The sequence below is a fragment of the Myxococcales bacterium genome, from assembly GCA_016716835.1.
Classification (GTDB): Bacteria; Myxococcota_A; Polyangia; order Haliangiales; family Haliangiaceae; genus JADJUW01.
This window is the reverse complement of record JADJUW010000003.1, coordinates 1-57671: the sequence shown is the minus strand read 5'-3', so window position 1 is coordinate 57671 and position 57671 is coordinate 1. Positions and strand designations below refer to the sequence as shown.

Genomic DNA, 57671 nt, shown 5'->3' with positions numbered 1-57671 from the left:
CGTGGAGGCGTTTTCGCCGGCGACCGTCGCTAACGTTGCCTGCGGCTTTGATATCTTGGGATTTGCCATTGATGCGCCAGGCGACATCGTGATCGCCGAGCGCGGTAGCCGGCCAGGCCTGCGCTTTGCCGACGATGAGCCCAACGACGGCTTTCCACGCGAACTCAAGGCGAACACCGCGGGCTTTGCCGCGTGGTCGCTACTGCAGCATCTCGGTGAGGGCAAAACCTCGATCACGTTGCGGCTGCAAAAAGGAATGGCGCGCGGCACGGGCCTTGGCTCCAGCGCCGCCAGCGCGGCCGCCGCCGTTGTCGCGGTCAATACCCTGCTCGGCATGCCGCTACCCAAGCAAGCGCTGCTTCGCTTTGCGGTCGCCGGTGAGCAAAAAGCCGACGGCGCGTGGCACGCCGACAATGTCGCGCCCAGCCTGCTCGGAGGCATGATCTTGATTCGCGACAATGCGGCGCTCGATGTGATTTCGCTGCCGTACCCCAAGGCGTTGCACGCGGTGGTGGTGCATCCGGCGGTGCAAATTCTTACTGCCGATGCGCGCCGCGTGCTGGCGCCAAAGGTCCCAAGGGCGCAATGGATCGCGCAGTCTGGCGATCTAGCCGCCCTCATCGCCGCGCTGTGCCTTGGCGATCTAGCCTTGCTTGGCCGTTGTCTTAACGATCACATCATCGAGCCGCAGCGCAAGCATCTCATTCCAAAGTACGACGCGGTCAAGGCCGCCGCGCTTGCCGCCGGCGCGCTTGGTGCGGGCATCTCCGGCTCGGGACCTTCGATGTTCGCGCTGGCCGCCAGTCGCGTCGTCGCGAAACGCGTCGCCACCGCGATGCAGGCCGTGTTTCGCAAGGCGCGGCTGCCGTGCAACGCATGGGTGTCGCCGATCAACGCCACGGGCGCCTACGTCAAGTCAGCCTCTTAGCTCGCTCCTACAATAACCAACGCCATGAACTGGATCAGCACGCGCCACCAGGCACCGCCCACAACCTTTCGCGACGCCGTCTTGCAATCGCTCGCGCCCGACGGCGGCCTTTACATGCCAGCGCACATCGCCCCGTTGTCCGCCGCCGCGCTCGCCTCGCTGCGCACCGCGACAATCCCCGAAATTGCCACCACCGTCATGGCGCATATCATCGGCGATGAAATCCCGCGCGCCGAAATTGCCGCCATGGCCGCACGTGCGTTTACGTTTGCCGCGCCACTGGTGCCGCTTGACGCCTCCACGTCGGTGCTCGAGCTCTTCCACGGCCCCTCGCTCGCGTTCAAAGATTTCGCGGCGCAGTGGATGGGCCAGCTCCTCGCCTACTTCCATCAGGGTGGCACCGCAGGCCAGCCACCATTGACCGTCCTCGTCGCCACCAGCGGCGATACTGGCGGCGCCGTGGCCGCGGCATTTCACAATCTGCCAGGCTTTCGCGTCGTGATCCTTTACCCCAATGGCGGCGTCAGCGAGTTGCAGGAAAAGCAACTCACGTCGTGGGGCGACAACGTAGCAGCATTTGCCGTCGACGGCGCCTTCGACGACTGCCAACGCCTGGTCAAGCAAGCCTTCGCCGACGCCGCGCTGCGCGCTCACGTGCCGTTGGTGTCATGCAACTCGATCAACGTCGCGCGCTGGCTGCCGCAAGCCGTTTACTATTTCGCCGCCGCGGCGCAGCGGCCCGCCGGTGAGCCGCTGGTGTTTTGCGTGCCGAGTGGCAACCTTGGCAATCTCGCTGCCGGCGTGTTTGCGAAGCGCCTCGGCTTGCCGGTGCATCGTTTTATTGCCGCTACCAATGCCAATGATGCGCTGCCGCGCTATCTGCAAACTGGCGGCTATGAGCCGCATCCCACCATCGCGACCATCTCCAACGCCATGGACGTCGGCGCCCCGAGCAATAGCGAGCGCTTGTTTGCGCTCTACCAAAACGATGTCGAAGCGATGCGCGCCGATATCCTCGGCCACATCAGCACCGACGACGAAACGCGCGCAACCATGCGTGCCGCCCACGCCGATCACGGCATGATCCTCGACCCCCACGGCGCGGTGGCCTTGCACGCGTGGCAGCAACTGCGCGATTGTGCCGATCTTGCCGACGCCCACGGAATCATTTTAGAGACCGCGCATCCGGCAAAGTTTCAAACCGACGTCCAAGCGATCCTTGGCACCAACCTAGCTCTACCCCCAGCACTCGCGACGCTAAGCGGGCATCCAAGCCGCACCGTTATTGCCACGGATTATGCTGACTTGGTGCGTCAATTGAAGCACGCATAGCCACCGCAGATGCCACCTGCGTCGCGGCTTAAGGGGTTGTACGTCCCCTTACAACCTGGCGAACCTGCCTAGACTCCGGCGTTCCAGCGCGCCAAAACGCCGTGCCGGGCGTGGCACACCGATTGCTTATGTCCTCACCATGATGAAACCGATAGCCACTATCGTGGTTGCCCTTGCCTTGGCCACGTTGGCGTCAGCGGCCCACGCCTCTCGATCCAAAACGCCGCTGCTGGCCGAATTTAAGGCCGCCCAAAAACGCGCAGCCAAAATCGTTCGCTCGCCAAAATCCTCGCGCGACAACTTCAGGAGCTTCGGGGCCCGGTCAACCAAGCGCGGCTTCACCGAGACCCTGACCAACAACAAAGTCGACCATTTTCGAACCTCGTTTCTCAAGCCTTCCAAGGAGCTTATCCGCACGATTGAGTTTACGAAACACGCCGATGGCACGCTCATGCGCACCGAGAATCCAGGCATCCAAGAGGTCGCCGGATTTGTGGTCTCAGGGTCGACCTCCGTCATCGAGTCGCCAAATGGCACGCGGCAACCGATGGTCTATGTATTTGTTCATCCGTCAGACTACAGCACGGCTCCGCTTTCTTTTCTGCTCACGCCCACAAGTGAACTCCAGGTATCTGGTCCCATTACTCCAGGCATGAAGCAAAACCGCAAGGCCCTGCTTAAGGCGGTCGAGCCCTACGGCTCGGTCATGTTGACCGCCGCCCGCCGCGCGCTGGCAGACTAGTCGAGCCTTCTACGTCATCAACTACGAGTCGAGAAATCCTATGAATAAAATACCAACTCTCATACTTATCGTTTTCGTCTCCACCTTGGGTTCGGCCGCCCACGCCTCAAGATCCAAAACCCCACTGCAGGCCGAATTTAAGGCCGCCCAAAAGCGCGCTGCCAAAGTCGCGCGCTCGCCAAGATCCCGGCCCTTCCCTGACCTCAACATGAGCATGGGCACCAAGACGCACCGCAACGGATCCACCAAGCTCATGACCAATCCGAGCGCGACCTCATTTACAGTTGCTTCTTACAAGAGCAATGGTGAAATCATCGGCTCAACCACGTTTGAGCAAACGCCGTATGAAATAAAACGAACCAAAATAAGTGGCGAGAAAAGATCAGGCGAGCACGCCTTGAAGTTCGCTGAGTTTGCCGAAGAGGATGCGCAATCTGGCAAGGTAACAATTCGTTCGCACGTAACGATCTCCCACAACGGCCGTGAGCGAGCTACACTTGTGCTTTTTATTCGGTCGCTAAAAGTCCGTGGAACAATTACCCCGGCGATGAAGCAAGATAAAATCGCCTTGATAAAGGCGGCCGCAGACTTTGGCTCAAAAGCGCAACTGATGCTACGTCGCGCCCTCGCCAAGTAACGTAAATTCCGCGGTCAAACACCACCATTTGTGCCCCGGATGGCACGACAAGCGTTTCATCTAACGAGAACCCAAATTCAAACCTTTTAAAACCAAGGTTTTCCATGGTACCCTTGAAACCATGTCTAAGCTGGCAACCCTCTCAACGAGCATCGACCATGATTTGAAAGTCGCGCTAACGCTTTTTTGCAAGCAACGCGGCCTGAAAATCCAAAGTGTCGTCGAGCAGGCGATTCGCGAACAGCTCGAAGATGAAATCGACCTTGCGGCGTATAGAGCCCGGCGCGATGAGGAAGAACTCTCGCTGGCGAGCGTAATCAAGAAACTGAAATGATGCAGCCGGCGTTCGCAGTCGTTTTTAAGCAGAGCGCAGTCAAGGAACTTCACGCCCTGCCCAAAAAGGCGCAAGCGAGAATCTTGGAGGCCGTCCACCTATTGTCGTTCAACCCGCACACCGAGTTGCTGCAGATTAAGAAGCTAAAAGGTGCTAGCTCTCTCTTTCGCGTTCGACTTCAAGACTACCGCGTCATCTATACGATCGAACGTAGCGTAGTAACGATCGCGATAATCAAAATTGGCCACCGCCGCGAGGTCTATCGATAGGTTCACCGCCAGGGCGGCCGAGCGGTAGTACCGCTTACGCCAACCCGATTTTGCCGGTGCGCCGTAGCATCTTGAGGTGCTTGATGAGCGCCTGCCGTTCAATCTTTTCATGCACCTCGGGATGCGTCTCAAGGTAGGCCGACCACGCGGCCTTCATGAACACATCGAGCCCGACACCGGTGTGTGAAGCCAGCTGCGCGGCGTCATAAAGCGCCTGCTCGACGGCCGACTTCGCAATGGGTTCGTCGTCGGCTTCGGCGTCGTCGCCGTCGTCAGATATCTCTAAGGTAAGCTCAACATCGGCAACCTCCTCGCGATCGATATCGCTTAGATCGCGGGCCAAGAGGTTTGCGAGGGGGCTGTTCATAGCCCTAAGAAAAGCACGATCCGCTGACAGCGCAAGGGGCGGCGAGCGATCGGCCCCGCCATCCTGGCATTTAGGGTGGGTCGTCGCCTTGCTTTTGCCGCCCTGGCCCGTACCCTCTGGCCCTATGTCCGACCACCGCTTGGATGCGGATGTCCGCGCTAAGGGCTTTGCCATCCGCCTCGAAGAGGGCGCGAGGCGGCTCGATTTCCGTCACCTTGAGGCTGATAAGATCGACGGCCGCGCCGGCACGCTTCACTATGGCGGCGCCGACGTCCAAATTGAAGGGCTAACCACCAGCTTGGACCACACGCACTGGGCCACGGAAAGCACCGCGTGCAGCCGCGCCTGGATGCGCAGCGAACACGGCTCATTCACGATGAGCGCCGAGCGGTTCGAGATGCCGCGCGGCATGCAGCTCACCAAGTCGGCCGGCGGCGGCATGGAGCTCATTTCGCCCCACGTCTCGCTGTCGGACGTCGGCTTTGAAATCAGCCATGTCGAGCCGACGCAGCTCGCACACCAACTCGAATCGCCTGCGGTCAAGCAGTTTACCAGCGGCCGCATGCAAGACCGCCTGCGCTTTCTCGACGCCCTGCACGGCACGCTCAAGATGACCCTGCAAGTGGAGCTTGAGCTGCCCGTGCTAGGCATGCGCACGCTCGACCAAAAGCTCGACGTGCCTATCCGTGACGGCAGCCTCGATTTCCGCGCGCTCGAGGCCAGCCTGCGCTGGCTGGAAGGCGCCTTCTTAGATTTAAGCCTCGACAACGACGCGCTCGCGCTGCGCTTTGGCGTGCCCATGTTGGCGCGCACCTCACGCGAAATCATCGCTTGGCACCTCGATCCCGACGCGCAATCGCTCGCCGCCTTTGGCCGCATCCCGTTGCGCTGCCTCGGCGATTTTCGACGCGCGCCCGAGCAAGACGACGATGCCAAGAAAAAGCGCTCGACGCTGAGGTCGCTTAAAATGAGCGACATCAAGGTCGACCTCTCGCTCACCGCGCCCCGCGCGCTCGAACTCGGCGACGGCGCGCTGCTCTTTGGCGGCGACAACGAGCCGGGACTGGTCGACGTGCACCTTGACGGCTTCTTGGCCTACCCGCCTGCACCCGGCCTCATCCGCGGCGACATTGGGCTCTTTGATGTCACGGCCAAAGATGTGCCGCTCGGCTCGGCGCGCGTCTCGGTCGATCGATTTCACATCGGGCGCATCGACACCCTCGAATGCAAATTTGATGGCTTTGCCCCCAAGTCGATCATCGCCACCATGGCGCGCGCCACCGCGACCAACCTCTGCCTAGTCATTTAGCGCCGGGCCACGCGCGGCACATTGCAACACGTTTGGATCTGCCGGCGTACCGGCAAAACTTGCGTGGTCAAAGCATTCGACGGTGCCATCGGCGCGCAACCCGCACGTCCCGTTCGCACCCGCATCGATATCCAAAAAACGTCCCGTCAGCGGCGTTTGTGCTTGGCCACCCCAGCATATCGCCTCGCCCTCGGCCGTGAGCGCACACGTGCTCCCACCTCCCGCCGTCAGCTTCACTACATGTTGCGGCAGTTTTGGCGGAAACAAGTGCGTCGACCAAATGGTATTGCCGTCGCCGTAACCCCACGCGCCCCAGCAAACGACGGCGCCCTGCGTGGTGCGCGCGCAGGCGTGATCGTCTCCAACCGCAAAGGTGGTTGCAACCAGGCCTTTTGGCGGATGGCTCCAACTTCGTGGCACGAGGCGACCTGGCTCGCAGGCGTCGTCGGGCACCGGCGCCCACGCAACGTGCTCCAGATCGTCACATAGGATCGGGTCTGGCTGCTCGGCAAAGCCGGCACAGCGGACCTCGCCATTTGCGCGCATGGCGCACGCCGACGAGTAGCCCGCGTCGATGCGCTCAAACGGGCCGCTCGGAATCGCCGTAAAGGCCTCGCTCGACCAACACACCATGTTTTTTTCCAATGTAAGCGCGCAGGCGAAATCACGCCCGACCGCGACGCTTCGAAACCGTAAGGCATCGTCCCAGGTCGGATCGGAGGCCGGGCTCCACTGGCCCCAGCACCGCAAGCGCTGGCTCGCGTCGATCCCGCACGTTGTATACAGCCCCGCGCTGATCGCCGTCATCGCCTCCGCCGGCGGTTTCGACTCACCATGCTCACTGCCTCCCGCACAGTCAACGCGCCCGGCGTCGGTCAAACAGCACCGCTGCATGTAGCCGACGGCAAGCACCGATGGCGGCGGACCCGCAGGATCGTGTGGGCCAGACGGCTCAGCGTGGTCGCTCGCGGAAGCGGCCTCCCCACCAAGCCTGGTCCGATGACCGCAGCCCACCACGAGCAATGAAATCGCCAACCAAGCCTGGCAGTGCTGCCAACCCAATTTTTTCATAACCGTCCCTGGCCGCGACTATTCACCATGGGCTGCGTCGCCGCAAGCGCAGGCGGCTACCTCAGTTACAACGACCACATTCGCTGTGTTACCCTGGCGGCCGATGATTGGTCCGCGTCTTGTCCTCACTGGCGGCTGGGACACCGACAGCCTCGCCGACGGCATCGCGCACTTGCTGGCGGTCACTGCCACCGCGGCGGATCGCCCCATGTTGCTCTTGCCACACGCGTGGCCCGCGGCCAAGCATGAGGCCTATCACGACCGCTTCTGTGAATGGCTCGCACCGCATGGCGTCGCGCCTTCAGCGGTCACCACGTGGACAGACCTGCATGACCGCACTGCGTCCGACCTAGCGCAATTCCGCGCGGTTTTTATCGGTGGCGGCAACACCTTTGCGCTGTGGCACGAGTTTGCCTGCAGCGGCTTCGTGCCGACGCTGCGGGCGCACCTTGCCAGTGGCGCGTGGCTTGGCAGCAACAGCGCCGGCTCGCTGATCCTTGGCCAGGATTTCCGCTACGCGCACGATCCGAATGACGTCGGCCTGGCGACCTTTACCGGCATGCAACAGGTCGGCCGTTACGCCGCGTGGGCACACTATACGCCCGACCCACATGACGCCGAGATTGCCGACTTTTTCGCCACCAGCGGCATCCCGGTCCTCGCCATGGCCAATCACGGTGCGGTCGAGGTCATCGGCAACGTCGCCACGGTGGTGAGCGCGCAGCCAGTCTATGTAGTTACCGATTCGGTCATCGCCCAACTCCATCGTGGCGACATCCTCGACCTCGTCGCAGATCCGCGATTACATTCGCAATGAGCGACGTGCACCCAGCGGTCACGCGCCGCGGGCGGCGGCAAACGCGATTTCGAGGTCGGCTTGTAAATCTGCGACGTCTTCGATGCCGACGCTGAGGCGAATGAAGCCATCGGCGATGCCGAGCGCGGCGCGGCGCTCGGGCGGAATGCTGGCGTGGGTCATGATCGCTGGGTGCTCAATCAGCGACTCAACGCCGCCGAGTGACTCGGCCAGCGTGAACAGCTTGCACGCCGATAAAAAGGCGCGCGCCTCTTTGAGGCCGCCGCTGAGCACAAAGCTGATCATGCCGCCAAAGCCTTTTTGTTGCCGCATCGCCAGCGCGTGCTGTGGATGGCTCTCAAGCCCAGGGTAGATGACCTTTTGCACCTGTGGGTGCGCCTCAAGCCACGGCGCCAGGTAGCGCGCATTTTCTTCGTGGCGCGCCATGCGCACGTGCAGCGTCTTGGTGCCGCGCAGCACCAGCCACGCGTCCATGGGCCCGGCGACGCCGCCGCAGGCATTCTGCAAAAACTTCAGCCGGTCGTTAAGCTCGCTATTGGCCGTGACCACCGCGCCGCCGACCACATCTGAGTGACCGTTGAGATACTTGGTCGTGGAGTGACAAACGATGTCAGCGCCAAGCGCCAGCGGCAGCTGATTGTATGGCGTCATGAACGTGTTATCGACCACCAGCAAGAGCTTGTGCTTGCGACACACCTCGGCCACTGCCGCGATGTCGATCAGCTTGAGCATCGGGTTAGTCGGCGTTTCCAGCCACACCATCTTGGTGTTTGGCCTCACCGCGGCCTCGACCGCTGCGGCGCCAATGACCGGATCGACATAGCTGAACTCAAAGCCGTGGCGGCGAAACACCTTGTCAAAGACGCGAAACGTGCCGCCGTAGAGGTCGTCGGTGGCAATCACATGCGCGCCGGTGTCGAGCAATTGCACGATCGCCGTGGTGGCCGCGAGACCGGAGGCAAACGCCAACCCATGTTTGCCGCCTTCGAGCGCCGCAATATTGTCTTCGAGCGCATAGCGCGTTGGATTGTGCGAACGCGAGTATTCAAAGCCCTTGTGCTCGCCGGGCGCAGTTTGCGCATACGTCGAGGTGAGATAGATGGGCGTCATCACGGCGCCCGTGGTCGGATCGGGTGACTGGCCGGCGTGAATTGCCTTGGTGCCAAACCCTTGCTGATTGTTGTTGGCCATCGACGTGTCCTTTGCCTGCTTAGTACGCTTCGCTGTTGGTGTGCGCGCGCTTCATCTTGCCGACGGCGGCTTCTTTGATTAGATCGCGCATGCGTTGGCCGCCGAACTTGGCGACGATCTTGTCGTCGTACTCATCCGCCATCAGCGCGACGTCGCGCAGCGTCGCCAAAACTTCTTCCTTGTCGAGCGTCTTGCCGCCAAGCAGCGTGTGCGAGAAGACAACGCTTTCGATAGAGGGGTCCCAGCCGAAGGCGCCGAAGCGCAAATGCGAGTTGAGTTCGAGGAGTTGCAGCGCAAGTTCGCCCGGCACCTGGATGCCGGTGACCAGTTGCGAGGCGCAGCGCACCATTGCCTTGTCGTGACCCCACGCCACCACCGACACCATCACATAGGCCGAGCCCTGCTTAATGATGTAGAGATTTTCGTCGACCTGCTCGAAGGCAGGGTTTCCTTGGAGGGCACTTTCGATAGTGCGACATGTAGTTGTGACGGCCGCATTCATGATTTGGGTCATACCACGGGTCGGCATCCCTTGTATGCGCCGGCAAGCCACCAGATACTAAGTTTATGCCGCGTAAACTGGCCAGCTTTTGCATGCTTATCGCGCTCGCCCTCGCGCTTGGGATCGGCGCCGGGCGCGCCCATGCCGACGGTGAGGTCATCAAGCAAATCGTCGTTGAGGACAACAGCAAGACCACCGACGAAACGGTGCTGCTTATCGCCAACGTCGAGGTGGGCGATACCTGGACGCCGGCGCTCGGTGAGCGCATCAAGCAAGATCTTATCTCCAGCGGGCTGTTTAAGAAGGTAAGCTTTTTTTGGGACCCGCTGCCAACCGGCGGCATCAAGCTCTACATCTCCGCCAAAGACAAATTTTCATGGGTCGCGGCGCCGACGTTCTATTGGCAACCGACCAACAAAGGTGGCGGCGTCGGCTTTGGCGAAAACAACCTGTTTGGCGAAAACAAGAAGCTGCTGATGTATGGCCAGATCGCAACCGGCGATACGTTTTTCATCGGCGCCTACGTCGACCCGTCCATCGCCGGCAGCGCGTTTCGCTGGCAAACCGATGTCTATCTGCGCTCGGGGCGAATTTTTGAGTATGCCTCGCCTAAAAAGTTTCTCGACGATCCCAAGGCGGTGCGCGAGTCGCGGCTGCAGTATCTAAACGCTGGCGTTAAGGTCGGCGTCGAGCTGTGGCGTGCGCTCGGCATGGACGTCCGCCTGCGCGGCGCGCGCGTCTCGTACAAAAATGTCGGCCTAGCTGACGGCGCGACCATCGAAGATGTCACCGGCGACGCCACCGACACCGAGGTGCCCGCGCCTGGCCGCGAAGGCTACGATGTCTCGACCGAATTTTCGCTGACGCTCGACAAGCGCGCCGACTACTTCGGCATTGCCTCCGGGTACCGCGTCGGCTTTAACTACGAGCAATCGGTAGACCAGCTCGGCTCAGATTTCAAATACTGGTACGGCACGTTCACCGCCGAGCGCTATCTACGCTTTGGCAAGCAGCAAAAGCAAAACCTCGTCATCAAGACCAAGGGCATGTACGGCCACGACATTCCGTTTCAGCAAGAGTTTCAGTCGGGCGGCACCACCATGCGCGGCTACAAGAACAGCCAGTTTCGCGGCGATTTCCGCGTCGCCTCTAATCTCGAGTACTCAGTGCCCATGTTCACCGTCGCCGGCGTGTCCTTTCGCGGCCTGGGCTTTTGGGATTCAGCGTACACGGCGTTTCTTAACGACGAGCACAACACCGACACGCGCCACTACCTGCCAGGCGCCGGCATCACCGGCCTGGCGCCGTGGAAAAACTCGGTCGGCGCTGGCATCCGCCTCTACATGAAGCAAATCGTCATCCCCTTGCTTGGCGTCGACGTCGGGTGGGGCCTTGAGCGCGGCGGCTACGAAATCTACATGGCCATCGGCCTCACCGACTAGGCGTCGCCACTACGCTCGACGCACTTGTTAGCGGCGCGCGCACTTGCCGCAAAACCACATGTATGACAAGCGGATGCGGCGTAGGTGCATCGGGATGTCGGCACTTATATGTCTTCCATTTCTTGCGCAAAGATCCGGTATTTGCTTAGAAAACGCGATTCAGTCGCAGTATCCTAGGTGATGTCACATTTTGCGTTGGTGACTGCGTTAGCCAATTCAACAACGTGACGGGGGAAAACATATGAAGCGTATCAAGACGTCCGCGACCCATCTGCAACAAACGACGAATCGCAAGCCCGCGCCACTCGGTTGGTTGTTGGCGGTGGTTTGCGTCGTCGCGTTTGCGATCTCGCTACCACCGGAGCTCGCGTACTCAGAGCAGTGCGTCGACAACGAGGCGTTTGATTACGGGCAAGGCGGCTCAGGCAACACGCTCGACCTGTTGACGCAAAAGAGTAATGCGATGACGTTCGACGCCGGCGCCTCCGCGCTGCGTCTCAATTACGTTGGCGGTCAGTTCTCGTTGGCAAATTTTTCGTATCTCAGCGCGATGTCATTCGGTGCCGCGGCCGACTTCAACAGAGACGGCTTCGACGACTACGTCGGCGCGCCGCTTAAGAAACGGTGTCAAACCTCAGCCTCCACCGACTGCACCACGCCGGCGCCGTCTAGCTTCAAGAACCATTCGGCGTCGTCGGTGTATCTGTTCATGAACACCACCAAGAAGACCACCAAGCGCAACAAGCTCACGGGCGGCACGTGCGGCCAACCCGGTGCCACGTATGCCATCGTCACCGAGGCGGTGGGAACGCCGTGGAACGAGTTCACGACGCAAAATGTAGACTGCAATTTTGAGGGCGATTGGCAGACCGTCAAGAATTCCGAGGATCCCAAGCAATATCTCGTACCCGACTTCAACCACGGCAGCGCCAACAGCGACAGCCAAGCCACGGGGTTTGCCCTGCCGTACCCTGGCAGCACGGTTGAACCCGACAGCGGCGGCGATCTGGTGCGCAGCCTTTTTACAGGCGACTTTAACGGCGACACGTGGCCCGACGTTGCCGTGATCGGCTCGCGCGACTACAAATACCCCACGGGCGGCCAAGCCGGTACGTTCGTCTACGCCAAGATTTGGCTTAATCGCGGCGCCGCATGCGGCCACAGCGAGGCCGACACCAACTGGCGACTTTGCCCCGCGGGTAGCGCCTACGCCGGGCAATCGCGCTTTGAACCCGCCTACGACGCCTTGGCGTCGGGCTTTGATACGACCAAGCTAAATCATATTGGCTGGGGCACCAAGACCACCGCAACGGGTAACTTTAACAACGAAGACACCTTTGCCGACGTGCTCGTCGGCGTCAACCCACTCGGCAACGCGTCCGGCGCCACCGGCAAGATTGCCAAGCTGCTCAACAATGTGCAGCTGCCTCAGCCGCAGTTCGTGTTTAACTCGTATCTTTCCTTTGTCGTTGGCGGCGTCACCTCCGAGAATGTGTTCGCCACCTCGGACGTATTTTCCCAGGGCCCGACCGGCGACAACCTGCGTGCACGCGTGCCGGTGTTTGCCATTGGCGACATCAACAACGACAACAAGCAAGATCTGGTCGTCGGCTCGCCTGCCACCAAGGGGCTTAAATCGTTTTCCGGCCAGGATGCCTACCCTAATGTATTTGTCTATGACTCAGTCCAACCCGCAGACGTCGCGGTCGAGACCAACTACGCCGCCGCGCCTACAACCTGTACACTCAACTCGTCATACACAAGTAGCGCCTGCACCAACTTTGGCGATACCAACACCTCGCCTCCGCGGCAAGGCTACTCCCTCTTCAAGGGCGCCGTCACGGGCGCCGCGATGGCTGACACGGACCTCGACGGCGATCTGGACATCATTATTGCAACCGACGGCGCGGTTGGCGTCCCGCGGGCCTATGGTCTAGGCACTCCCGTGGCTGCCCAGCGCGCCGACGGCGGCCATGTCTTCATGTTCGCGAACACCAATTCCTCACCCGGGACGACGAGCTTGGCGAGCGCGCTGTCGTTGTCGGCGGTGGGCCGCTCGACCGGCACAAATAAGGACTTCGACGTCATGCTCGTTCTTGACTACGATAGCGTTAACCATACGCCGGACATTCTCTCGTATGACGGTAACAACAGCGGTTCGACGTCGCTCATTCCCAATCGCGTCCGTGGCACCACGTATCCCGAATGCGGCTGGACCGTGTCAGAAATCGTCGACCTATCTGGCCTTGGCAATGGCGAGTATGCCGCCCGGCGCGTCGAGCTCGACGCTGACTCTGCCTCGGTAGGGATCGACACCGACGCGAAATTTCAGCTGTGGGTGACAAATACCCCCGTCGATCCAGTCAATCCGCAAAACCCAATTGGCGCTGGCACCTGGGTGCAAACCATCCGCGGCACGGGTCCCTTCCCCGCCGGCAACGGCTGTGCGGTCGGATCGTTTTGTGCCGACTTTGACGACCTCTCGGGCCACGACTTGCGGTGGGCGGCGCGTTTTTGCTCGTACGACAACTACACCAAAACGCCCAAGCTCACCGGCCTAACCATGGACTTCACGTTCGAGGCTGCACAAGAAATCGCCAAGGGCGGCACCATCGAATCCAATGGCGTGATCTTTCAAGGTTCGTATACCAACCCCGGCTTGCGCGGCAAGCTCTACGCCGTCAATGCCGGCTTTAGCACCAACGATCCCGATGCCGAATTATTTGAGGCTTCTGCAAAGCTGGCGGCGCGCGCGCAGCCGCGCGATCTCTTCACCGCCACGGCCCAGGGCGGCCTTGATTCCGCAGGCAACCCCGCAGGCGTCAACGCCGCGGTGCTCACCAAGCTCGACTTTGATGCAGCGACCATTGGCCCGATGTATGCGGACCTCCTGCTGGCGGATCAGGCCCAGGCAACCACGATGGTAACGTGGATGAAATCCAAGCGCTTCGGCGTCGCAGGCGAGCGCTCCATGCTCGGCGCCATCACCGAAGCCACGCCGGCGATGATGCAGCCTCCCGCGTTGCCACTGTGGTACACCGAGGGCGGCTCACAGGTGCCACTGGACACCAAGATCAAGTTCGAGGCCTTTAAAGAGGCGAAGGCGCAGCGCGTCTCACAGGTGTTGGTTGGCAGCCTTAACGGCTTTCTCAGCTCCTATTATGTTAAGGCGCCCTTTAACGGCAGCAATAACGGCTTTGAGCTTTGGGGCTATATGCCTTCTTCCGTGCTCAGTGGTGCCTATGGCGACTGCGTCGCATCGTCGAGCACAGATCCGCAGGTGTGCGCGGCCTCGCAAGGTGTGGGCGAGCTAGCGATTAGCAACTTCGTCTCCGGTTCGGTGACGTTGGCCGACGTGCTCGACCCAACCGCCGATTCACTCTTTAAAACCGTGGCCATTATCGGCGGCGGCTCGGGCGGCACGACGTATACCTATCTCGAACTAAGCCACTCGGAATACGCCGGCAAACCAGGCTCGACCGGCTATGACTCGGTCGCCAATGATTGGCAGCCAGGTGACAAAGTCAACGGCCCGTTGCCCAAGTGGCAATTTGACCCAACCATCGACTTGTCGGTGAAGGCGTCGTACTTCCCTGGCCTGCCGGTTGAGTGGCTTGAGTTTTTTGGCTGGGCCAACCACAAGGCCGTTATCGCGCGGGTATCGATCCATGCGAAAAAGTCCTACGTCTATTCGGGTGGCGGCTTTGGAACGGCGGTGACCCTCGACCCGAACGTGATCAACGATCCGTTTGTTTGTACGGAGAGAACCGTGGGTGGTGGCGGTGGTGGCGGCACAGTCGCAACCGACCCCGTTCCCACCGACGGCAACACCCCAGTTTACTTCGGCCCTGGCGACAACGAACAAACGATCGTCATCCTCGCGGGTTCGAACTCGCCACAAGTGTTGCAGGGCGGCTCACCGCCGACGGGGCATCCCAAGACCGTGGACGGTGGCGGCACGGCCGTGCCGGCTGGCGAGACTGCGATGGCCAGCGAACTCGATCAATGGTGGGAAAAGAACGAGGGGCGTGGCGTCACGGCGCGTCGCGCCAGCGACGGCAAGACCATGTGGCGATGGCTGACGCTTTGCCCGGTCTCGTCAGACCCTGTGCTATTTAACCAAGCCTTCGAGGACCAAATCGCCCTCGGGATGGGCGATAACTATGGTGGTCTAGGCGGCGGCGGCGGCGGTAGTGGTGGTAGCGGCGGCGGTGGCTTTGGCGGCGGCCCATCCGGCGGCGGCAGCGGCGGCGGCCTAGCCTACCAAGCCGTTCATTCCCCGGGGGCGTGGAAGGGCTACGTCAATCGCATGGCGTTGTTCGACTCATGCGGCTACGGCTACATTATTAACCCCGCCGTCGAACTCGACATTGACACAGAATACGCGCGCGCAAATCCGTGGTTTACGTGGCTGAACTATCCGGGGCACCACGCCGACATCGGACGGGTCGCGGGCGTGCGCATGTCCAACTGCAACGGCGCGGTCGATCCGGCCGAGTGGGGCGCATGGTTTTCAACCGCGCGTGAATTTGGCCATCGCGTGCCGATTTCGGGCACCATCGCGGTCAAAACCATTCTCGATGACGCGAAAACGTTTGTGTTTTTTGGCACCGGTGGCTTTAACTCCGCCGGTAAGGAGGCCGATTTTGCCACCGGCTTGCCGAACTACATCTACGCCGTCGACTCGACGCGCAACATGGGGATGGCGGCCATAACGGGCAACGGCGCCGTGCCGACGGCGGCCTCGCTGGCGTCGCCATTTGTGCCGGCGGCGGGCGAGACGGACTCGATGGTGCATACCAAGATGTCGTTGCTCGGCCCAGACAACTTAATGTACCGCTCCTTCGGCGGCGTCATCGTCAGCGACTTCCAAGCGATCTTCTCGGTCTCGGTGGCGCATGTCGGCTGTGATAACCCGGGCTATAACAAGCTCATCGCCATGAGACTCGACCAGGGTAGCGACAACCCTTTTGCGGTCAACGAAAGCACAAGGCGGGAGGGCGCCGTCTACGGCTCGATCTACGGCTCGGGCAACGCGGTGTATTTTGCCACCGTTTCCGGGGATATTAATCGCATCGGCGACGCGGCGGGCCAGTCAGGTGGGGGCACCGGCGGCAACGGTAGCGGTTATCTCGGCGGCGACGGCCTCACGATGGGCGCGTGGAACCAGATCTTCTAACCCGTAGCGCCTAAGCGCCCGCGGCGGCGGCCGCGACTTACCCAGCCTGGGAATACCCCGGCTGGGTCTTTTTGTTCCATACTTACGCTGACATGAATGCCATAGAAGTTTCGCAGGCCTGTAAGCGCTACGGCGCGACCACGGCGGTAAGCGAGGTCTCGTTTACCGTCCAGCGCGGCGAGGTGATTGGCCTGCTCGGGCGCAACGGGGCCGGCAAGACAACGCTGATGAAAATGCTGACCGGCTACCTGCGGCCCGATAGCGGTCGCATCGCGGTGCATGGCGTCGACGTCGTCGCCGACCCAGTCGCCGCGCAACGCCATATCGGCTACTCGCCGGAAAACGCGCCGTCTTACCACGACATGACGGTGCAGGCATATCTCGGCATGATCGCCGAGTTACGCGGCCTAACCGGCGACGCGCGCCACCGCGGCCTCGCCGACGCGATCGTCGCCACCGGTTTAGAAGAACGCCTGCTGCAGCCGATTGGCAAGCTCTCCAAGGGGTTTCGTCAACGCGTCGGCATCGCGCAGGCAATCGTGCACAAGCCCTCCGTGCTCATCTTGGACGAACCGACGGCAGGGCTAGACCCGACTCAGGTGCTCGAGATCCGCGCGCTCATCGCTGGGCTCGCGGCCACCGCGACCGTGCTACTTTCCACTCACATCTTGGGTGAGGTGCAGGCCAATTGTCGGCGCGTCATTATTATCGAGCGCGGACAGCTGTGCGCCGACCGCGCGTTGGCGGAGCTTACGGCGCAAAACGCGGTCATCGTCGAGTTGGCGAGCGATCCACGCGCCGAAGCGACCTTGCGCGCCATCAAGGGCGTCACCGGCGTGCAGGCCGTCGGCGCCGCCGCCGCGGGCTACCAACGCTGGCGCGTCGTGGCCGCAGGCGACCACGACCTGGCCGCCGCGATCTTCGCCGCGGTGGCCGTGCCGGGGCTCGCGGTGCGCGAGCTGCGCGCCGACGACAAGACGCTTGAGCACGTGTTTGCCGAGCTAGCAGGGGCCGCGGCGCCAAGCGCAGCCCGGGGGGCACGACCATGAGCCAAATCGTTGCGATCGCAAAAAAAGAGCTACGTGGCTTTTTTGCCTCACCGGTGGCGGTGTTGTTCTTGGGCGGTTTTCTCGCCTTGGCGCTGCTTGGATTCTTTTGGCAACACAAATTTTTCGCGCGCGGCGTCGCCGATGTCCGCCCGCTGTTTGAGGTGCTACCGCTCGCCATGATCATGCTGGTGGGCGCGTTGTCGATGCGCCTGTGGGCGGAAGAGCAACGCACGGGCACCATCGAAATCTTGCTGACGTTGCCGGTGCCACGCCACCGCCTGGTGCTCGGGAAATTCATCGCGGGCCTGGCGCTGATTGCGCTCGCGCTGGCGATGACGCTTGGGGTGCCCCTGACCGTCGCCATGCTCGGCGACCTTGACTGGGGACCCGTGATGGGAGGCTACACCGCCGCATTGCTGCTCGCGGCGGCCTACCTCGCCATCGGCATGTGCATCTCCGCAACCACCGACAATCAGCTGGTCGCGCTGATCGGCACCGTCTTGGTCTGCCTGCTCTTGTACGTGCCGGGCACCGAGCCGGTGACCCAACTGGTCGGGCTCGACGCCGCCGCGTGGCTACGCAGCGTGGCGACGGGCAGCCGCTTCGAGAGCATCTCGCGTGGGGTTCTCGATGCGCGCGACCTTGTCTACTACCTCAGCCTCACGGCGGCCTTTCTCGCGCTCAACGTCTATATGTTGGTGCGCCGCAGCTTTGGCACGGGCGAAGGCGATCGGCGCATTCGGTGGCAGGCACGCCTGGCGGTCGCCCTCGCCCTCTGCAACGCCCTGCTCCTCAACGCGTGGATGGCGCCGATCACCGCGGCGCGCGCCGACCTAACCGCACGCGGCGACTATAGCCTCTCGCCCACCACCAAACATATCGTGCGCGGCTTGCGCGAGCCCTTGCTCATCCGCGCGTATTTTTCGGATAACCTGCCCTCTGAGCTCAAGACCTTTGTCCCGCGCATCAACGATACGCTGGCCGAATTTCAGATCGCAAGCGGCGACAACATCACCATCGAGCGGCTCGACCCGACGCGCTCCAAGGCCTTGGCCGATCGCGCCAAGGCAGAGTTTGGCCTCGAGTCGCGGCCATTTCGCGAGCTGTCGAAGAATAAGGACGCGGTGGTGAGCGCGTATTTCTTCGTGGTGCTCAAGCTCGGCACGCACAGCCTGGTGCTCGACGCGACGAGCTTTCTCGAGGAAAAAATCATCGAGAACAAGCTTACCTACCGCCTTAAGTCGGTGGAATACACGGTCACCGGCGCGATCAAAAAGCTGGCGGCGACGGGGCAGAATCTTGGCGAGCGCGTCAAGGCCTTGCCGGTGCCGCCCACCATCACCGCCTATTATTCACCGGACCTATTGCCGCCGCAATTCGTCCAGCTCCCGGCGACGTTAGAGTTGGCCATGCGCCAGCTCAGGCAAGAGCTCGGCGATGGGCTAACCTTTGCCGCGGTCACGCCACCACCAGGCGTCGATGCCGAGGCATTTTTTGCCACGCATGGCGTCGCCCCGGTGTTTAAGCAGGTCGAATCCGGCAAGCCCGCCTTCTTTACGCTGGCGGTGACCAGCAATGGCCGGACGTCGCGCGTGATGCTGGATGCGGCGCCGACGTTGTATACGCTCAAGGACGGCATCCGCAGCGCCATTCGACGCTCCATTCCAGGGTTCTCTAAGGTGGTTGGGCTCTGGGTCCCTTCGGCGCCGCCACCGCCGCCGGCGCCGGACGGCAAGTTACCAACGCCTGGCGTGGCGGCCCCGCCTCCGCCGCAGGCCTTCGAGACGTTTGGCACCGCGCTTATGCAAAGCGACTACGACGTCGCCCTGTTGCGGGTTGCGACCAGCACGTCGCTGCAGCTCATCGACGTCCTGGTGCTCGCCGGGCCCTCGGCGTTGTCACCGGCCGAGGTGCGCGCCATCGATCAATACGTCATGCATGGCGGCTCGCTGATCGTGCTCGCCGGGCGCTATCGGCTCGCCCGCGGCGAGGGCGAACGCATTAGCGTCGAGCGGGTCAATACGGGGCTTGAGGACATGCTGCGCGCCTGGGGCATCGACGTCGCACCCTATCTGGTCCTCGACGAGGTGGCCGACCAGTTTCCTTCCCCGACCGCCAGCGGCCAGCTCGAGATGCGGCCGTACCCCTATTTTGTCCGCATTGATGGCCGCGCGATGAACGAGGCGCATCCAGCAACCTCCGACGTCGCGTGGTCGGTGATGCATTACGCCTCGCCGCTTGTCGACGCCAAGACCAACGGCCCCCTGCCGGCGCGGCTTGGGGACATCGAGGTGACGCCGCTGCTGCATTCGTCGCCGCGGGCGTGGACCGACACCAACGTCGACGTGCATCCGGATCGCACGCGCACGGCGACGAACGCCACGGCGGCCCTGGCGCTAAAACCGCCCTTCGTGCTCGGCGTCAGCCTCACCGGCACGTTTACCAGCCATGCGGCGGCGCAGGCCAAGGCCCTTGGCGTGGCGGACCGCGGCGGCGACCAGCTGATAGCCAAGTCGCCACCCAATACGCATGTCGTGGTGATCGGATCATCGGCCTTTGCCAGCGACGAGCTGGTGACGCTGCTGACCTCGCTGGACAATCAGAGCGGCTATAACAACTTGCTGTTCTTGCAGAATCTCGTCGACTGGGCGGTCAGCGACAACGACATGCTGAAGATTCGCGCCAACTCAACGCACACCCCGCTGCTAAACCTTGCCGATGACGCGACGGCGTTTTGGGAGTATCTCAATTACGCGATCGCCGCCGCGCTGTTGGCGGCGGCCTTGCTCATCGCGTGGCTTCGGCGGCGCGCGGTGCGGCCATGGCCGATCGCGGCGTGGCGCAAGGCAGGTGAGTCATGAACAAACTAAATAAAACCTTGCTCGCGCTGGGTGTGGCCCAAGGCATCTTGTTGCTCGCCGTTACGCTCGCGCATCGTGGGCCGTCGCTCGACGTGCGGCGGCTAGTGCCCGGCGCCTCCGAGGCCTCGATCACCGCGCTCACCGTTTGGGGACCACCGATGCAAGGGATGAAAGATGGCCGCCCGACCGCGTTACCTGGCGCCACCGTCGCGCTCGCCCGGCGCGGCGACAAATGGGTCATGACGTCGCATGACGATCATCCCGTCGATCTGGCAAAGATCGAAATCCTCATCGCGGCACTGGCGGACGCCGAGGCAAGCGCCCCCATGACCAACGATCTTACCCGGCACGCCTCGCTGCGCGTCGCCGACAATGAGTACGATCGCAAGCTCACCATCGCGATGGGAGGCCGCGAACAGACCCTGCTCATTGGGCTGACGACCGGGCAGACCGCCGCGATTCGCCTGCTCGGCAAGGCAGAGGTCTACGAAAGCACGCGCATCACCCCGTGGAGCGTCGCCAGCGCGCCTTCGGGCTGGATGCACAAGACGTATGCGCAGTTCGCGCCGATTTCCTTGCAGGCGATTGAGCTCACTAACTCGAGCGGCACCTGGCGCTTTGATCGCGCCAGCGGTGACTGGCGGCTCTTGCTCGGCGGCGGGCTCGTGGTGGCACCGGCCGGCGCGGTGCTCGACCAGGAGCTTATCCGTCAATTGCCAAATCTCGCGGCCAATCTCACCGCCGTCGGCCCCGCCGATCCAAACTTCGCCCCGCCTGCCGACGCGGCCAAGGCCTTGTTGACCGTGTATGCGGCGGGCGAGGCCTCGCCGCAGCGCTTTGACATCGTTGAGGCCGGCCCGAAATACTATTGGCTCCGTGCACAGGGCCGGGCCGACGCCGTGCTGGTGGAGCGCGAGCCACTGTCAAATGTTGTCAACCTGTCAATCGAAACCGTTGCGCGGCGCCCGTAGCGCCTGGTGGATTCAATAATTCGCGCCAACTGCGTTACACTGCGGCCATGCAACGCCGTGCGGCAAAAAGTTTTCTAGGATGCCTGCTGCTGGCGACGGTCGCGTGGCAGGGCTGTACCCCGGTAGGCAGCCAGCCACCGCCCGAACCACCTCCGCCGCCAATACCAGATGGCCCCGCTACGGTGCTCGTGCTGGCCTCAAACGGCAATGGGGCCTTGCCGGGCGTCAATGTTGTGCTCAATGACGCGGACGGTGGCTACCTCGCAACCTACGTCACCGACGACGATGGCATCGCGACCATAAACGACGTGCCCAGCGGCGCGTCGATCACCGTCGTCCAGCAAAATGAGGGGCAGTACTCGATGACGACCATCTACGGGATCGAGCCAGAGGATGCCTTGGTCGTCGGCCGCCGCGCCGGCCGCGATTGGACCTATGCCGGTTCGATGGAGGTGCTGCTGCCACCTGGTCCCGGCAGCGCGAATGACTACACCTTGCATTCAAAGTGCGGCGAAGAGTGGCTCGGCAACGACACGTCCGGCGCCATCGATTTTTTTGCGTATTGCGAAGCAGGTGAATTTTCGGTGTTCGCCCTGGCGCAAGATTTGCCACTTAGCTCGTTCAGCATCGTCTCCAGCGGCCACACGTTTATCGCCGGTGGCACGATCGATCTAACCGCGAGTTCTTGGCAAGTTGGCAGCGAATTCCCGGTGGCGCTGACCAATCTGCCACCTGGGCTTAGCTACATCGCCGCCGAGTGGGCGGCAACCGAGCAGGGCTTTAAGCTCGGACGTGGCAATGCCCTTGACGATCTCGAGGCCTCGCCGACCGCGATTACCCTGGGCGTGCCCTCGCAATATGGCGGCGACGGCTCGGCCGTGCTCATCGATATTCATCGCAGCGGCGCGAGCGATCAATTCATCCGCGAGCAACGCACGGCGCATCGCTACGACAACACCTACCCCAACATGGCGCTGCCCATGCTGTCGTCGCCGGTTTTCGATTTTGCGAGCCAAACCATGAGCTGGAGCCATCAGCTTCCCGGCGCCGACGCCGACGCCTTTCGCGGCCTCCTGTCGTGGTCGACCGGGCCAGCCGAGGCGCCCACCTACTATAATTGGACGTTCATTGGTCCGCCCACCCAAACCTCGATGCGCGTGCCTACGCTGCCCCCCGACCTCGGCGACCTTATACCAACCTATAATGACACCAGCTCCGACTTCTGCAACCAGTCTGGCTGCCCGCATATCGAGCTCATCGAAACCGATCTAGCCGAAGGCTATCGCGCCATGCGCCAAGAGCTCGATGTCGACTATTGGCGCCTCATCGATCTCCATGGCAACGTCAGCGGCCTGCCGCCAGAGCGGCGCATCCGCATCAGCGGCGCGTCGCTCGATTAACGGCAAGCTCCCGGCCACGCGGCGAGCCGGTAGCGCCAAGTCGCGCTGGCAGCCTATGACATGCGCGAATTATAGATGCGCATGATGTCGGCGGCCGTCTCTTCGATGGCGCGGTTGGTGACGTCGATGACCGGCCAATTGTGGTGTTTGCGAAACATGTCGCGGGCAAAATTAATCTCGGCCTCGATGTGTTGCCGGGTGCCATAGCTGGCGTCCTCGGGCATGCCCAGGTGCTTCAGCCGCGCCTGGCGAATGCGCGACAGCGTGTCGGGATTAATAATAAGGCCAAAGACGCGGCGATCGTCGCATTGCCCGAGTTCTTCCGGAGGATCGATGCCGAGCACCAAGGGCACGTTTGCCACCTTGAGGCCACGCTGCGCGAGATAGGTCGACAGCGGCGTCTTGGAGGTGCGCGAGATGCCGACCAGCACCAGGTCGGCCTTGGGCAGGTTGCGCGGCTCGGCGCCGTCGTCGTTTTTCACGGCGAATTCGACCGCCTCGATGCGGCGAAAATATTCGTCGCCGATGGTGTGGAGCAGGCCCGGCACGCCGGCCGGCGCCGCGCCGAGAAACGTCGACAGCTTGGTGATGAGCGCGCCGATGAGATCGACAGATTCGACGCGATACTTCTCAACCAGCTTGGCGAGGAGTTCGCGTTCTTCGGCGTTGACCACGGTAAACACCACGAGGGAGCCGGTTTCGGCCGCCTTGGCCACGAGCTCTTCGCACTCGGCTTGCAAGCGCACGCGCGAGTAGGTCCGCACCTGCACGGCCGCGTCGAATTGCATGGTGGCAGCGCGCACCATGCGCTCGGCGGTCTCGCCGGTGGCGTCGCTGATGATCATCACGGTCTTCATCGCGATGTTCATACCACGGGCAAATGGCGGCGCGCAGGGGCCGCGGGCGCACAATCAACGACGCGCGGACACTCTGGGTCGGGTGCGCTCCAGTCGCGCAGCGTGTGGCCCGAGACCACCTTGCAGCCGCCGCGACAGAGGTCGACATAGGTGCACGTGCGGCATGGATCCGGCAAGTCGCGCCACCTGCGAAACGGCGCAAACTGTGCCGGATCGGCCCATGCCGCCCCAAGATCGTGGAGCGAGACTTTTTCGCCCCCTAACCCTGGTGGCGCAAAGCTGCACGCCGACACCCAGCCCTGCGCCTTCGCGCCCACCAAGAAATCGCCGGCGGTGCAGCCATAGACACACAATTGCGCGAGCATCTCGCGCGATGGCTGATGATGCGTAAGCATCGGCACGTACGAGCAGTCGACCTTGACCCGAATGCGGTGACGTTTCGCGGCGGCCAAGATCGTCGGCAAAAAAAGGCGATGCTGCGCCTGCGTACACGCCATTTCGGCGTAGGCGGCGCTGCCGCGGCCCGACGGCTTAAACCGCAGCAGCTCGACCTCCGCCAGGCGCAAGCGCTTGGCGAGCGCAAAGATTTGGGGTAGCTCGGCAAAATTTTTGCGCGTCACCACGACATTAATACCGACCTCGCGCTTGCGGCGGCGCAGGGCGCGCAAGGCCGCCACCGCGCGATCAAAGCCATCAAAGCCTCTTACCGCGCGATACGTGTCGCGCAGGCCGTCTAATGAGACGTTGATCTGACCAAACAGGGGCGCGTGATCGAGCACGTTTTGCAGCCCCTCAAGGCCGCTCGTGGTGAGATTAGGCACCAGGCCTCGCCTGCGCGCATGCGCCGCGACCTCGCCGAGCCACGGCAAGATTGCGCTCTCGCCGCCGCCCAGCGCGACGTGAAACACGCCCATGTCGGCGAGCACGTCGAGCGCGCGCTTCCATTCTTGCGCGCCCCACTCATCGTCGCGCACTTGCGGCGAGGCCCCCGTATAGCAACCCGTGCACCCTGCGGCGCATTGGTTGGTCAGCTGCAGATGGGCCTCGAGCGGCGCCGCGAGTGGCTGCGCGCCAATCACCCCATCGGTGGCCTCGTCGACCCAACGTGCGCCACCGTCTATGCCGTGCCGCTCCGCTAACGCGCGATCGACGAACACCAAGGCACGGGGACGCTCAAGCTGGACGATGCCGCCAAAGGCCTCGGCGCGGTGAGGCCGCGGCCGCCACCACGCCATTACGGCGCCTCGGGAGTCGTTGCCGGCGGTGGCGCATCGTCGATGGCTGGGGCCGCGCCGCGCAGCCGTCGCAGATACAACAGCCCCGACACCGCGGGCGTCAAGATCGCCAGCGCCGAGGCCCCGAGCAAGAAGAAGGTGACGTCGACGCCTAGGCTCGACGAGTTCGGATTGTAGCCCCACTTGACCGCGAGGATGCGCCCCTTGCGCGGCGTCATGTGCCCTCGTGCTCGTCGCGCGAAATCCCCAGCGCGCGCAACTTCTTGTGTAGGTTGGTTCGTTCAATGCCGAGCGTCGCGGCCGTCTTCGAGATATTCCACTCAAAATCCGCCAACCGCATGCGGATAAACTCGGCCTCGATCTCGTCGCGAAATTCGCGGAGGTTGCGATCGGCGTAGCGGCGCAAATACGCCTGCGCCTCGGCGTTGGGCGCCGCGGCGGCCACGGCGGGCGCCGCCCGCAGGTACGCCGGCACATCCTCAACGCGGATCACGGCGTCCGCCATGATGACCATGCGCTCAACGACGTTGCGCAGCTCGCGAATGTTGCCCGGCCACGCGTGGGCCTGCAAGAGCGCCAACGCCGCCTCATCGATGCTGCGCAGCGCGACGCCATTTTCCTCACACGCCTCTTGGATAAAGGCCTCGACGAGCAAGGGAATGTCGTCGCTGCGCTCGGCGAGGCGCGGTGAATGCAACGGGAAGACGTTGAGGCGAAAAAACAGGTCTTCGCGAAACGTGCCTTGCTTTACCATGGCCTCAAGATCTTGGTGCGTCGCCGCCAAGACGCGGGCATCCGTCGTCACCGAGGCCTCGCCGCCGACGCGGGTAAACTCGCCGGTCTGCAGCACGCGCAACACCTTGGCCTGCGCCGATTGTGCCATGTCGCCGATCTCATCGAGAAAAATCGTCCCGCCGTGCGCCACCTCAAACAGGCCGCGCTTGCGTGCGACCGCCCCCGTGAAGGCGCCGCGTTCATGGCCAAACAGCTCGCTCTCGATGAGCTCGGCCGGAATCGCCGCGCAGTTGACCTTGACGAAGGGGCCCGCGGCCACCGCGCTCTGGCGATGGATCGCGCGCGCGATCAGCTCCTTGCCGGTGCCGCTTTCGCCCGTGATGAGCACGCGCGTCTTGGTGCCGGCGACGCGGCCAATCTGCCGACGCACATGGTCCAGCGCCGCGCTCTTGCCGAGCAAGGCGAAGCGCCCGTCCACCGAGTTGCGCAGCGCCGCGGCCTCACGCATGAGCGCCACGCGTTCCAGCGCGTTGCGCAGCGACACCAACAGCCGATTGCGATCGAGGGGTTTTTCAAGAAAGTAAAAGGCGCCAAGCTTGGTCGCGGCCACGGCATCATCAATCGCCGCATGGCCCGAAATCATGATGATGGGCACGTCATATTTCGCCGTCTCGCGCAGCTGCGAGATTAGCTCGATGCCGTTGTCTGCGCCCAGCTTGACGTCGAGCAGCACGCAATCTGGAACAACGTCGACGAGGCACGCCAGCCCAGAGGCGGCATCCTGCGCGGTTTGCACCTGGTGGCCCTCGCCTTCCATCACCATGGCGATGGTGCGACAAATATTTTTCTCGTCATCGATTACGACTATGTTCGCCATGAGTTACGCTTTCTGTTTGCGCCGAGCGCCCCTGACCGCGAGCACCAAGCCCGCCGCCAAGATCACTCCGCCCAGGAGATAGAACGGCAGGCGCGCGGTTTTTCGCGGCGCGATGGCCAGCGCCGTCGCGGCGTCGGCGGCCGTGGCCCCTCCCACAGTTTGATCCCCTGCCCCCGTGGTCGCTGGCGATCGCGGGGGCACGACAAAGGCCATGCGCTCGTTGGTCGGCACGTCGCTGCCGACGCGCGCTAGGGCATCATCGCACGCGCGTTGCGCCTCGGCGGCGCCGGCTTCGTTGGCGTCGAGCGCATGAAAACACTCTGCATACGTCAGCGCGATACCGCCCGCGCTTTGCACCGCCACCGCGGCTACCGTCGAGGTGACGCCGGTGGCGGCATTGCGCCATGACAGATCGAGGCGCCAAGCGCGCTTATCATCTTGGGTTTGCCGATCGTCCGCAACGGTCACTACGTCCCCGGCATTGCGGCTCGCCGTAAGGCCAGCGCCCAGCCAATCAAAGCTCGCGCGCACCGCCTCGCCCGCGGCGATGCCGCCTGCCTCCGGGGTTTGCGCCGAGTGCAGCACCCCAACTACCAGCGCCAACTTCGGCTCCGTTCGCACATACGACTGAACGGACGACGATTTTAGGTCGAGCGAGAGCCCCGCAAAATGGCGCTCGCTGAGCACGTGCACGCCGACGACGCGCGCATGCTCAGGGTCAAACTGCCAAGGCGCCGGCACAAAGGGCGCCACCTCCCCTCGCTCGTTTGCGCCGGCCTGGCCGACGGCGCCGCCCAGCACGAGCATCGCCAAGGCGCACGCCGTGGCGTTCGCAACCTCGCCACGCATGTGAAATCCACCAAGGCGCTGCATGCGGTCGTTCATACGTTAGCCCGCAAACACTGTCCACACCTGCTGGCCAGCGCCCACGCCAAGGGTTGTTGCCTGCGCCGCGGAAAGCACCAGCGCCTCGCCATCGACGCCCATGGGCCCACAAATGGCGCGAAACGGGCTTGCCTGATGCGCCGCGATGCCCCAACTGCTCGCCTCCCCCTCGGCGATCGTAAGCCGCCGGGTTCGGCTATCGCGCACGATGGAAATCTCATCGGTCGACGCAACATAGTGCGGCCCGCCGTCAAAGGGATCGATCTGATTTGCATAGCGAAAGCCGACCCGCTTGAGCATTTTTTCGACGCCCAAGGTCTCGGTGCCAACCCGCCCGATGATGTCGCGCACGGCCTCGGGCAAGAGCGCGGTATGAATGGGATCATCGGGAAACAGCGCCGTAATAAACTCTTTGTTGTGCTTGGAGATCCGATCGGCCTCTTGATAGGTCAGGCCGGTAAACAACTTGCCAACGTGCTCCCACAAAAGGCTCGTGCCGTCGGCCTCCAGCGGCGGCAGCAGCTCGGACACCACCACCTCGCGAAATAGGGGGCGATGCATGGCAATGAATAAGAACCGCGCGTACGACAAAAATCGCCCGAGCGCGCTTGGATTGCCACGATACTCCGGCAACAAGATCAGACCGCCAATTTCGGTGGGGCCGTTATAGTTGTAGCCAATTCGCAGCGTCTGATGCACGAACAAGCGATCGAGCGTGTACGAGTAGCGCTCTTCGGGTTCGACGCGAAAAAAAATGTGCGGCGCGCGTTTGGTGCCATGTTGCGCGTGCACCATGCTGGTGCCAATCACGCGATGCGTCGCCAGGTCCTCGAGCACGAACAGATACTCGCGCTCCGCCACCGGGACCTGGGCCGCAAACGACGCCTCCGATAGCTCCAAAATCGCCTGAATCGGCTCGCGCTGCGCTGGCAAATTGACGGTGTCGAGGTATTCGGCAACCGCGAGAATTTGCTCGAGATCCTCGAGGTTTGATTGTCGCATCAAGAACATGGCGCGCCTGGGGCAAACCTTAGCGCATTTTATCAGGGGCGGCGGGCGCCGCCGCGGCAAACGAGGCGAGAATCGCGGCGCTTGCCGTCCCCGCCTGCGCCGCGGCATCTGCGAGCACCTGGCCGAGCCCGCTGCGCGATCGCTCCCACGCCAGCTCCGTGCCCTGCACGATGACCAAACCGCGCTGCCCGATGACGCGGCGGCGTGCATTCTCGGCCTCAATCCAATCGAGGATCATCGGCAGCGCCTTTACGGATTCGACCTTGGTATCGTGCAGCAAGACCACCGCCCGGCCTCGCAGCACCGCCAACTTGGCGATGACAAATTGCGCCGTGGCCTCTGCCGACATGCCGGGTTGCCATTCCTGCGGGTCGATATCCCAATGAATGTTGGGCATGCGGCGCTCGAGCAAGAGCGCCTCAAGCAGCGGGCACCGGGTGCCATAAGGCGCGCGAAACCAGTCAATACGCATGCCAGTATGCTTGATCAGCAGCTGCCGGGCATCATCGATTTCCTTGGCAATCTGCGATTCGGTCAGGCCCAGGCACAGCATGGGATGCGTCTGCGAATGGCCCGCGATAATATGGCCCTCATCGACCGCACGCCGCACCACCGCCAGGCGCGCCGGCGAGGGCGCCTGGACGCGCCAGCCAACCCAGAAGAAGACCGCACGGATCCGGCGCCGCGCCAGCTCATCCAAGATGAGCGTCGTCGTGTCCTCGCGTGGCCCGTCGTCAAAGGTAAAGATTACCTCAGGGGCGCCACTCGCCGAGGGCCCCGCCGCAGGTTGCGGCCATACCTCGGCCGCCGCCTGCGAAGCCGCCAACGTCGTCAGCGCCGTCATCAGGCTTACCAGCAACGAGACGATTTTTCTTGAGGCTCCGCTGGCCACAGTTGCTTCCTAGTCGTCGGGAAATAAATTATCGAGGGCCTGCTCGGCGTCGTCGGTCGAAGACATCGCGCGCCCCTTGCCTTGCGCCGAGCGATCGCCGCGCAATTGTGCCCGCCGCTTGGCGACATCGGCAAAATTGGGCAGCTGCTCTTCGATTTCGGCGAACAGCGCATCCGCGGTCTCGGCTTCGCCAAGCTCTTGATACGCCACCGCCAACTCGTAATGCAGGCTCATCTGCTCGTTGCTCGAGATGCCCTGTTCGCGCAGCCCGCGCGACAGCTGATCGATGGCGCGCCGATGTTGGCCTTGCAGGCGCAGGCACATGCCGACCATCAGGATGCATTCGCCGATGCGATAGTCGCTCGCCAGAACTTTTTGAAACGAGGCAATCGCATCGTCGTAAAGGCCCATCTCCTTGTAGGCTAGGCCCAGATCGTACTGCGTATCCAGATCGTGGTCTTCGACCGGTTTTTGCAACATCACCGTGGGCTTAGTGAATTCGCCCGGACCAGTTGCCGGCGCACCGGACACCTTGGTCGCGGTTTCTTGACGGCTCGAGATCGCGGGCTTGCCGCCAGCGGCCGGAAATGACGGCACCGGGCCACGCGGCGACATCCCCGGGGGGACCGTGGCGGCGGTAAATGCCGTGGCGGCCGGTGGGCCTGGTGGTTTTTGCGGCGCCGGCGAACCTTGCGCGGCGCCGGCCGCTGATAAGTCGATGCCCAGCTCTTCGAGCTTGGCGCGCACCAGCGGGTGCCGCGGATACCGCGCGGCTATGCGGCGCATGATATTGGTGGCCTCTTCGAGGAGGCCTTGGCCTTCGTAGAACTCGGCCTCTTCGAGCTCATCTTCGAGGCTGGCGCCACCTGCCGCGGCGTCGGCCTGCGCGGTCGGTTCCGAGCCGGTGCTGGTCGGCTCGTCATGACCCTTGGTAAAGACCGGAGCCTCATCTGCCGTCAGGTCGGCGTCGAATTCCTTGGCGGCGTTGCGATCAAAGGGCACCTCGTCGATCTCAAAATCTGACGCGGCCTCGAGTTGCTGATCGATGCTGTGTTCGATTTCCGCAGGGCTCATCGCCATGCGCCCGCGGCTACCGGCGGACACGGCTTGCGCCGCCACGCGGGCCGGCAAACCGCCGCTCTGGCTCACCTCACCGAGGTCGGCGCTGAGCACTTCTTCAAAGCCGACATCCTCGGTCTCGGGATCAACTGTGCCTGTATGCAGATCGTCGGGATCGAAATCAAACTCGCTATCCTCGCCGAGCTCGACCTCAGGGACGTCGGCTAGGTCGAGGCGATACCGCCGCGCCAAATCATGCGCCGCCTGGTACCCCGCATCGACGGTGAGGAGCTCGCGCAGGTACTGCTCGGCGCGCTCGGGATCGCTGGGCGAGAAAATCTCGGCAAGCTTGAGCAACTCGGCCAAGGCATCGTCTTCGCGCCCGGTTGCCAGGTAGACGTCCTTGAGGCGTTCATGACCTTCGACGTTCTCGGGATCAAGCGAGAACACGCGCCGCAAGTGCTCCAGGGCCTTGGGAAACAGCTTGTACTTGACGTAAACATCGGTCTCCGACAGCAATTTGCTTAGCTGGTCGGCGTGGGTCTCGCTCGCCGATTCCGCGCGCGCCTCGACGCCAACCGAGCCAGCCCGAGACAGCGCGCGCGCGGTAGGGGCACCCGTGGTGCCGGCCCCGCTCATGCTGCGCGTCTTGGTGTCGTAGTCCGGCAAGGAAAATTCCGGCACCAAGTTAGTGTCCTTGGTCAGCGACTCGGCGCCGGTCCGATTGAGCCGAGGAGGCGGCTCGGGCGGCGGCGCCATAGACGCAAGCTTGGTGCTCGACGGCGCCGGCGGCCTTGCCGAGGAGGTGGCGCGCGCGGCCCCGGCATACGCCTTGGCCTCGGCGTCGTTGGGATCAAATTGCAGCACGCGGCGATGCGCCGACACCGCGAGATCGCGCTCTCCCTTTTGTTCATGGATGCGCGCAAGCTCTTTAAGAACTTGCACCGCCTTGGGGGCTTGCTCGCTCTCGCCGAACGCCTCGGCCATCAGGTTAAGCACCGCAACGTCCTGCGGATCTGCCTTAAAACAGATCTGCAGCTTCGCGAGTGCGCGCCGCGGATCTTTGCGACGCATATAAAGCGTGGCTAGCTCGCGCGTCAGATCAATCATGTCAGGGCGGTGCCACAACAGGCGCTCCGCCACCTTGAGAAAGTCATCGGTGCGACCGGCCTTGCGAAGTTGCTCGCATGCGACGGTAAATTCGCGCACGGCGTCGACCACGAGGTCCTCTTTGGAATATTGCTCGGCCAGCTTAATGCGTGGCGCGATGTCTTCCGGCGCGAGCTCGACCACGACCTTAGCGACCTCAAGCGCCTCACGCCCGCGCCCATCGCGCAAGAGTTGCGTGCTTACCGCCTCATAGTGTTGCATCGCTTCGGAATTCATCTCGAGCTGCACATAGAGATCGCCGAGCCGCCGGTTGATCTTGATGAGCGCCGGATCGAGCTTGAGAATTTGTTTGTAGACGGCAACCGCCTTGAGCGAGAACCCTTGGCCTTCATAGAGCCGCGCCGAGCGCTCGTAGGCCTCGACGGCCTCGGCCTTGCTCCCTCGCTTGGCGTAGAGATCACCGACCTTAAGCCACACCCGCACGTCGGTGGGGTCTTCTTCGACCAGGCGTTGGTATTCCTTGATCGCTTTGTCGATCTGACCTTTTTCGGCGAACTTTCTCGCCGACTCCATGACCTTTTCTTTATTTAGCGCCATGGCGACCGCCTCCGCGCGCGCGCGCCGAGGCCGCGCCAACGCGCGGCGCAGGCCGCGAGGCTCGGCGGCCTGGCGGCGATCGTGGCGGGCTTGGTACGAGGCGTTGGCATAGCGAAAACTAACGGTGGGCGACAACGCGGCAAGTGCCCGCGTTGCTAGCTAACAGTGAAATTTCTCCCATATATTAGGGTACGGTCCAGGCGCGAATGGGTCAAGCGGCACTCCGCTGGATTGTCGGAGTTACCGAAGCCCGCGCTTTTTGCGCGCCAGCACGCGGCCGACGAGGCCAGTGTCAAAACCGCCCGCGACAAACTCGGGACATTCGACCAGCTCGCGCAGAAATGGCACATTCGTGCGAATTCCTTCGATGACGACTTCGGCGAGCGCCCGCTTGGCGCGGGCCACCGCGGCGGCGCGTGTATGGTCATGAACGATAACCTTCGCTAGCAGGGAATCGTAATTGGGCGGCACCACGTAGCTCTGATAGACATGTGTGTCTATGCGTACACCCAGCCCACCTGGAAAATGCAGCCCCGTAATGCGTCCCGGCCATGGCGCAAAGGTCTCGGGATCCTCGGCGTTGATGCGAAATTCGATCGCATGACCGCGCGGGGTTAGGTGGTCTTCGGGGTCTTGTGACATGGCGGCTCGCTGCGGCAGCGTGAGGCGTTCCCCGCCCGCAACCGCCAGCTGCTCGCGGACGAGATCAATGCCAAACACCATCTCCGTCACCGGATGCTCGACCTGCAACCGGGTGTTCATCTCCATGAAATAAAAGCTGCCGTCGCCGTCGAGCAAAAACTCGAGCGTGCCTGCGTTGACGTAGCCAATGGCCTCCGCCGCGCGACGCGAGGCCGCAAACAGCGAGGCCTTGACCTGCGGCGCGATGTCGATGCCAGGGGCCTCTTCGATCACTTTCTGGTGGCGTCGTTGCGTCGAACAATCGCGATCGCCGAGCACCATGACCTGGCCGTGCGTATCGGCAATGATTTGAACCTCGATGTGCCGCGGCCGCTCAAGGTAGCGCTCGAGATACACGGAGCCGTCGCCAAATGCCGCCTGCGCCTCGGTGCGCGCGGTCTGCCACTGGCCCACCGCGGCCGCCCGTTCGCGCACAATCTTCATGCCGCGCCCGCCGCCGCCGGCCGCGGCCTTCATGATCACCGGCAGTCCGATCTCGTCGATCGCGGCGAGCACCTCGGCCTCGCTGCTAAGCACGTCGGTGCCCGGGAGCACTGGCACGCCCGCGGCGGCCATGGCCGCGCGCGCCGCCACCTTGTCACCCATCTGCGCGATCGCTTGCGAGGACGGCCCGATCCACGTCAGGCCGCAGCGCCCCGCGACATCGGCGAAATGTGGATCCTCGGACAAAAAGCCGTAGCCAGGATGAACCGCATCGGCGCCGGTAATCTCCGCGGCGCTGATGATCGCGGGAATGTTGAGATAGCTAGCCTTGGCGGGCGCGGGCCCAATGCACACCGCTTGGTCGGCAAACTTTACATGCAACGATTCCGCGTCCGCGGTCGAATAAACCGCAACGGATTGCAGGCCCATTTCGCGCGCGGCGCGGATCACGCGCAAGGCAATTTCGCCGCGGTTTGCGATGAGCACTTTGCGAAACATGCGCGTCCCTAACTCGCCGGAGCCAGACGAAATAGGGGTTGACCGTACTCGACCGCCGCGCCGTCATCGACGAGCACGGCCTCGACGGTGCCCGCGATATCGGCCTCGATCTCGTTCATGAGCTTCATCGCCTCAATGATGCAGAGCGCACGGCCCGCCTCGACGCGCGTGCCAACCTCGACATAGTTGGCGGCATCTGGGTTGGGGCGGCGGTAGAAGGTGCCGACAAACGGTGACGTCACGACGTGACCGCTTGGTGACTCGGCCACCACGGGTGCCGTCGGCGCGCTGGCTTGCGGACGTAACTCACTGCCGCGATCCGGCGGCCGCGCGACAATCTGAACTTGCTCGCCCGCGCCACGTCGCAACGAGACCTTGCCAAAGGGCGCGTCGACGCTGGCTTCGCTGAGGCCTTGGCGCTCGGCCAAGACCGCGAGGCGTTCGGCAAACGCCAAGAGCGCATCAGCACCGGGTGGCATGGCCACCGTGCGCGCCGATGGTGGCTGGCTGGCGACCGTAGAACTTTGACGTCGGGAACGCGTCGAGCGACGGGCACCGGGAGGTCGCGCCCGACGCGGGCTTGACGCGATTCGCTTAGGCTTTGCCATAGAACAGTTGGTAGTATACGACGCGCGCGGCGCCGCGCATCGCCTCACGCGCACTTTGCGTGGCGCGTAATATTCTACGCACCTTTGGCAGTGCGCGGCGGCGTCGTGGGCTGCGATACGATTTCGTAAAGCGCCTGCAAGCCAAGCGTGTAGCTCCGCGCGCCAAATCCGCCAATCACGCCCGCGCAGACCGCGCCGGTGACGGAGGCGTGGCGGAACGACTCGCGCGCGTGGAGGTTTGACAAATGCACCTCGACCGTAGGCAACGCCGCGGCGACGATGGCGTCGCGCAAGGCGATTGAGGTGTGACTCAGCGCCCCTAGGTTAATGAGCAAGCCGCTCGCGCCGCTGCGCCGCGCCGCGTGGATGCGATCGATGAGCACGCCTTCGTGGTTGCTCTGCGCGCACGCGACGGCCACGCCCAGCGCCTTGGCGCGCGTGGCCAGGGCGGCATTGATCTGGGCGAGCGTCGTCGTGCCGTAAATCGCCGGCTCGCGGGTGCCGAGCGTCGCCAAATTGGGGCCGTGCAGCACTACGAATCGCGTGCGGGCCTTGGCCATAGCTTGCCTCAGAGTTGCGCGACGACGTCAGCCGCGGCCATGCGCATGAGAAAGCGCGCCTTGCCAAAGTTGCCGTCCGCCGCGAGCGCGGTCGCCAGGTAGTATTGATCGTTGATCAAGCGAATCACCAAGATCAGGTTTTCCGCCTTGACCGAGATGTCTTGGCATTCGCCGACGTCGAGCGCCTCGGCGGCCTTGCGCACCTGCGAGACGATGAAAGAAAACTCGGTGCCGATGGTCGACACATCACCCTTGGTTGGCTGACGCGTATAGGACTCGACGGCAATGCCATCAACCCCCATCACAACCGCGCCGATGCCGCCTTCGACGTTGTCGACGATATGTTTTAGTGTTTTGCCGAACATGGGGTTCCTTTACGAGCGCCCATCATCCTAGCACGCACTAGCGGGCCGTCGGCAGCTCTGGCGGAACTTCCGTGATCGCCGGACACCGTTGGGTGTTGTCTGACCACTGGCAGCACTCGACCTGGTGGTTTTGCCAAAGGTCACACTGCGGTTCGCCTTCCTCGTAATCAAGGCACATGCCGGTATTTACCGTCAAGCAGCCGTTGCAGACGTCGACGTAAAATTCAATGTAGGGCGAGACGATGTCGTCGCCATCTTCTTTGCCAAAAGCCTGAAGCTCGACCTTAAGGGTCGCGAGCTCACCCACGTCAATCTGTTCGCTCAGGGCCGCCCCGACGGAGGACGGAATCATGGTCGGCGAGACAAAGAAGGTGTCGCCTTCGTAGTACGCGCGAAATTGCGATGAAAACTCCGCCTCATCGGCGCCGATCGAAACGCCATCGGTAAGCGAGGTGAGACGCACGTTTACGCCGTTAAGGTAGACATCTGGCGAGTCGTTCCCGGTGCCGGTGGCGACGGGCTCGTAGAACACGCTAATTGGTGGCGCATACCTAAATTGCGAATTCTCACCGAAATACTGATAGCCGTAGACATCAAACGTTCCCTTGCCCCAGACGACATCATCTGAGAAATCGGTGCACGCGTCGCCGCTGCGCGACACCACGTTGCCAATGCGCAGGTTGGGCGTGCCATCGCCACACGCCGTGATGATCGCGCTCATCGCGCCTAGAAAACACGCCGCTGAAAGCTTTTGGTTCATAATGTCCTCGCGATAACGAAATAATTCTAACACTAGTTGGTGAGCCCGCGCAAAATCCGGTCAAAGTCGCTGATCGTCAGGTTGACCGCCGTACAGTCGCCCACATCGCGCATCGCGACAAATTCAAGCGTCGCGCCGCGCCGCTTTTTGTCGCTACTTATATACCCGAGCACCTGGGACGTAAGGTGTGGCGTGAGTTCGTGTGACAGCCCGCACGCCGCGAGCAAACCCTTGATCCGGGGCGCCAGTTCGGCAGGTGCCAACCCGAGCGCCTCAGACACGCGCGCCGCGGCGAGCAGGCCGAGCCCCACCGCCTCGCCATGCGGCATGGCAGGGGTGGCGTGCTCAATGGCATGGCCAAGGGGGTGTCCAAGGTTGAGCAGCACGCGGGTTTGCTTCGTCTCGCGTTCATCGACGCTTACGATATGGCACTTGAACCGCGCCGCGCGGTAGATGACCTCGGCCAACGTTGTCGGCACGGGGCCGCCCACCTTGGCCCACGCCGCGTGCGCGTCCACGAGCTGCCACATTGACTCGCCGTCGAGCAGCGCGTATTTGATCAGCTCGCCAAATGCGCTGCGTCGCTCCCGCGCCGGCAGCGTGCCGAGCACGTCAAGACCAGCCCACACGCCGCGAGGTTGCCAAAAGGCGCCGAGCGTATTCTTGCCGCGCGCGGTATCAAGCGCCGTCTTGCCGCCAATCGCGGCATCAACCATCGCCAGCAACGTCGTCGGCACGACCGACCACGCGACGCCACGCATGATCGTTGCCGCCGCAAAACCCAGGGCATCGCTTGCCGCGCCGCCACCTACCGCGATGAGATGCGCGTGACGATCGACGCCACCCTGCAAAAAGGCAGCGGTGACTTGCTCATAGGCGGCCAGCGATTTGCTCGCCTCGCCGGCTAGCATTTCGTGCATTCTGGCCGCGCCGCCGTCCTGGCGCCGCAGGTGCGACTCAATGGCGACGCGATGAAGCATGGCGACATTGGCGTCGATGCCGACATAAACCCCGCTGGCGCCGGCGGCTTGCCGCACCGCCTCCGCGAGCAGCGGCCACGCCTGCGACCCCACGACGACGGGATACGTCGTTGCGGTAGCAACGAACGCCGTGGTTGCCAGGTCGCCAAGCGCCTCGGCTTGCTGAGCGATTTCGACCAACCGGCGAGCCACCTCTGTGGGCGCAAGCTCGTCGGTCGCTATGCTGGCATGAGCCTCGCGATAATGATGATCGCGCGCGCGGTGCAACGCGCTTGCGTGGGCGTGATCGCCAAGCATCGGCCTCGCCTGGCCCGAGCCCGCGGCGCGCGTCGCGGCGGTGGCGACGTCGACGGCAAGATTGACGACGAGCCCCGCCGCGCGCATCACGGCCATGTTGTCGGCAAAACACGCAGCGCCGCCCCCGGTGGCAATGACGGCACCCGGCGCGCTGGCGGCTGCCGAGGCGGCCTCCGCGATCAACGCGCGCAGGGTGGCGGCCTCAAGGTGGCGAAAGGCAGCCTCGTCCTTGCCTACCAGCTCGGCTACAACGACGCCGTGCCGTGCGGCGATTTCGTCGTCGAGATCGAGAAAACGACGCCCCAACGCGGCCGCGGCAAGCGGCCCAACGGTGGACTTACCCGCCGCCATGAAACCGATGATGAAAATCGGGCGCCTCATCACGCCACGCGCCGCTTATTCCCGCGGCGCCGCTTCGCAGTTTAGCGCGGCGCGGTTGGTGATCTTCGGCGTGATAAAGATGAGCAATTCAGAACGGCTGTCGGTGGTTCGGCGACTCTTAAACAGCCAGCCAATGATTGGAATATTCGAGAAGAACGGCACCTTTTTCCAGCTCGTGCCGGTGTTGCGCGTGTAGATGCCACCGATTACCGACGTCTCGCCGTCGGCGACGAGCACCTTGGTCTTGACTTCTTTGCTGCGGATAGTCGGGTCACCGCGGGCGCCGGTTTGCGAGAAGTCGGGCTCGTTCTTGGTGACGCTGACGTCGAGCGCGACCGCGCAATCTTGCTGCGAGACATAAGGCGTGACGGAGAGATTTAGCTCGGCCGGGACGAATTGCGTCTGGTGCCGCTGGCAGAGACGACCTGCACCGGAATCTGCACGCCTTCGGCGATGGAGGCGGCCGAGTTGTTTATCGTCGTTACCTTCGGCGCTGAAATCACGCGCGCGATACCGTTTTCTTCTGCCGCCGAGAGGCGCAGCGAGAGATCGATGCCAAACACCTTCGGCAGCGTGAAGCCAATGCCGGCGTTGCTCGCGGCGGGAAGATTGACCGCGTAGTTGGGATCGGCGACGTCGGTGTTTAGACCAAGCGTCGGCGCGTCGTCGGCGGCGCCGCCGAGGACCGAGAGGCCTTGGTTGACGGCGCGCCCGCCACCCCACTGAATGCCGAATTCTCGTGAAAAGCTGGAGCGGGCTTCGACGATTCGCGCCTCAATTGAGATCTGAGGCGTTTGCGTGTCGAGCCGTCGCGCCAGCGATTCGATGCGGCGGCGATGCGCCCTGATATCGGTCACCACCAGCGAGTTGGTGCGATCATCGATCTCGATGCGGCCCTTAGGTGACAGCAATGATTCAAGCCGCGTCTTTGTTCCTGAGGCATCCGCGTAGTTGAGGATGAGAATTTGTGGCTCGGGGGCTTCCTGCGCCACCGCCGCGGCGATGCGCTCGGCCTCCTGGCGATCTTCATCGTCGAGCTTCTTGCGCTCATCAATGCGCATCAGGTTGCCCTCACGGCGATACCAAAGGCCCTTAGATGACAAGATTACCTCCAGCGCCTGGTCCCACGGCACCTTGTTCATCTTGACGGTGATCTTGTAGCTGATGTCGTCTGGCACCACCATGTTGACGCGGCCGACGTCGGCCAAGAGCCGCAGCAAGTCATGGATCGGCGCTTCCTTAACGTTAAGGTTAACCGTTTGGCCGCGATACACGCGTCGCTTGCTCGCGGTTTGTGACACTGACGTTTGCGTGATCGGCGCGGCCGTCGCGCCGAAGCTAGATACCAATGGGCGAGGCACGCTCGCCATGCGCGGCGCGGCGGCGGCACCGCTCGCTGGCGCAGAGGCCAACGTGAGCACGCCCTGTTCATAGCTCTTCGTGATGGCCGCGGCCTTGGCGATCTTCGCCTCTTCCGTCGCTTTGACGGCGGCCAATTTTGCCGCCTCGGCTTCGCGCTTGGCTTGCGCGGCGGCCGACGTGGCGGCCTCGGCTTGGCGCTTAGAATGCTCGGCCTCTCCCTTGGCGGACTTGGCCTGCGTCGAAGCAAGCTGGGCGTCGGAGCGTGCCTTGGCGGCTTGTTCTTTGGCCTTCGTCGCCTCGGCGCGTGCAACCTCGGCGTCGCGCTTGGCCTGCTCGACCTCGCCGCGCAGCGCAGATGCCTCGAGCGATTGCTTTTCCGCCCGGGCATAGGCCAGGGCGGCGTCGCGACGGTACTTGGTGGCTTCATCGGTCTTGGCCTGGGCCTGCGCCATCGCCGCCTTTGATTCGGCGAGCGCGGCGTCGGCTCGATCTTTTTGGGCTTTGGCTTCGGCGACGGCGACGGCGGCGTCATCGCGCTGCAGCTTGGACGCGCCCGTCGTCTTGCTAGCCTTCAGGGCTTTTTCGGCGCGCGCGAGCTCGGCCTTGGATTGTTTCACGGCGGCCTCAGCGGCAGCCTTCGCCGCCTGGGCCTCGCCCCGCGCCGTCTCGGCTTCTTGCTTGGCGACGGCCGTATCGGCCTGGGCCTGCGCGACCGCAGCCTTGGCCTTGACGACTTCCGCGCCATCGCTCGTGCCTTTTGGAGGCGCGTCGCGCGAGGTCACGGTGACGTGGATATCATTGCCGACCGCCTTCACATCGTAGGTGCCTGGTCGCGCCATGGTCACAACGACGCGGACCAGCGAGCCATTGTCGGCAAGTTGTTGTGCGCTAACCTGGCTCACCGCCCACGTTGAAGACGTCAGGGTCGTGGCCTGTTCTTGGCCCCCCACGGACGCCGCCAAGGTTGCGCCCGAGACGTCGATGACGACGCGATTGGGCCGTTCGAGGCGATACACATTAAAGGTGGCGCTGCGCGAGCCGCCGATGGTGACCTTCGTCGCCGCCGGGGTATCGCCCGCCTGCACCGCGAGCGCGCCGACTGTGTTGCGCACGTCGGCCACAGCCGACGCCAGCGGCAACATCAAGCCCCATGCCAGCGCCAGGATTTGCCAGGCGATTCGCCGTGTTGCGGTGCTTCGCGAATTTAATGTGCGCATACCAACTCCTGTTATCTCTGCGGCCTGCATCGTGTTGTTTGAAAATATTGTCGCGTGACCACGCGAAGCGGACAAACTTTTTGCCGTCATAGGCCACCGCCTTCGGTGACATTGGTCTGGACCTCGTCCGGAAAGAGCTGGACGTCAAAGGTTTCCGACGCGCGCGGAGGCTGACCGGGCGCCACCTCGGGAAGAAACTCAAAGCGGACAAAGCCGGCGCCTACCTCGACGACGCGCGCCTTTTCCTTGCCGACGCAGTCGCCGCGCATAACGAAGTGGCCGTAGTCGGTAGAATCTTGAAACATCGCATGGCGCTGCGTGCCCGCTGCCAAGATTGCCGACAAGCGCAGATCGCGCACGCCAAAATTCGTCGCGATTTGGCGGTCCTTGCGGCACTGCTCGGTGTCGCGCAGCTGGGCTTGGCTGCCGGCGCCTTCGCCGATGCCACCACCCACGAACGAGCGGTACGGATCGCGGTTTTCCAGGTTTGGATCGCTGCTGAAATCGCGCTCCTTGAATTGATGGCGAATCGTTTTTGCCTCGTCGCCATCGACCAGCATCTCGATTTTTCGGTACGTATCGAGCGATTCGCCACTCTTGGTAGCAGCGGCCGCAGGCTTGGCGGCGGTCCCGCCGCGTCCCACGGCTGCCGGTGGTGGTGGCGCCGAGCCGCCCTCATCATCGCCACAGGCGCTGAGCGAAAAGGCGCAAAGCAGCGCCAATGGCCCGCTCCGCCGCCCATTTCGCAAGGTGTTGTCGTTAGGTTTCACGGCTAGTTACCTGCCTTTCCCGAGCCACCTGCGGCGGGTGTCCCCGCGGCGCGCGTCTCAGATTTGCCCATGGCCTTGGTCGTATCCGCCTTGGCCTTGCTCACCGGGTTAGTGGCCGGCGTCGGCGAGGGCTTGGCACCACCGGCTGCCGCTGGCGCGGCGGTGGCCGGCGCAATGCGACCCTCCTGCCGAAACGTCGCCGCCGTAAACTTAGCCACCAAGAGCTCCGCACCATCGGCGCGCTTGTCACTGGTCGCCCGCCTGAGCGAGAAGTCCTCTACCGTAATTATGCGATCTTGTTCGAGCGCAGCCTCGGTGGCGTCGGCCCCCTCGTCGCCAACCGGCTTGCCCGCGACCAGCGACGCAAAGAAGCGCTTGATTTGCAGGTACGTACCCGTGATTTCGATTTCCACCGGCACCTTGATAAAGCTGTCGACGGCCACCTCGGGCTTGCGGGTCACCTTGCGTGCCTCGACGCCGGCCTCGCTAAAGCGGCGGTCGAGCATCTCAAAAAACGCCGGCAATTCGGCGTCGGTCGGCAGCACGCGCTCGATGGTTTTGGTGACGCGCTCAAGCCGTTCGCGCTTGTCGAGCAGCTCGCGATATTCTTTTTCCTGCGCGGTCAGCTTGTCGCGCTCGCCTTCCAGCGATGAGATGGCGCTGCGCGTTTCGTCGCGCTTGACGTTGATCGGTGACAGCAAGAATTGCCAGTACAGCAGCCCGAGCACCACCGCGAGGCCGCCGAAAACGGCCACCTTGAATTGCGGCGGGCGGCGGGCAAACTCATTGATGGCGGCATTTAACGAGGCCATTAGTACACCACCTTTCCGATCAGCGAGAACTTGTAATACGAGATGCCCGTGGCGCCAGCGGAGACGCGCTCGTCATTCTCGCGCTCGACGTCATAGAAGTAGAGCGACGCCTGCAGGCGCTTCTCGAACTGCGTTACGTCAGGCTTGGATTGCGCAAAGCCATTGAGCTTGAACTTGCCCTTGGTCTCTTCAAACGATTCGATCCACACGTGCTTGGGATCCCAGTCCAGCGAAAATGAGCGATTCGGATCGCCCTCTGACACCAGCTTCGCCGTGCGCTTGTCCATGGTCGGCTGGCGGCCCGGCGTGAGAATCTCGCTTAGTTCGTGCATAAAGTTTGCCGGCGCTGAGCGCGCATTCGCGAGCAGCTCGATCGAAGCGGCGCGCTTTTCGATCTCAGCGACGGCGTCTTTTTCTTGCTGAAAATTGGCCAGCCGGCCGCGCTTCTGGCCGTTGTCGGCCTCGAGCTTGCCCTTGTTTTCTTCAAGCGTCGCAAGGTCGCTCTGCGCCGGGCGGTACGAAATCGCGTACGCGACAACGAGGACGCCAACCAGCGCGGCAAAGCCGATGACGATCTGCTTCTGCCCGCCGCTGGCGGGCTTGCGAACGCGTTTTTGTGAGAGGAGGTTAATGCGAATCATGGTGGTCCTCCTAGTACTTATCGTTGGGCGCACGCATCGCGAGGCCAAGGCCAATCAAGGCCTCGGGGCCGTGAGCCTGCAGGTAGTTGCGGTCAAGCGATGAATCGATTTCGACGCGTTTCCACGGGTCGATGAGCTCGACGGTGAGCCGCGAACGCTTCTCGATGGCGCGCATCAATGATGCGACCTTGACCGAGCCGCCGCCCAGGCAGATGCGGGTTACGTTGGCGTCAGAAGCCGTCGCCAAGAAAAAATCGAGCGAGCGCTGAAACTCACCCGCCATGACTTCGGCGACGCTCTCGAGCACGCGCTCGATGTCGCCAGGCGAGGCGCTGCCCTCGGCATAGGCGCCCACCTTATAGGCCTCAGCTTCGTCGACGCTGACGCCGAGTTGCTTCTGGATTTCTTCGGTAAAGGCATTGCCGCCAATGGTCACGTCGCGCGTAAACAAGCTGGTGCCAGCGCGGACGATGTTGATGTTCGAGATCGAGGCGCCGACATTGATGAGCACGATGGTCTCGCGCGGATCGAGCTGGTAGTTAGCCTCAAAGGCGTTCTGGCTGGCGAAGGCCGCGACGTCAACGACGAGCGGAATCAGCCCGGCGTCGCGCACCACCTGCGCATAGTCGGCCACGACTTCTTTTTTGGCAGCCACGAGCAGCAGCTCGGTCTGGCCGCTGGAATTGAGTGGATTGATGAGATGGTAGTCAATCTCGACGTCGTCCTTGGAGAATGGGATATGGTGCTCGGCCTCGAACTTGATTTGCTCGTCGATGTCGTCGACGCGCATCGCGGGCACCGCGATCTTCTTGATGATGACCGAGTGGCCGGCGATGGCGATGGCGACCTCTTTTTGCCGCAGCTTGAGCCGATCCCACAGCGCGCGGATGGCGTCGATAACAGCGCCTTGATCCATGATCGTGCCGTCGACGATGGTCTGCGGCAGCAGCGGTTGCATGCCAAATGCCTGCAGCGCATACCCGCTGCGAGTCTTCTTGACTTGCACCGCTTTAACGCTGTTTGAGCCTATGTCGAGTCCGATACAGTTCTTGGCCATGATTCCCCCGTTGACCTACTCTTGGTTACCTTTGCCTACATGGTAGGGTCGGCGTTGCAGTAGGCGCAACTTCTTGGCAAAACTCAATCTTAGCCGGCGCACGCCATTTCGCCCGCAACGGCCAAATTCTCCAGAGAATCGGCGATTGCGATGAAAATACATCTGCGACTCGGCGCAGCTGTAGACGTCCCAGTTTGTCCACCAAAAAATGGTAACACGCCCATTTGCAATGCACGAATTACCCACTACTTTCTTTGTTTTTACGGGCACTTACATAAGTATTGCGATATTTTAATTCGACCTTAAAGCTCTACGAAATGCGTGCGATTTTGGCACGAAGCCCCCTCGCCTGATCGTTCTATGCGATTCCGCACGCCCCGCGTCACAGGAGTTGCTGTAGAGTATCGTTTCGTCGCATAGTGCTCGCCCCAAGGAGATTGGTCATGAAGTCACGCCCCTGCCGCACAAATCGTCCCGCGCTTACGCTTGGCGCCGGCCTCGCCGTTACGCTGACCGGCGCCCTTATGGGCTGCCCCAATCGCGACATCGCCGAGGTCCCACCGGTCCAAGATAAGGTCGAAGTCAAGCGCATTCCGGTCGAGCTCAATCGCAACATCGACATCTTGTGGGTCGTCGACAACTCCAAATCGATGGATGGCGAGCAAGCCGCGCTGATCGCCAATTTTCCTGCCTTCATTTCGGTCCTCGAATCGATCGAAGGCGGCCTGCCCAATGTTCATATGGGCGTCGTTTCGACCAATGGTCGCAACATCGGCCTTAGCGGTTGCGGCGGCGGCGGCGGCACGCTCATCGCGCCCGCGGGCAAGTCATCGTACATCTCCGACATCTTGCCTGAGAATTCGCAGACCCGTACCAACAGCTGGTCGGGCGAAGGCTACGGCAGCCTAGCCGAGGCGTTTTCAGATTATGCCGCCATCGGCACCACCGGTTGCGGTTTCGAGCAGCATTTTCAGTCTGTCATCGATGCCATCGGGCCAAATTCCAACCCAGGCTTTATTCGCGACGATGCCTTCTTGGCCGTGATTTTCCTAACCGACGAAGACGACTGCTCGGGCGAAATTGGCAACAACGGCCTGTATGTCAACTACGGCAACTCCACCGGCGAACTCGGGCAGCTGTCCTCATTTCGCTGCTGGGAATACGGCGTGCAATGCGATGGCGACGCGCCAAGCAATGAACGCCTCGCGGGCGTTCGTCGCGACTGCCAAATCGACAACGACAGCCCGTACACGATGAAGCTCGGCACCATCGTCGACGCCCTCGAGACGGTGAAGCGCAAGAGCCAGCTCATCGTCGCGTCGATTCAAGGCGATACCGACGTCGACAACGTCAGCGTCATCCAAAAACCTACGGCGTGGACCGCGGAAAAGTCCCCTGTCACGTTGGCGCCGTCTTGCGTCCAGCCAGGCGCGCCGGATCCACTCTGAACCCCCGAAGGCGAAAGCACGATTGCGCGCCCCGCGGTGCGCCTCAAGGCCTTGCTCGACAACTATCCAAACCGCAGCTCGTCGCAAAGCATTTGCGCGGGTGACTTAACCCCGGCGCTAACGCAAATCGCCAACTTGCTCAAAGAGGTGGTCGGGAATCCCTGCATCCAAGGAAATCTCAAGGACGCCGACGTCAACACCGCTGGCCTGCAGCCAGACTGCCAAGTCTCGGTGGTCACCAACTACGGCGAGGCGGATCAATCGGAAGAAATTCTCCCGCAATGCTCGGCGAGCGTTACCAACAACTGTTGGAAGCTTGAGGCCGACCCCGCAAAATGCAGCGACACCGACCACAACCTGATCTTGATCATCGAGCGCGACGAAACCGCAACCGACAATACCAAGACGTTTGTTGCCGGCTGCGCGCTGCAATAGCCACGCAAGTCAATGTGGGCGCTAGTCCGCGCCCTGGTCTTCGCGGAAATTTTTGGCTGTTAGCCGCTGTCAGGGCGTGACAGTGACTGTTAGCACGTTCCTTCGCGAACTCGCTTTGCCTCGGGGCATTGTCCCGCGGCCAAGGAGGCAAGCGAATGCAACAGAACATAAGGGCGAGGGAAGATTATGATTTGCGAACCACGAGTGCCGTAGCCATCGCGGCGGGGGCGCTCGCCGCGATGGTTGCGTGCCAGGAGCGCCACGTGGCCGATGCGCCCATCGCGGGGGCCAAGGTGGCGGTCAAGCGGTGGCCGGTCGATCCCAACAACGAGCTCGACCTTCTATGGGTGATCGACAACTCAAATTCGATGGCTGGCGAACAGGCCAACCTGATCGCGAACTTTCCAGCGTTCATCGACGTGTTGAGCCACATCGGCCGGGGGATGCCCAATCTGCATATGGGCGTCGTCTCGACCGATGGCCGCCAGCTAGGACTTGCGGGCTGCGGTGGTGGCGGCGGCACGCTGCGCGCGCCGGCCGGCAAGTCGCCCTTTATCAGCGATGTCTTGCCCGACGGCTCGGATACGCGCGTAACGAGCTGGGCCAGCGAAGGGTACGCCAGCCTGGCGGACGCATTTTCGGCGTACGCCAACCTCGGCACTGGCGGCTGCGGCTTTGAGCAACCGTTTCAATCGGTGATCGACGCCGTCAATCCCGCGACCAACCCAGGGTTTATCCGGCCTAACGCGTATCTCGCGATCATCTTTCTCACCGACGAGGACGACTGCTCGGGCGCGGTCGGCAGCAACGCCTTGTTTGAAAACACCACGAGCGCCGCGGGCACGCTTGGGCCCCTGGCGTCGTTTCGCTGCTGGGAATATGGCGTGACCTGCGACGGCGACGCGCCAAGCAACGAACGCACCGCGGGGGTGCGGCATGGTTGCGAGATCGCCGCGGCCAATCCCTACGCCATGGAGCTTAGCGACGTCACCAGCGCGCTCGCGGCGATCAAACCTAAACGCAATACGATCATCGCGACGATCGCCGGCGACACCGACCCGTCGCAGGTGCGCGTCATTAATACGCCCAGCGCGTGGGCGGCGGAGTTAACCGCGGTGACGTTGGCGCCGTCGTGCGTGCAGCAAGGTGCGGGCGATGTCTACGCCAGCGCGGAGGGCGAACAATACATCGCCAGGCCGGCGGTAAGGCTGCAGGCGCTGGTGAATCATTATCGGGGTTTTGGCACCACCGAGCAGAGCATTTGCGCCAGCGATCTCACGCCCGCCCTGATGCAGATCGCCGGGATTATTATCGACTACATAGGTAATCCTTGCATTGACGGCGAGCTTGCAGACCAAGATGCCACGGCGCCGGGACTGCAACCTAATTGTCAGGTATCGGTGGTGACCGACTACGGCGAGGCAAATCAAACCGAAGTCATGCTAGCGCCGTGCGGCGAGGCCGCGACAACGGAATGTTGGCAGCTCGCCTCGGATCCCTACCGATGCCCCGAGGCGGACCACTTGTTCCTAGAGACCAAGCTGACGCCGACCTTGCAGGACCATCGCAAGACAATTCTCGCAAATTGCGCGCTTTTGTAAGTCGCTGTTTTTCCTTCGGTTGAACACGCTTCGCGCGCTGCGATCTCGGTCTAGGCTGCCGTCAGCCGTTGTCACGGCCCCGCGACAAATTTATGGCTGACAAGTCAGTCGTTCGCCATTACATTGCCCGCGTGAAAGCAATAAGCACCCTGTTTGTGTCCGGCCTCTTGGCCGCTAGTATTGTCACCGTGGCCATCGCGGCCCCTCACGACGCCTCGCGCGAGTATGGCCTCCATCTCGCCGAGGGCGGCGTTGCCGGTGGCCCTCGCATGGTACGGCCTGAGCCTCGCGACAAGCGAGCGTTCACCGCGCTGCTGGCGACGGACGCGAATTGGCGCGGCATTTTTGATGCGGCGACCGACGTCCCATCACGCCTGTGGGGTGGCTCGATGTATGTCAGCGGGGCCAACGCCTCGGCGGCGACGGCCGAGTCCGCCGCGCGCAGCTTTATTGCCACGCACCTCGATTTGTTGGCACCAGGCACGGCCATGAGCGATTTGCAGCTCGTTGCCAATGTTGAGCAGCAAGGCATTCGCACCGTCGCCTTCGTGCAATCGGCGGCGGGCTTGCGCGTGCTCGGCGGCCAGCTCAGCGTATCGTTTAAAAACGACCGCCTATTTTTGTTGCGCTCGCAGGCCTTGCCTAATGTCGGCGCATTTGGCGTACGCGCGCCCCTGCGCACGGTCGACGACGCGACAGCGACGTCCTTGGCAAGCCTGTGGATCGAGCAGGTCTATGGCAGCACCGTCGCCAGCGCCGTGCGCGGCCAAACGGCTATCTTACCAATCGTCCGCGCCGGGCACCCGGTGACCTACCAAGTGGTTGCGACGGTCACGGTCGACGCGCACGCGCCGCGCGGCCGTTGGGACGTCTATGTCGATGCGGCAAGTGGCAAGCCGGTGGCGCGTCGCCAACTGCTGCGTTTTGGCACCGGCACGGTTCGCTACAACGCGCCTGAGCGTTATCCGGGCAGCGACCGCGCCACCTATGCGGTGCCGTTTGCGGACTACACGGTCAATGGCAACGACGTGCAAGCCGATGCCAATGGCGTGGTGTCATGGAGCGGGAGCTCGGCCGCCACGGTTTCCCCGAGCCTAACCAGCCGCTACGCGTATATTGACAACGCCGTGGGATCGCTGGCCTCGTTTAGCCAGGCGCTGGCGTCGGGCGGCATTTTTGAATGGGCCTCCATAGCGAGTGAGTATGTTGACGCCCAGATCTCGGCGTTTGTGCACGTGAACATCGCCAAGCGCTATGCCTTGGCGCTCGACCCGAATCTAAATTGGACCAAGCAACAAATCCCGGTCGTCGTAAACGAGGACGGATCCTGCAACGCTTACTCAACGGGCGACGACATTCACTTCTTACAAAAAGATGACGATTGCGAGAACACGGGGCGGCTCGCCGACGTCGTGTATCACGAGTTTGGCCACTCCTTTCACGGCCAGCAGCAGATCCCAGGACTTGAATGGGACGGCGCGCTTGGTGAAGGTGTGGCCGACTATTATGCGGCGACGATTACCGGCGACGCTGGCATGGGGCGTGGGTTTTTCAGCAGCAGCCCAGCGGCGGCGCTACGTCACGTGGACCCACCAGGCACCGAACGCTCGTGGCCCGAGGACCTCGAAGAAGGCAATATTCACGACAATGGCCTGATCATCGCGGGTGCGTTGTGGGACTTGCGCAAGGCGGCGATCGCCGACATGGGCGAGAGCGCGGGCATCCGCTATACCGACGAGGTATTTCTCGCGATCATCCGGCACGCGTCGGATATGCCGTCGACGTTTGCCGAGGCGCTCGCCTACGACGACAATGACGGCAACATTGGCAATGGCACGCCAAACTACTGCATGCTCCTCAGCGCCTTTGGTTCGCACGGCCTGGCAGCGGCTAGCTCGCTGCTGGACATCGGCGTGCCGCAATTCGACGGCACCACGGTTACCGTCCAGGCGACGCCAGCCGAAATTGAAGACTGCCCCGCGCCAACCGTAACGAAAGCCACGCTTGAGTGGAAGCTGCGCGAAGGCGCCGGCGGCGCGACGCTCGACATGACGGCAAGTGGCAACGACTACTCGGCACAAATTCCGGCGCAAAACCCTGGCAGCGTGGTTCGCTATCAGGTCAGCATGACGCTGAGCAACGGCAACACCGTTCGCCTGCCGCGCAACCAAGTCGACCCTTACTATGAGTATTACGTCGGCGCCGTCGAAGAAGTCTATTGCACCGATTTCGAGGTCGATCCAGGCTGGACAACCTCCGCCTCCGGCGCGAACAACTCGTGGAGCGTCGGGACCCCGTCGGCGGGTGCCTCCAATGGTGAGCCGACCTCGGCCGTCTCGGGTAGCAAAATCTTCACGCTGGGCCTGGGCATGCCGTATCAGCCAAGCGCGACGTACACCGCCTTGGCACCGACCATTCCGATGGACATCACCCGCTATGCCAAAATCCGCATTCAATATCAGCGCTGGCTCGGCGTCGAAGACAGCACGTTTGACAGCGCCAATGTCTTGGTCGGCAATACCCCGGTGTGGACCAACAAGCAGGGCGTGGGCTCGAGCAACCACAGCGATAACGAATGGCGCTTTCACGATATCGACATCACGGCCAACGTGGCCGCCGCCGCGTTTGGCAGCGAGACGAATTTTGCGCTGCAGGTCGGCGTAAATCTCAAATCGGACGAGGGCCTCGAACTCGCCGGATGGGCGCTCGACGACTTCTGCGTCGTGGGCGTTTTAGCGGGTGACATCTGCACCGGCGACGACTGCATTGAGCCAACCGGGAGCGAAAACGGCTGCTGCTCCGCCAACCAAGGCTTCGCGTCACCGCTGCTGCTCGCGCTCGCCGCCCTCGGCCTCATGTTCTTCCGCCGCCGCCGCGCCTAACTAGACGCGCCGAGCAGAAACGTAAGGCGCACGGCGCGCCACATTTTCGTGATCGCGCCGCGGGTGTCGCGTTCGCACGCCCTAGTGCAGCTTAAGCGTGCCGATGGCGAGCAGGGAGAGCAGCAGGCTGATCATCCAAAAGCGCACAATGATTTTTGGCTCGGGCCAGCCCTTGAGCTCGAAGTGGTGGTGAATCGGCGCCATCTTGAAGACGCGCTTGCCGCGCAGCTTGAATGAGCCGACCTGGATGATGACGCTAAGGGCCTCCATCACGAAGACGCCGCCGACCAAGAGCAAGACCATTTCGTTCTTGGTGAGCACCGCCAGCATGCCGATGGCACCGCCGAGCGATAGCGCGCCAACGTCGCCCATGAAGACCGAGGCGGGATAGGAGTTGTACCAAAGAAACCCTACGCCGGCGCCAAACAGCGCGGCGCAGAAAATGGCGAGGTCGTCGGCGCCCCGAATGTGCGCAACATGCAGATACTGCGCAATGGTTTGCTCCTGGCCGCCCGCGACGATCGTGGTGGTAGCGCCCGCGATGTAGGCGAGAATCAGAAACGTGCCGGCGTTCATGATGGCGGGCCCGATGGCTAAGCCATCGAGGCCATCGGTGAGATTGACCGCATTGGCGGTGCCGACGATGACGATCGAGCCGAAGCCGATATAGGCCCAAGCCGGCAAGAAGTAGCCGGTATCGGCATAGAAATTCGTAAACGGCAACTGCAGCTTAAGCCGGATCGCCTCGGGCAGCATGTCGCTGTAGCAGAGATACGACATCGCGGCGGCGGCGATGGCGAACTCGAGCAAAAGGCGAACCTTGCCGGAGACGCCCTTGGTGTTCTTCTTGCTAACCTTGGCGTAGTCATCGGCAAACCCAATCGCGCCGAACGCGACGGTGACCGAGAGCGCCAGCCACACAAACGGCGAGGCCAAATCACACCAAAGCAACGTCGAAGCGACCAAGCACATTAGGATCAGCGAGCCGCCCATGGTCGGCGTGCCCGCCTTCTTGAGATGCGATTGTGGGCCGTCGTCGCGGATTTGCTGGCCAATTTGGCGCGACTTTAGTTTTTCAATAAACCACGGGCCGACCACGAAGGAGATGATGAGCGCCGTAATCGCGGCGGCGATGATGCGCATCGACGTGTAGCGAAAGACGCGCATCCACGACAGCGCGTCGTACTTGGCCAGGATGTCGTAGAAGAGATAGAACAGCATGTTGCTCCTGACGCTTAGGTGGTAGCTGGAGGCGAAGTTGACGATGAAGGAGAAGCGGCGGTCGCGGGCAAAGCCGCCATCGCTTCGACCACGCGTTCGAGCCGCATGCCGCGCGAGGCCTTGACTAAGATCCATTGGCCGGTCGCTGACAGGGCAACGGCGCGGGCGGCCGCCGTGGCGGGGGTGTCGGCGCGTTCGGCGCGTTCGGCGCGTTCGGCGCGTTCGGCGCGTTCGGCGCGTTCGGCGCGTTCGGCGCGTTCGGCGCGTTCGGCGCGTTCGGCGCGTTCGGCGGTCGCTGCTGTGGTCCCTGGCGCCGCTTGCCAGCCCGCAAGCATGTCGGGCGCATGATCGCCGATGGCTACGAGCGTAACGCCGAGCGCGCGGGCAAGCGCGCCCACCTCGCGATGAGCCTCAGCCGCCAAGTCGCCTAGCTCGCGCATGTCGCCAAGCACTGCGACACAAGGGCTACCCGCCGCAAGCTCGGCCAGGGTATGCAACGCCGCGGCCATGGCGGCAGGATTGGCGTTGTAGCAATCGATGAGCACGTTGCGGCCATGCAGCAACGCTAACTCGCCGCGCATATGTGGCGCGCGCGCATGGGCAAGGCCACTGGCGGCGACCTGATCGGCGACGCCCGCGGCGAGCGCGGCGGCCAGCGCGGCACAGGCGTTGATCGCGTTGTGCTTGCCGACCAGGCGCAGCATGACGCGCTGGACATTGCCCTGCGCAGAAATCTCGAGCTCGTTGCCCGCCGCACCGCGCGAAGTCACCGCTAGCAAGCGCACATCGGCGTGCGGGGCCTCGCCAAAGGTAAGGTGCCGCGCTTTGGGCGCGATCTGACGAACCACGGATGCAAAGCGGGCGTCGTCGGCGGGATAGACAGCAACACCGCCCGGCGCCAGGCCGCCAAATATCTCGCACTTCGCGCGCAGGATGGCCTCGGTCGAACCGAGTAATTCCATGTGCGCCGTCCCCGCGTTGACGACGACGGCAACGTCGGGGCGGGCAAGCTGAGCTAGGTAATCGATCTGACCCGCGCCGCGCATGCCCATCTCGAGCACGGCGAATTGATGAAACGCGCGTAGCCCGAGCATGGTGAGGGGGACACCGGTTTCGTTGTTGAGCGAGCCGGCAGCCGCATGGGTTGGTCCCGCCGCAGCGAACGCCGCGGCAAGCAAGTCCTTGGTGGTCGTCTTGCCCGCTGACCCTGTGACGGCGACGATGCGCCGGATGCTAGCGGCCCCACCCTCACCGCGCCACGCCGCCGCATGTGCCGCCGCCATCTTACCCAGCGCAAGCCGCGTGTCGTCGGCGACCATGACGACGGGCGCGATTGGGTTACGCCCAGCGGCGGCTTCGGCGTCAGCCCACGCGCGCGCTACGAGCACCCCCGTGGCACCACCGGCGACGGCCTGGGCGCAAAATGCATGCCCATCGTGTTGCTCACCGACGATAGCGACGTAGAGATCACCTGGCGCGGCGGTTCGTCCATCGATGTGGACGCGTGAAAATGTGTCGCCTCCCCTGGTCGCTGAGGCGCTGCCCGCACTCACCGCCAACGTAGCGCCCGCCGCCGCCGCGAGCTGCGCCGCCGCAAAGGCCGGGCGCTGCGCCGCGGCCGCGGCCGCGTGTTCGCGATCGTCGAAGTGAATTTTTTCGTGGCCGATGATCTGGTAGTCCTCGTGGCCCTTGCCGGCGATGAGAACGATGTCCCCAGGCACGGCTTCGGCCACCGCGGCGGCAATCGCGGCGGCGCGATCCGCGATCACACGGTGTGGCGACGGGATGCCGGCAAGCACCATGTCGAGGATCGCCCACGCGTCTTCGGTGCGAGGATTGTCAGAGGTGACAAAGGCGAGGTCGGCAAGCCGCGCAACCACCGCGCCCATCTTGGGTCGCTTGGTAGGATCCCGATCGCCACCGCAGCCAAACACGCATAGCAGGCGACGCTTGGTCAGCGGCCGCAGCGTGCTCAGCACGTTTTCGAGCGCGTCCGGCGTGTGCGCATAGTCGACCAAGATATCGAGGCCCGCCGTGTTGGCGACGCGCTCCACCCGCCCCGGCACGCCGGGGAGCTCAGCGATGCCGCGGGCGATGGCCTCAAGCGGCAAGCCAAGCGCCTCGCCAATGCCAAGCGCGAGCGCGATATTGGCGACGTTGTATTGGCCCAGCAGCGGTCGCGAGCGTATTTGCAAAACGCCGCGCGGCGTTCGAAGCTGCGCCGTAATGCCGGTAATCGTCGATTCAAAGCGCTCGACCGCGATCTCTGCCGGATGTGCGCCACACGATACACGGAGCACCTTGGCACCGGCGCTCGTCGCCGCGGCGACCATCGCCGCCCCATACGCGTCATCGACATTAATGACGGCGATGCCGCCGGGCGCGAGATGGTTGGCAAAGAGCAAGGCCTTGGCGTCGCGATACGCCTCCATGCTGCCATGCACGTCGAGGTGATCTTGTGTGAGATTGGCAAATGCGCCGACCGAAAACTGCACGCCGGCTAGTCGATCCATCGTCAGCGCCGCCGACGACACTTCCATCACGACGTGCGAGCAGGCGGCCGCGCGCATCGCCGCCAGGGTGCCGTGGAGGACATCGGGTGTCGGCGTGGTGTAGGGCGCATCGTGGCTGGCGCCGCCAAAGCGATAGCTAACCGTGCCGATCACGCCTGGCTTGTGCACCGCCGCGCTCAAGATGGCTTCGACAAGATAGCTCGTGGTCGTCTTGCCATTGGTGCCGGTAATGCCGACCAAGGCAAGGGCCCGCGCGGGCTCGCCATGCATGAGCCCGACCAACACCCCGAGGGCGCGGCGGGTGCTGGTCACGATGAGCTGAGGCACGTCGACGTCTAGGCGCCGCTCACAGACCGCGGCAATTGCGCCAGCGTCGTGCGCCTGCGGCACCAACGCATGGCCGTCCTGCCGGCTGCCTGCGATCGCGACAAACACGGCGCCAGGGGCGAGCTGACGCGAGTCTTCGGTGACGAGTTGGGCGATGCGCGACTTGTCCGATTCACGGACATCGTGCTCGAGCAGCAGCCCCGCGGCCGCCAAGGCGTCGCAGAGCAGGCCCAACGTCGCGGCTTGTTGTTTCATGGCGTACGAATTCCCGGCCGTCGGCAAAATGAACATGTACCACCAACCTGCCGTCCTGCCACTGCGCTTGCTGGCCGACCACGATGCCGCTACCCGTAACCGCGAGCTCGAGGCCGCGTTCGGCGGCTAACTCAAGTGCCGCAGGCATGCTGAGGCCGATCAAGCTCGGCACCTGCTGCAGGTCGTCGCGATAGAGCTCCGCGCCATCGAGCGCGAGGCCAAGGTCGGCGGGAAGGCCAAGCAGGCCGTCCACGTCGGCCCCTTCCTCGTTAGCATCGATCGCAGGACTCACGGTCACAACCGCGGCGGCGCCCTCGCTGCTACCTGGTGCCGAGGGCGCGGGGGTTGGCGTACCAGCGACGCCTAGGTACGTAAGGGCCTCGCTGGCGACGCGTGCGAATACCGGCGCCGCGACGCTGCCGCCATAAATATTCTTGCCGGTGGGTTCATCGATGAGCACGACAATGGCGAGCGTCGGCGACTCAATCGGCGCCAAGCCGGCAAACGACGCGTAATACTTCTTCACACCGTACCCCTTGGTCTTAACGTCGAGCTTGCGCGCCGTCCCGGTCTTGCCGCCACAGACAAAGCCCGGTACTGGCGCCTTGGCCGCCGTGCCCGGCAGCTCGCCACCCTCATAGACGCTGCGCATCATCTCGCGCACCGCCGTCGCGGTTTCGGCTTTCATGACGCGACGAGGTTGCGCATCCGGCGTGTAGATTGAACGCCCGAAGGCGTCGGCCACGTCGGCGACGATGCGCGGCGCTTGATACACGCCATCATTGCCAATCGCGGCGACGGCGGCCGCGAGCTGCAGCGGCGTGACTTGCAGCCCATAGCCAAATGACATGGTCGCCAGCTCGATGTCGCGCCACGTCTTGCCGTGGCGCAGCGTGCCGGCGCGCTCCCCGGGCAACTCGATGCCCGTAGGCGTGCCAAAGCCGTAGCGCGCGAGCGCGTCAAACAGGCCAAGCGCACCCAAGCGGAGCGCGATCTGAATGGTGCCGACGTTCGACGACCGCTTGATGATTTCAGACGTCGTCAAAATGCCATCTTCGTGGGTGTCCCTGAAATGCTTGCTGCCGACCTTCCAGCCGTTTTTTACGAAGTAGCGCTCGTGCGGCGTGGTGATGCCGCTATCGAGCGCGGCCGCGATCGTGAACAGCTTCATCACCGAGCCAATTTCAAAGGCGTCCGTGACCGCGCGATTGCGCGCCTGGGTTTGTTCGGCATCGCCGGGCTTGTTAGAGTCGTAGTTTGGGGCCGTTGCGATCGCAAGCACCCGCCCCGTTTTCACATCGAGCACGACCACCGTGCCCGCGACCGCGACATTGGTTTCAATCGACTCGCGCAACGCGGCGTCGGCGATGTCTTGGATCGTGCGATCGATCGACAAGTCGCACGGTGCTGCCTGCCATCGCCGCCGTGGTGCCATTGGCCAACATCGTCTTGCCGCGCGCGTCGCGCAGGGCCTCGATGCTAGCGTCCTGCCCGCGCAGATAATCGTTGAGGCTCAGCTCGAGACCGTCGATGCCGTCGCCGTCGATGCCGGCAAAGCCGATCAAGGTACCGATCGAACCGCTGGCGGGATACCACCGCCGCGGCTCGCGTTTCACCGCGACGCCGGGCAACTTCGCGGCGTTGATGGCGTCGATCTGCGCACCCTCGGCAAACCGCGCCAGCCAGACAAATTGCTTTGGCGACGACAACAGATCTTCGAGCTCGCGCACATCGCGCTGCAAGATCGCGCCAAGCCGTTCGGCGGTCGCGGTAACATCAACCACCTTGCGTGGATCGGCGAAAATGGACTCGCCATCGGCGGTGATGGCTAACGGCTTGCCATCGGCATCCAAGATCGCGCCGCGCGTCGCCGCCTGCCGCACCACGCTCTCGTGTTGCCGCGCCGCCTTATCGCGAAATTGCGCGCCGTGCACGACCTGTAGCTGCCACGAACGCCACCCCAAGCCGGCAAAGCCCAAGACCAGCGTCAAGGCGACTAGCATGCCTCGCTTCATCGCGGCCGAACCAATTGGCGGCGCTTCTTTGCGTAGTAACCCGCTGCTCATGGCGCCTCCGTGGCCGGCGCCACATAGGGCACCGAGGTGACATCGGTCGCCTGCGGTGGCTGCATGCCAAGCTCGAGCGCCAGCCGGCGTACGCGATCTGGCGCCGCCAACACCGCGCGTTCAACCTGCAGGCCGCGCACGTCCTCTGCGAGCGTCTCGCGCTCCTTGACCAATTGCGACAATTCATAGCCCAGGTGCACGATGCGTTGGCGTCGATGCACGATCGCCATCGCCATCATGGCCACGAGGGCAGCCAAGCCCACCATCAGCGCCAACCGCTTGGGTTGACTTAGCCGGGCGGCAAGCGGGCGGGTCAGCCGATAGAATCGCTGCGGATAGTTCATTTTGGTTGCTTCACTTTCTCAATATACGGCGCGTCGGTGCGCTCACACGCGCGCAGCCGTGCCGAGCGCGCGCGCGGATTGTGCGCCAGCTCGGCCTCCTCGGCGAAAATTGCCTTGGGCGTCACGAGCGTGCACACCGGGGCGGCACGCTCGCCTGCCTCGGCCGCGTATTTTGCGGCAACGATGACGCCCACGCTAGGTCGCGAAAGGCGTGCTTTACCAGCCGATCCTCTAGTGAGTGAAAGCTGATGATTGCGCAACGACCGCGCGGCGCAAGCAAGCGCGGAAATGCCTCGAGAAAGCGCTCTAGCTGTTCCAATTCGCGATTTACCGCGATCCGCAGCCCTTGAAAGGTGCGCGTCGCCGCGTGGATATGTGACTTGGCCTGGTCCTTCTTGGGAATCGCCTCGACGCAAATCTTTGCTACGTCGAGCGTGGTGTGAAGCGCGTCCGCGGCGGCGGCAGCTTGCAGCATCTGCGCGATGCGGCGCGCATAGCGCTCTTCGCCATAGTCGCGCAAGATGTTGGAGAGCTCATGTTCGCTGCTGGTCTTGATGAGGTCGAGCGCGGTTGGGCCGCTGCTTGGATCCATGCGCATATCGATCGGCCCGGCGTGCATGAACGAAAAGCCGCGCTCGGCGTGATCGAGCTGCGGCGACGACACGCCGACGTCGAGCAAAAAGCCGTCGACGCGCGCGATGCCGGCGGCCGCGAGCAGCGTCTCGACGTCGCCAAAGGTGCCGTGCAGCAAGGTCACGTTGCATGGTGCGGCGGCGAGCACCTCGCGTGCGGCGCGATGCGCCACCAAATCGCGATCGATGCCGATAAGGTGGCCACTGGGTCCCAGTGCCTGCGCGATGAGAAGCGCGTGGCCGGCGCCGCCCAGTGTGCCGTCGCAATAGGTGCCGCCCTGGCGTGGCGCGAGGGCATGCATCACCTCGTCTGCCAACACCGACGTATGTGCGAACCCGTGCCCTGTCACTGCCTAGTAATTTCAGTCAGTTCGGGTGAGGTGGCAACTTATCGAACTTGACGGGGCGCGGCGCGCCGCTAGGCGTGGCCAAAGCTGAGCAAATGCACAGTCATGGCGCGCTGGCGGCAGCGTCGGCCCCCGGCTGGGAGGTCCCGCTATCCCGCACTTGCAGCAGCTGCGCAACGACACTAATCGCAATCTCGGCTGGCACATTGCCGCCAACCGGCAGGCCAATGGGGCAGTAAAAGTTAGCCAAGGCTGCGACGGAAACGTCAGCAAGGGCGAGCTCGCGGCGCAGGCGCGCGGCTTTCACCGCGCTGCCCATACACCCGACGTAGCGCGGCGCGGGATGAAGACGGTAGAGCTCGGTAAGAATGGGCAGATCGGATGCGTGCCCGCGCGTCATGACGACGAAGAAGTCGCTCGCTTGGCAGCGCGCCACCGCCCCCGGCAAATCATCGCTCACGACGGCGGTCACCGCATCATGCGTAGGCAGCCGAGCCAACCATTCAGG

General features: G+C 63.1%; 48 protein-coding genes and 1 pseudogene (1 of these 49 running past the window's edge). 19 read left to right on the top strand and 30 right to left on the bottom strand.

The window, feature by feature from the left end; all coding sequences use genetic code 11:
• From IPL79_18970 to IPL79_18945, 6 genes are all read left to right on the top strand, one after another.
• On the top strand, nucleotides 1-928 hold the 3' portion of the coding sequence (locus tag IPL79_18970) for a homoserine kinase (GenBank protein ID MBK9073056.1). The gene continues 8 nt to the left of window position 1, outside the view; only the last 928 of its 936 coding nucleotides appear in the window; the start codon falls outside the window, past its left edge; the stop codon is at nucleotides 926-928.
• 24 nt (nucleotides 929-952) lie between these two features.
• Nucleotides 953-2260 (top strand): threonine synthase, encoded by a 1308-nt coding sequence (thrC, locus tag IPL79_18965; GenBank protein ID MBK9073055.1) that lies wholly within the window; start codon nucleotides 953-955, stop codon nucleotides 2258-2260.
• Between the two features lie 139 nt (nucleotides 2261-2399).
• Entirely contained in the window at nucleotides 2400-3002 is a 603-nt protein-coding gene (locus IPL79_18960) for a hypothetical protein (GenBank protein ID MBK9073054.1), read from the top strand.
• A gap of 40 nt (nucleotides 3003-3042) precedes the next feature.
• Nucleotides 3043-3639: a hypothetical protein gene (locus IPL79_18955; GenBank protein MBK9073053.1), complete on the top strand. Its 597-nt coding sequence runs from the start codon at nucleotides 3043-3045 to the stop codon at nucleotides 3637-3639.
• Nucleotides 3640-3760: 121 nt separating this feature from the next.
• Nucleotides 3761-3973 carry a hypothetical protein gene (locus IPL79_18950; protein ID MBK9073052.1) on the top strand — a complete coding sequence of 71 codons (213 nt, stop codon included), beginning with the start codon at nucleotides 3761-3763 and terminating at the stop codon, nucleotides 3971-3973.
• Nucleotides 3973-4242 (top strand): type II toxin-antitoxin system RelE/ParE family toxin, encoded by a 270-nt coding sequence (locus IPL79_18945; protein ID MBK9073051.1) that lies wholly within the window; start codon nucleotides 3973-3975, stop codon nucleotides 4240-4242. The genes IPL79_18950 and IPL79_18945 overlap by 1 nt, the downstream gene beginning before the upstream one ends.
• Before the next feature lie 34 nt (nucleotides 4243-4276).
• On the opposite strand, the gene IPL79_18940 is transcribed toward IPL79_18945, so the two are convergent.
• Nucleotides 4277-4609 carry a hypothetical protein gene (locus IPL79_18940; protein ID MBK9073050.1) on the bottom strand — a complete coding sequence of 111 codons (333 nt, stop codon included), beginning with the start codon at nucleotides 4607-4609 and terminating at the stop codon, nucleotides 4277-4279.
• A gap of 124 nt (nucleotides 4610-4733) precedes the next feature.
• On the opposite strand from IPL79_18940, the gene IPL79_18935 reads away from it, so the two are divergent.
• Complete coding sequence (locus IPL79_18935; protein ID MBK9073049.1) at nucleotides 4734-5918, top strand: hypothetical protein; 1185 nt, start codon at nucleotides 4734-4736, stop codon at nucleotides 5916-5918.
• On the opposite strand, the gene IPL79_18930 is transcribed toward IPL79_18935, so the two are convergent.
• Nucleotides 5907-6989: a hypothetical protein gene (locus tag IPL79_18930; GenBank protein MBK9073048.1), complete on the bottom strand. Its 1083-nt coding sequence runs from the start codon at nucleotides 6987-6989 to the stop codon at nucleotides 5907-5909. The two genes, IPL79_18935 and IPL79_18930, sit on opposite strands and share 12 nt — an antisense overlap.
• 103 nt (nucleotides 6990-7092) lie before the next feature.
• Here IPL79_18930 and IPL79_18925 point away from each other — a divergent pair, with 103 nt between their 5' ends.
• A complete protein-coding gene (locus tag IPL79_18925) occupies nucleotides 7093-7806 on the top strand; it encodes a Type 1 glutamine amidotransferase-like domain-containing protein (protein MBK9073047.1) in 714 nt (237 codons plus the stop codon).
• An 18-nt stretch (nucleotides 7807-7824) separates the two neighbouring features.
• On the opposite strand, the gene IPL79_18920 is transcribed toward IPL79_18925, so the two are convergent.
• Together IPL79_18920 and IPL79_18915 are read right to left on the bottom strand one after the other, a co-directional pair.
• The gene (locus IPL79_18920) at nucleotides 7825-8997 is read right to left on the bottom strand and encodes a cystathionine gamma-synthase (protein MBK9073046.1); all 1173 of its coding nucleotides are present in this window, start codon (nucleotides 8995-8997) and stop codon (nucleotides 7825-7827) included.
• Nucleotides 8998-9016: 19 nt separating this feature from the next.
• Entirely contained in the window at nucleotides 9017-9499 is a 483-nt protein-coding gene (locus tag IPL79_18915; GenBank protein ID MBK9073045.1) for a hypothetical protein, read from the bottom strand.
• 65 nt (nucleotides 9500-9564) lie between these two features.
• Between IPL79_18915 and IPL79_18910 the strand changes: the two genes are divergently transcribed.
• From IPL79_18910 to IPL79_18885, 6 genes are all read left to right on the top strand, one after another.
• A complete protein-coding gene (locus IPL79_18910; GenBank protein MBK9073044.1) occupies nucleotides 9565-10941 on the top strand; it encodes a BamA/TamA family outer membrane protein in 1377 nt (458 codons plus the stop codon).
• 241 nt (nucleotides 10942-11182) lie between these two features.
• The gene (locus IPL79_18905) at nucleotides 11183-16120 is read left to right on the top strand and encodes a hypothetical protein (protein MBK9073043.1); all 4938 of its coding nucleotides are present in this window, start codon (nucleotides 11183-11185) and stop codon (nucleotides 16118-16120) included.
• Between the two features lie 92 nt (nucleotides 16121-16212).
• A complete protein-coding gene (locus IPL79_18900) occupies nucleotides 16213-17169 on the top strand; it encodes an ATP-binding cassette domain-containing protein (protein ID MBK9073042.1) in 957 nt (318 codons plus the stop codon).
• Nucleotides 17166-20030: a Gldg family protein gene (locus IPL79_18895; protein MBK9073041.1), complete on the top strand. Its 2865-nt coding sequence runs from the start codon at nucleotides 17166-17168 to the stop codon at nucleotides 20028-20030. The genes IPL79_18900 and IPL79_18895 overlap by 4 nt, the downstream gene beginning before the upstream one ends.
• Nucleotides 20027-21001, top strand: coding sequence for a DUF4340 domain-containing protein (locus tag IPL79_18890; protein MBK9073040.1), 975 nt, complete (start codon nucleotides 20027-20029; stop codon nucleotides 20999-21001). Before IPL79_18895 ends, IPL79_18890 begins: the two co-directional genes overlap by 4 nt.
• A gap of 47 nt (nucleotides 21002-21048) precedes the next feature.
• Nucleotides 21049-22401, top strand: a complete 1353-nt coding sequence (locus IPL79_18885) for a carboxypeptidase regulatory-like domain-containing protein (protein ID MBK9073039.1) — start codon at nucleotides 21049-21051, stop codon at nucleotides 22399-22401.
• A gap of 53 nt (nucleotides 22402-22454) precedes the next feature.
• On the opposite strand, the gene IPL79_18880 is transcribed toward IPL79_18885, so the two are convergent.
• From IPL79_18880 to IPL79_18815, 14 genes are all read right to left on the bottom strand, one after another.
• On the bottom strand, nucleotides 22455-23246 hold the full coding sequence (locus IPL79_18880) for a kinase/pyrophosphorylase (GenBank protein MBK9073038.1): 792 nt from the start codon (nucleotides 23244-23246) through the stop codon (nucleotides 22455-22457).
• Nucleotides 23247-23266: 20 nt separating this feature from the next.
• The gene (locus IPL79_18875; GenBank protein MBK9073037.1) at nucleotides 23267-24493 is read right to left on the bottom strand and encodes a radical SAM protein; all 1227 of its coding nucleotides are present in this window, start codon (nucleotides 24491-24493) and stop codon (nucleotides 23267-23269) included.
• A complete protein-coding gene (locus IPL79_18870; protein MBK9073036.1) occupies nucleotides 24493-24711 on the bottom strand; it encodes a hypothetical protein in 219 nt (72 codons plus the stop codon). The genes IPL79_18875 and IPL79_18870 overlap by 1 nt, the downstream gene beginning before the upstream one ends.
• Nucleotides 24708-26105 (bottom strand): sigma-54-dependent Fis family transcriptional regulator, encoded by a 1398-nt coding sequence (locus IPL79_18865; protein MBK9073035.1) that lies wholly within the window; start codon nucleotides 26103-26105, stop codon nucleotides 24708-24710. The genes IPL79_18870 and IPL79_18865 overlap by 4 nt, the downstream gene beginning before the upstream one ends.
• Nucleotides 26106-26108: 3 nt before the next feature.
• The gene (locus IPL79_18860; protein MBK9073034.1) at nucleotides 26109-26978 is read right to left on the bottom strand and encodes a hypothetical protein; all 870 of its coding nucleotides are present in this window, start codon (nucleotides 26976-26978) and stop codon (nucleotides 26109-26111) included.
• A 15-nt stretch (nucleotides 26979-26993) separates the two neighbouring features.
• Nucleotides 26994-28001 (bottom strand): arginine N-succinyltransferase, encoded by a 1008-nt coding sequence (locus tag IPL79_18855; protein MBK9073033.1) that lies wholly within the window; start codon nucleotides 27999-28001, stop codon nucleotides 26994-26996.
• Between the two features lie 19 nt (nucleotides 28002-28020).
• On the bottom strand, nucleotides 28021-28893 hold the full coding sequence (locus IPL79_18850) for a polysaccharide deacetylase family protein (GenBank protein MBK9073032.1): 873 nt from the start codon (nucleotides 28891-28893) through the stop codon (nucleotides 28021-28023).
• Between the two features lie 9 nt (nucleotides 28894-28902).
• The gene (locus IPL79_18845; protein ID MBK9073031.1) at nucleotides 28903-31794 is read right to left on the bottom strand and encodes a tetratricopeptide repeat protein; all 2892 of its coding nucleotides are present in this window, start codon (nucleotides 31792-31794) and stop codon (nucleotides 28903-28905) included.
• Between the two features lie 105 nt (nucleotides 31795-31899).
• Complete coding sequence (locus IPL79_18840; GenBank protein MBK9073030.1) at nucleotides 31900-33282, bottom strand: acetyl-CoA carboxylase biotin carboxylase subunit; 1383 nt, start codon at nucleotides 33280-33282, stop codon at nucleotides 31900-31902.
• Nucleotides 33283-33290: 8 nt separating this feature from the next.
• A complete protein-coding gene (accB, locus tag IPL79_18835; GenBank protein ID MBK9073029.1) occupies nucleotides 33291-33761 on the bottom strand; it encodes an acetyl-CoA carboxylase biotin carboxyl carrier protein in 471 nt (156 codons plus the stop codon).
• Between the two features lie 203 nt (nucleotides 33762-33964).
• Nucleotides 33965-34450 (bottom strand): type II 3-dehydroquinate dehydratase, encoded by a 486-nt coding sequence (gene aroQ, locus IPL79_18830; GenBank protein ID MBK9073028.1) that lies wholly within the window; start codon nucleotides 34448-34450, stop codon nucleotides 33965-33967.
• A gap of 8 nt (nucleotides 34451-34458) precedes the next feature.
• Nucleotides 34459-34815 (bottom strand): roadblock/LC7 domain-containing protein, encoded by a 357-nt coding sequence (locus IPL79_18825; GenBank protein MBK9073027.1) that lies wholly within the window; start codon nucleotides 34813-34815, stop codon nucleotides 34459-34461.
• A 37-nt stretch (nucleotides 34816-34852) separates the two neighbouring features.
• A complete protein-coding gene (locus IPL79_18820; protein ID MBK9073026.1) occupies nucleotides 34853-35575 on the bottom strand; it encodes a hypothetical protein in 723 nt (240 codons plus the stop codon).
• Between the two features lie 32 nt (nucleotides 35576-35607).
• Entirely contained in the window at nucleotides 35608-37203 is a 1596-nt protein-coding gene (locus IPL79_18815) for a bifunctional shikimate kinase/3-dehydroquinate synthase (protein MBK9073025.1), read from the bottom strand.
• Here IPL79_18815 and IPL79_18810 point away from each other — a divergent pair.
• Nucleotides 37202-37429 carry a hypothetical protein gene (locus tag IPL79_18810; protein ID MBK9073024.1) on the top strand — a complete coding sequence of 76 codons (228 nt, stop codon included), beginning with the start codon at nucleotides 37202-37204 and terminating at the stop codon, nucleotides 37427-37429. The genes IPL79_18815 and IPL79_18810 overlap by 2 nt on opposite strands.
• A 181-nt stretch (nucleotides 37430-37610) precedes the next feature.
• Here IPL79_18810 and IPL79_18805 read toward each other — a convergent pair whose 3' ends face one another.
• The 5 genes from IPL79_18805 to pilM all read right to left on the bottom strand — a co-directional run bounded on the left by IPL79_18805 (nucleotide 37611) and on the right by pilM (nucleotide 43092).
• Nucleotides 37611-39812: an AMIN domain-containing protein gene (locus IPL79_18805; protein MBK9073023.1), complete on the bottom strand. Its 2202-nt coding sequence runs from the start codon at nucleotides 39810-39812 to the stop codon at nucleotides 37611-37613.
• Nucleotides 39813-39898: 86 nt separating this feature from the next.
• A complete protein-coding gene (locus IPL79_18800; GenBank protein ID MBK9073022.1) occupies nucleotides 39899-40582 on the bottom strand; it encodes a hypothetical protein in 684 nt (227 codons plus the stop codon).
• Between the two features lie 2 nt (nucleotides 40583-40584).
• A complete protein-coding gene (gene pilO / locus IPL79_18795; GenBank protein MBK9073021.1) occupies nucleotides 40585-41394 on the bottom strand; it encodes a type 4a pilus biogenesis protein PilO in 810 nt (269 codons plus the stop codon).
• Entirely contained in the window at nucleotides 41394-42035 is a 642-nt protein-coding gene (locus IPL79_18790) for a PilN domain-containing protein (GenBank protein ID MBK9073020.1), read from the bottom strand. Before IPL79_18790 ends, pilO begins: the two co-directional genes overlap by 1 nt.
• A 10-nt stretch (nucleotides 42036-42045) precedes the next feature.
• Nucleotides 42046-43092: a type IV pilus assembly protein PilM gene (pilM, locus tag IPL79_18785; protein ID MBK9073019.1), complete on the bottom strand. Its 1047-nt coding sequence runs from the start codon at nucleotides 43090-43092 to the stop codon at nucleotides 42046-42048.
• Nucleotides 43093-43535: 443 nt separating this feature from the next.
• Here pilM and IPL79_18780 point away from each other — a divergent pair, with 443 nt between their 5' ends.
• From IPL79_18780 to IPL79_18765, 4 genes are all read left to right on the top strand, one after another.
• The gene (locus tag IPL79_18780) at nucleotides 43536-44540 is read left to right on the top strand and encodes a hypothetical protein (GenBank protein MBK9073018.1); all 1005 of its coding nucleotides are present in this window, start codon (nucleotides 43536-43538) and stop codon (nucleotides 44538-44540) included.
• A gap of 36 nt (nucleotides 44541-44576) precedes the next feature.
• The gene (locus IPL79_18775) at nucleotides 44577-44975 is read left to right on the top strand and encodes a hypothetical protein (protein ID MBK9073017.1); all 399 of its coding nucleotides are present in this window, start codon (nucleotides 44577-44579) and stop codon (nucleotides 44973-44975) included.
• 191 nt (nucleotides 44976-45166) lie between these two features.
• The gene (locus IPL79_18770) at nucleotides 45167-46576 is read left to right on the top strand and encodes a hypothetical protein (protein MBK9073016.1); all 1410 of its coding nucleotides are present in this window, start codon (nucleotides 45167-45169) and stop codon (nucleotides 46574-46576) included.
• Nucleotides 46577-46707: 131 nt separating this feature from the next.
• Nucleotides 46708-49458 (top strand): hypothetical protein, encoded by a 2751-nt coding sequence (locus tag IPL79_18765; GenBank protein ID MBK9073015.1) that lies wholly within the window; start codon nucleotides 46708-46710, stop codon nucleotides 49456-49458.
• Nucleotides 49459-49539: 81 nt separating this feature from the next.
• Here the strand turns inward: IPL79_18765 and IPL79_18760 are convergent, their stop codons facing one another.
• From IPL79_18760 to IPL79_18730, 7 genes and pseudogenes are all read right to left on the bottom strand, one after another.
• Nucleotides 49540-50679, bottom strand: a complete 1140-nt coding sequence (locus IPL79_18760; protein MBK9073014.1) for a phospho-N-acetylmuramoyl-pentapeptide-transferase — start codon at nucleotides 50677-50679, stop codon at nucleotides 49540-49542.
• Nucleotides 50680-50693: 14 nt separating this feature from the next.
• The gene (locus tag IPL79_18755) at nucleotides 50694-53774 is read right to left on the bottom strand and encodes a UDP-N-acetylmuramoyl-L-alanyl-D-glutamate--2,6-diaminopimelate ligase (GenBank protein MBK9073013.1); all 3081 of its coding nucleotides are present in this window, start codon (nucleotides 53772-53774) and stop codon (nucleotides 50694-50696) included.
• Complete coding sequence (locus tag IPL79_18750) at nucleotides 53692-55170, bottom strand: hypothetical protein (protein MBK9073012.1); 1479 nt, start codon at nucleotides 55168-55170, stop codon at nucleotides 53692-53694. Before IPL79_18750 ends, IPL79_18755 begins: the two co-directional genes overlap by 83 nt.
• On the bottom strand, nucleotides 55112-55840 hold the full coding sequence (locus IPL79_18745; protein ID MBK9073011.1) for a hypothetical protein: 729 nt from the start codon (nucleotides 55838-55840) through the stop codon (nucleotides 55112-55114). Before IPL79_18745 ends, IPL79_18750 begins: the two co-directional genes overlap by 59 nt.
• Complete coding sequence (gene ftsL / locus IPL79_18740; GenBank protein ID MBK9073010.1) at nucleotides 55837-56184, bottom strand: cell division protein FtsL; 348 nt, start codon at nucleotides 56182-56184, stop codon at nucleotides 55837-55839. Before ftsL ends, IPL79_18745 begins: the two co-directional genes overlap by 4 nt.
• A pseudogene (gene rsmH / locus IPL79_18735) lies at nucleotides 56181-57118 on the bottom strand (16S rRNA (cytosine(1402)-N(4))-methyltransferase RsmH). Before rsmH ends, ftsL begins: the two are co-directional and overlap by 4 nt.
• Before the next feature lie 148 nt (nucleotides 57119-57266).
• On the bottom strand, nucleotides 57267-57635 hold the full coding sequence (locus tag IPL79_18730) for an XdhC family protein (GenBank protein ID MBK9073009.1): 369 nt from the start codon (nucleotides 57633-57635) through the stop codon (nucleotides 57267-57269).
• Nucleotides 57636-57671 lie beyond the last annotated feature (36 nt).

What these genes read in the sequence shown, in the direction of transcription:
- thrC (MBK9073055.1), top strand. Translation starts at nt 953, where the DNA reads ATGAACTGGATCAGCACGCGCCACCAGGCACCGCCCACAACCTTTCGC.
- IPL79_18960 (MBK9073054.1), top strand. Translation starts at nt 2,400, where the DNA reads ATGATGAAACCGATAGCCACTATCGTGGTTGCCCTTGCCTTGGCCACG.
- IPL79_18955 (MBK9073053.1), top strand. Translation starts at nt 3,043, where the DNA reads ATGAATAAAATACCAACTCTCATACTTATCGTTTTCGTCTCCACCTTG.
- IPL79_18950 (MBK9073052.1), top strand. Translation starts at nt 3,761, where the DNA reads ATGTCTAAGCTGGCAACCCTCTCAACGAGCATCGACCATGATTTGAAA.
- IPL79_18945 (MBK9073051.1), top strand. Translation starts at nt 3,973, where the DNA reads ATGCAGCCGGCGTTCGCAGTCGTTTTTAAGCAGAGCGCAGTCAAGGAA.
- IPL79_18940 (MBK9073050.1), bottom strand. Translation starts at nt 4,609, where the DNA reads ATGAACAGCCCCCTCGCAAACCTCTTGGCCCGCGATCTAAGCGATATC.
- IPL79_18935 (MBK9073049.1), top strand. Translation starts at nt 4,734, where the DNA reads ATGTCCGACCACCGCTTGGATGCGGATGTCCGCGCTAAGGGCTTTGCC.
- IPL79_18930 (MBK9073048.1), bottom strand. Translation starts at nt 6,989, where the DNA reads ATGAAAAAATTGGGTTGGCAGCACTGCCAGGCTTGGTTGGCGATTTCA.
- IPL79_18925 (MBK9073047.1), top strand. Translation starts at nt 7,093, where the DNA reads ATGATTGGTCCGCGTCTTGTCCTCACTGGCGGCTGGGACACCGACAGC.
- IPL79_18920 (MBK9073046.1), bottom strand. Translation starts at nt 8,997, where the DNA reads ATGGCCAACAACAATCAGCAAGGGTTTGGCACCAAGGCAATTCACGCC.
- IPL79_18915 (MBK9073045.1), bottom strand. Translation starts at nt 9,499, where the DNA reads ATGAATGCGGCCGTCACAACTACATGTCGCACTATCGAAAGTGCCCTC.
- IPL79_18910 (MBK9073044.1), top strand. Translation starts at nt 9,565, where the DNA reads ATGCCGCGTAAACTGGCCAGCTTTTGCATGCTTATCGCGCTCGCCCTC.
- IPL79_18905 (MBK9073043.1), top strand. Translation starts at nt 11,183, where the DNA reads ATGAAGCGTATCAAGACGTCCGCGACCCATCTGCAACAAACGACGAAT.
- IPL79_18900 (MBK9073042.1), top strand. Translation starts at nt 16,213, where the DNA reads ATGAATGCCATAGAAGTTTCGCAGGCCTGTAAGCGCTACGGCGCGACC.
- IPL79_18895 (MBK9073041.1), top strand. Translation starts at nt 17,166, where the DNA reads ATGAGCCAAATCGTTGCGATCGCAAAAAAAGAGCTACGTGGCTTTTTT.
- IPL79_18890 (MBK9073040.1), top strand. Translation starts at nt 20,027, where the DNA reads ATGAACAAACTAAATAAAACCTTGCTCGCGCTGGGTGTGGCCCAAGGC.
- IPL79_18885 (MBK9073039.1), top strand. Translation starts at nt 21,049, where the DNA reads ATGCAACGCCGTGCGGCAAAAAGTTTTCTAGGATGCCTGCTGCTGGCG.
- IPL79_18880 (MBK9073038.1), bottom strand. Translation starts at nt 23,246, where the DNA reads ATGATCATCAGCGACGCCACCGGCGAGACCGCCGAGCGCATGGTGCGC.
- IPL79_18875 (MBK9073037.1), bottom strand. Translation starts at nt 24,493, where the DNA reads ATGGCGTGGTGGCGGCCGCGGCCTCACCGCGCCGAGGCCTTTGGCGGC.
- IPL79_18870 (MBK9073036.1), bottom strand. Translation starts at nt 24,711, where the DNA reads ATGACGCCGCGCAAGGGGCGCATCCTCGCGGTCAAGTGGGGCTACAAT.
- IPL79_18865 (MBK9073035.1), bottom strand. Translation starts at nt 26,105, where the DNA reads ATGGCGAACATAGTCGTAATCGATGACGAGAAAAATATTTGTCGCACC.
- IPL79_18860 (MBK9073034.1), bottom strand. Translation starts at nt 26,978, where the DNA reads ATGCAGCGCCTTGGTGGATTTCACATGCGTGGCGAGGTTGCGAACGCC.
- IPL79_18855 (MBK9073033.1), bottom strand. Translation starts at nt 28,001, where the DNA reads ATGTTCTTGATGCGACAATCAAACCTCGAGGATCTCGAGCAAATTCTC.
- IPL79_18840 (MBK9073030.1), bottom strand. Translation starts at nt 33,282, where the DNA reads ATGTTTCGCAAAGTGCTCATCGCAAACCGCGGCGAAATTGCCTTGCGC.
- accB (MBK9073029.1), bottom strand. Translation starts at nt 33,761, where the DNA reads ATGCCACCCGGTGCTGATGCGCTCTTGGCGTTTGCCGAACGCCTCGCG.
- aroQ (MBK9073028.1), bottom strand. Translation starts at nt 34,450, where the DNA reads ATGGCCAAGGCCCGCACGCGATTCGTAGTGCTGCACGGCCCCAATTTG.
- IPL79_18825 (MBK9073027.1), bottom strand. Translation starts at nt 34,815, where the DNA reads ATGTTCGGCAAAACACTAAAACATATCGTCGACAACGTCGAAGGCGGC.
- IPL79_18820 (MBK9073026.1), bottom strand. Translation starts at nt 35,575, where the DNA reads ATGAACCAAAAGCTTTCAGCGGCGTGTTTTCTAGGCGCGATGAGCGCG.
- IPL79_18810 (MBK9073024.1), top strand. Translation starts at nt 37,202, where the DNA reads ATGAAACCGATGATGAAAATCGGGCGCCTCATCACGCCACGCGCCGCT.
- IPL79_18815 (MBK9073025.1), bottom strand. Translation starts at nt 37,203, where the DNA reads ATGGCGGCGGGTAAGTCCACCGTTGGGCCGCTTGCCGCGGCCGCGTTG.
- IPL79_18805 (MBK9073023.1), bottom strand. Translation starts at nt 39,812, where the DNA reads ATGCGCACATTAAATTCGCGAAGCACCGCAACACGGCGAATCGCCTGG.
- pilO (MBK9073021.1), bottom strand. Translation starts at nt 41,394, where the DNA reads ATGGCCTCGTTAAATGCCGCCATCAATGAGTTTGCCCGCCGCCCGCCG.
- IPL79_18790 (MBK9073020.1), bottom strand. Translation starts at nt 42,035, where the DNA reads ATGATTCGCATTAACCTCCTCTCACAAAAACGCGTTCGCAAGCCCGCC.
- pilM (MBK9073019.1), bottom strand. Translation starts at nt 43,092, where the DNA reads ATGGCCAAGAACTGTATCGGACTCGACATAGGCTCAAACAGCGTTAAA.
- IPL79_18780 (MBK9073018.1), top strand. Translation starts at nt 43,536, where the DNA reads ATGAAGTCACGCCCCTGCCGCACAAATCGTCCCGCGCTTACGCTTGGC.
- IPL79_18760 (MBK9073014.1), bottom strand. Translation starts at nt 50,679, where the DNA reads ATGCTGTTCTATCTCTTCTACGACATCCTGGCCAAGTACGACGCGCTG.
- IPL79_18755 (MBK9073013.1), bottom strand. Translation starts at nt 53,774, where the DNA reads ATGAAACAACAAGCCGCGACGTTGGGCCTGCTCTGCGACGCCTTGGCG.
- IPL79_18745 (MBK9073011.1), bottom strand. Translation starts at nt 55,840, where the DNA reads ATGAGCAGCGGGTTACTACGCAAAGAAGCGCCGCCAATTGGTTCGGCC.
- ftsL (MBK9073010.1), bottom strand. Translation starts at nt 56,184, where the DNA reads ATGAACTATCCGCAGCGATTCTATCGGCTGACCCGCCCGCTTGCCGCC.